This window comes from Lacrimispora sp. 38-1, from assembly GCF_049890855.1.
GTDB lineage: Bacteria > Bacillota > Clostridia > Lachnospirales > Lachnospiraceae > Lacrimispora.
The window spans coordinates 57,672-115,342 of sequence record NZ_JBANEW010000053.1 but is presented as its reverse complement, the minus strand read 5'-3'; the positions used below and the strand labels follow the sequence as shown (position 1 = coordinate 115,342).

General features: G+C 43.3%; 59 protein-coding genes, 1 other RNA gene and 1 riboswitch (2 of these 61 cut by a window edge). Of the genes, 8 read left to right on the top strand and 52 right to left on the bottom strand.

What is annotated here, in order from left to right; genetic code table 11:
- The 4 genes from ssrA to V7D18_RS13180 all read right to left on the bottom strand — a co-directional run.
- Positions 1–215, bottom strand: a transfer-messenger RNA (tmRNA) gene (ssrA, locus tag V7D18_RS13195) (it extends 128 nt beyond the left edge of the window).
- A gap of 75 nt (positions 216–290) precedes the next feature.
- A complete protein-coding gene (locus tag V7D18_RS13190) occupies positions 291–1,334 on the bottom strand; it encodes a ribonucleotide-diphosphate reductase subunit beta (RefSeq protein ID WP_426154734.1) in 1,044 nt (347 codons plus the stop codon).
- Positions 1,335–1,381: 47 nt separating this feature from the next.
- On the bottom strand, positions 1,382–3,640 hold the full coding sequence (locus V7D18_RS13185) for a ribonucleoside-diphosphate reductase subunit alpha (protein WP_426154733.1): 2,259 nt from the start codon (positions 3,638–3,640) through the stop codon (positions 1,382–1,384).
- Between the two features lie 138 nt (positions 3,641–3,778).
- Positions 3,779–4,735, bottom strand: coding sequence for a tRNA dihydrouridine synthase (locus V7D18_RS13180; protein ID WP_426154732.1), 957 nt, complete (start codon positions 4,733–4,735; stop codon positions 3,779–3,781).
- A gap of 135 nt (positions 4,736–4,870) precedes the next feature.
- Here V7D18_RS13180 and V7D18_RS13175 point away from each other — a divergent pair, with 135 nt between their 5' ends.
- Together V7D18_RS13175 and V7D18_RS13170 are read left to right on the top strand one after the other, a co-directional pair.
- Entirely contained in the window at positions 4,871–5,752 is an 882-nt protein-coding gene (locus V7D18_RS13175) for an N-acetylmuramoyl-L-alanine amidase family protein (RefSeq protein ID WP_426154731.1), read from the top strand.
- Positions 5,753–5,825: 73 nt separating this feature from the next.
- Positions 5,826–7,499 (top strand): S8 family peptidase, encoded by a 1,674-nt coding sequence (locus V7D18_RS13170; protein WP_426154730.1) that lies wholly within the window; start codon positions 5,826–5,828, stop codon positions 7,497–7,499.
- 80 nt (positions 7,500–7,579) lie between these two features.
- Here the strand turns inward: V7D18_RS13170 and rd are convergent, their stop codons facing one another.
- The 6 genes from rd to V7D18_RS13140 form a co-directional block, all read right to left on the bottom strand.
- A complete protein-coding gene (rd, locus tag V7D18_RS13165; RefSeq protein WP_024295966.1) occupies positions 7,580–7,738 on the bottom strand; it encodes a rubredoxin in 159 nt (52 codons plus the stop codon).
- Between the two features lie 70 nt (positions 7,739–7,808).
- Positions 7,809–8,387 (bottom strand): 4Fe-4S binding protein, encoded by a 579-nt coding sequence (locus V7D18_RS13160; RefSeq protein WP_426154921.1) that lies wholly within the window; start codon positions 8,385–8,387, stop codon positions 7,809–7,811.
- Positions 8,380–8,610 carry a 4Fe-4S binding protein gene (locus V7D18_RS13155; RefSeq protein WP_426154729.1) on the bottom strand — a complete coding sequence of 77 codons (231 nt, stop codon included), beginning with the start codon at positions 8,608–8,610 and terminating at the stop codon, positions 8,380–8,382. Before V7D18_RS13155 ends, V7D18_RS13160 begins: the two co-directional genes overlap by 8 nt.
- Before the next feature lie 155 nt (positions 8,611–8,765).
- A complete protein-coding gene (locus V7D18_RS13150; protein ID WP_426154728.1) occupies positions 8,766–9,113 on the bottom strand; it encodes a cupin domain-containing protein in 348 nt (115 codons plus the stop codon).
- Positions 9,114–9,205: 92 nt separating this feature from the next.
- Positions 9,206–9,547: an arsenate reductase family protein gene (locus V7D18_RS13145; protein WP_426154727.1), complete on the bottom strand. Its 342-nt coding sequence runs from the start codon at positions 9,545–9,547 to the stop codon at positions 9,206–9,208.
- A 77-nt stretch (positions 9,548–9,624) separates the two neighbouring features.
- A complete protein-coding gene (locus V7D18_RS13140) occupies positions 9,625–10,743 on the bottom strand; it encodes a 5-methyltetrahydropteroyltriglutamate--homocysteine S-methyltransferase (protein WP_426154726.1) in 1,119 nt (372 codons plus the stop codon).
- A 161-nt stretch (positions 10,744–10,904) separates the two neighbouring features.
- On the opposite strand from V7D18_RS13140, the gene V7D18_RS13135 reads away from it, so the two are divergent.
- The gene (locus V7D18_RS13135) at positions 10,905–11,834 is read left to right on the top strand and encodes a LysR family transcriptional regulator (protein ID WP_426154725.1); all 930 of its coding nucleotides are present in this window, start codon (positions 10,905–10,907) and stop codon (positions 11,832–11,834) included.
- Here V7D18_RS13135 and V7D18_RS13130 read toward each other — a convergent pair.
- On the bottom strand, positions 11,819–13,168 hold the full coding sequence (locus tag V7D18_RS13130; RefSeq protein ID WP_426154724.1) for an MATE family efflux transporter: 1,350 nt from the start codon (positions 13,166–13,168) through the stop codon (positions 11,819–11,821). The two genes, V7D18_RS13135 and V7D18_RS13130, sit on opposite strands and share 16 nt — an antisense overlap.
- 157 nt (positions 13,169–13,325) lie before the next feature.
- Between V7D18_RS13130 and V7D18_RS13125 the strand changes: the two genes are divergently transcribed.
- Positions 13,326–14,180: a MurR/RpiR family transcriptional regulator gene (locus V7D18_RS13125; protein WP_426154723.1), complete on the top strand. Its 855-nt coding sequence runs from the start codon at positions 13,326–13,328 to the stop codon at positions 14,178–14,180.
- 71 nt (positions 14,181–14,251) lie between these two features.
- On the opposite strand, the gene V7D18_RS13120 is transcribed toward V7D18_RS13125, so the two are convergent.
- From V7D18_RS13120 to pepF, 20 genes are all read right to left on the bottom strand, one after another.
- Positions 14,252–14,683 carry a BMC domain-containing protein gene (locus tag V7D18_RS13120; RefSeq protein ID WP_426154722.1) on the bottom strand — a complete coding sequence of 144 codons (432 nt, stop codon included), beginning with the start codon at positions 14,681–14,683 and terminating at the stop codon, positions 14,252–14,254.
- 27 nt (positions 14,684–14,710) lie between these two features.
- Complete coding sequence (locus V7D18_RS13115; protein ID WP_426154721.1) at positions 14,711–15,145, bottom strand: EutP/PduV family microcompartment system protein; 435 nt, start codon at positions 15,143–15,145, stop codon at positions 14,711–14,713.
- A 4-nt stretch (positions 15,146–15,149) separates the two neighbouring features.
- Positions 15,150–15,533, bottom strand: a complete 384-nt coding sequence (locus tag V7D18_RS13110; protein ID WP_314459338.1) for a BMC domain-containing protein — start codon at positions 15,531–15,533, stop codon at positions 15,150–15,152.
- A gap of 282 nt (positions 15,534–15,815) precedes the next feature.
- Entirely contained in the window at positions 15,816–17,693 is a 1,878-nt protein-coding gene (locus tag V7D18_RS13105) for a DUF4914 family protein (RefSeq protein ID WP_426154720.1), read from the bottom strand.
- Between the two features lie 479 nt (positions 17,694–18,172).
- Positions 18,173–19,447 (bottom strand): phosphoribosylamine--glycine ligase, encoded by a 1,275-nt coding sequence (purD, locus tag V7D18_RS13100; RefSeq protein ID WP_426154719.1) that lies wholly within the window; start codon positions 19,445–19,447, stop codon positions 18,173–18,175.
- Positions 19,444–20,046 (bottom strand): phosphoribosylglycinamide formyltransferase, encoded by a 603-nt coding sequence (gene purN, locus V7D18_RS13095; RefSeq protein ID WP_426154718.1) that lies wholly within the window; start codon positions 20,044–20,046, stop codon positions 19,444–19,446. The genes purD and purN overlap by 4 nt, the downstream gene beginning before the upstream one ends.
- Positions 20,040–21,065, bottom strand: a complete 1,026-nt coding sequence (purM, locus tag V7D18_RS13090) for a phosphoribosylformylglycinamidine cyclo-ligase (protein WP_426154717.1) — start codon at positions 21,063–21,065, stop codon at positions 20,040–20,042. The genes purN and purM overlap by 7 nt, the downstream gene beginning before the upstream one ends.
- Before the next feature lie 27 nt (positions 21,066–21,092).
- Positions 21,093–21,608 carry a 5-(carboxyamino)imidazole ribonucleotide mutase gene (gene purE / locus V7D18_RS13085; protein ID WP_117418348.1) on the bottom strand — a complete coding sequence of 172 codons (516 nt, stop codon included), beginning with the start codon at positions 21,606–21,608 and terminating at the stop codon, positions 21,093–21,095.
- A gap of 243 nt (positions 21,609–21,851) precedes the next feature.
- The gene (locus tag V7D18_RS13080; RefSeq protein WP_426154716.1) at positions 21,852–23,684 is read right to left on the bottom strand and encodes a methyl-accepting chemotaxis protein; all 1,833 of its coding nucleotides are present in this window, start codon (positions 23,682–23,684) and stop codon (positions 21,852–21,854) included.
- Between the two features lie 109 nt (positions 23,685–23,793).
- Positions 23,794–25,869 carry an aminopeptidase gene (locus V7D18_RS13075; protein WP_426154715.1) on the bottom strand — a complete coding sequence of 692 codons (2,076 nt, stop codon included), beginning with the start codon at positions 25,867–25,869 and terminating at the stop codon, positions 23,794–23,796.
- Positions 25,870–25,873: 4 nt separating this feature from the next.
- Positions 25,874–26,194 carry a DUF6142 family protein gene (locus V7D18_RS13070; protein ID WP_426154714.1) on the bottom strand — a complete coding sequence of 107 codons (321 nt, stop codon included), beginning with the start codon at positions 26,192–26,194 and terminating at the stop codon, positions 25,874–25,876.
- The gene (locus tag V7D18_RS13065; protein ID WP_426154713.1) at positions 26,163–26,654 is read right to left on the bottom strand and encodes a VanZ family protein; all 492 of its coding nucleotides are present in this window, start codon (positions 26,652–26,654) and stop codon (positions 26,163–26,165) included. The genes V7D18_RS13070 and V7D18_RS13065 overlap by 32 nt, the downstream gene beginning before the upstream one ends.
- 80 nt (positions 26,655–26,734) lie before the next feature.
- Positions 26,735–26,884, bottom strand: a complete 150-nt coding sequence (locus V7D18_RS13060) for a hypothetical protein (protein ID WP_426154712.1) — start codon at positions 26,882–26,884, stop codon at positions 26,735–26,737.
- Between the two features lie 12 nt (positions 26,885–26,896).
- Entirely contained in the window at positions 26,897–27,574 is a 678-nt protein-coding gene (gene pyrE / locus V7D18_RS13055) for an orotate phosphoribosyltransferase (RefSeq protein ID WP_426154711.1), read from the bottom strand.
- Between the two features lie 32 nt (positions 27,575–27,606).
- Positions 27,607–28,509, bottom strand: a complete 903-nt coding sequence (locus V7D18_RS13050; protein WP_426154710.1) for a dihydroorotate dehydrogenase — start codon at positions 28,507–28,509, stop codon at positions 27,607–27,609.
- Positions 28,510–29,286: a dihydroorotate dehydrogenase electron transfer subunit gene (locus V7D18_RS13045; protein WP_426154709.1), complete on the bottom strand. Its 777-nt coding sequence runs from the start codon at positions 29,284–29,286 to the stop codon at positions 28,510–28,512. It lies immediately after the preceding gene.
- 9 nt (positions 29,287–29,295) lie between these two features.
- The gene (gene pyrF, locus V7D18_RS13040; protein ID WP_426154708.1) at positions 29,296–30,213 is read right to left on the bottom strand and encodes an orotidine-5'-phosphate decarboxylase; all 918 of its coding nucleotides are present in this window, start codon (positions 30,211–30,213) and stop codon (positions 29,296–29,298) included.
- Positions 30,214–30,264: 51 nt separating this feature from the next.
- Positions 30,265–30,921 carry a YkgJ family cysteine cluster protein gene (locus V7D18_RS13035; protein WP_426154707.1) on the bottom strand — a complete coding sequence of 219 codons (657 nt, stop codon included), beginning with the start codon at positions 30,919–30,921 and terminating at the stop codon, positions 30,265–30,267.
- Between the two features lie 136 nt (positions 30,922–31,057).
- Positions 31,058–31,831 (bottom strand): nitroreductase family protein, encoded by a 774-nt coding sequence (locus tag V7D18_RS13030; protein ID WP_426154706.1) that lies wholly within the window; start codon positions 31,829–31,831, stop codon positions 31,058–31,060.
- A 34-nt stretch (positions 31,832–31,865) separates the two neighbouring features.
- Entirely contained in the window at positions 31,866–33,650 is a 1,785-nt protein-coding gene (gene pepF, locus V7D18_RS13025) for an oligoendopeptidase F (protein WP_426154705.1), read from the bottom strand.
- Between the two features lie 140 nt (positions 33,651–33,790).
- On the opposite strand from pepF, the gene V7D18_RS13020 reads away from it, so the two are divergent.
- Entirely contained in the window at positions 33,791–34,555 is a 765-nt protein-coding gene (locus V7D18_RS13020) for a GNAT family N-acetyltransferase (protein ID WP_426154704.1), read from the top strand.
- A 3-nt stretch (positions 34,556–34,558) separates the two neighbouring features.
- Here V7D18_RS13020 and V7D18_RS13015 read toward each other — a convergent pair whose 3' ends face one another.
- Positions 34,559–35,194, bottom strand: coding sequence for a GNAT family N-acetyltransferase (locus V7D18_RS13015; protein ID WP_426154703.1), 636 nt, complete (start codon positions 35,192–35,194; stop codon positions 34,559–34,561).
- Between the two features lie 173 nt (positions 35,195–35,367).
- Between V7D18_RS13015 and V7D18_RS13010 the strand changes: the two genes are divergently transcribed.
- A complete protein-coding gene (locus V7D18_RS13010) occupies positions 35,368–36,147 on the top strand; it encodes a PocR ligand-binding domain-containing protein (RefSeq protein WP_426154702.1) in 780 nt (259 codons plus the stop codon).
- A gap of 62 nt (positions 36,148–36,209) precedes the next feature.
- Here the strand turns inward: V7D18_RS13010 and V7D18_RS13005 are convergent, their stop codons facing one another.
- From V7D18_RS13005 to V7D18_RS12980, 6 genes are all read right to left on the bottom strand, one after another.
- Positions 36,210–36,938: a YebC/PmpR family DNA-binding transcriptional regulator gene (locus V7D18_RS13005; RefSeq protein WP_426154701.1), complete on the bottom strand. Its 729-nt coding sequence runs from the start codon at positions 36,936–36,938 to the stop codon at positions 36,210–36,212.
- 161 nt (positions 36,939–37,099) lie between these two features.
- Positions 37,100–38,506, bottom strand: coding sequence for a hemolysin family protein (locus V7D18_RS13000; protein WP_426154700.1), 1,407 nt, complete (start codon positions 38,504–38,506; stop codon positions 37,100–37,102).
- A 95-nt stretch (positions 38,507–38,601) separates the two neighbouring features.
- Positions 38,602–38,949, bottom strand: a complete 348-nt coding sequence (locus V7D18_RS12995) for a type II toxin-antitoxin system PemK/MazF family toxin (protein ID WP_117418365.1) — start codon at positions 38,947–38,949, stop codon at positions 38,602–38,604.
- A gap of 115 nt (positions 38,950–39,064) precedes the next feature.
- On the bottom strand, positions 39,065–40,252 hold the full coding sequence (gene alr / locus V7D18_RS12990; protein WP_426154699.1) for an alanine racemase: 1,188 nt from the start codon (positions 40,250–40,252) through the stop codon (positions 39,065–39,067).
- A gap of 3 nt (positions 40,253–40,255) precedes the next feature.
- The gene (locus tag V7D18_RS12985; protein WP_426154698.1) at positions 40,256–41,782 is read right to left on the bottom strand and encodes an NAD(P)H-hydrate dehydratase; all 1,527 of its coding nucleotides are present in this window, start codon (positions 41,780–41,782) and stop codon (positions 40,256–40,258) included.
- Positions 41,783–41,854: 72 nt separating this feature from the next.
- Positions 41,855–42,532: a redox-sensing transcriptional repressor Rex gene (locus V7D18_RS12980; protein ID WP_426154697.1), complete on the bottom strand. Its 678-nt coding sequence runs from the start codon at positions 42,530–42,532 to the stop codon at positions 41,855–41,857.
- A 154-nt stretch (positions 42,533–42,686) separates the two neighbouring features.
- Between V7D18_RS12980 and abc-f the strand changes: the two genes are divergently transcribed.
- A complete protein-coding gene (gene abc-f, locus V7D18_RS12975) occupies positions 42,687–44,600 on the top strand; it encodes a ribosomal protection-like ABC-F family protein (protein WP_426154696.1) in 1,914 nt (637 codons plus the stop codon).
- 39 nt (positions 44,601–44,639) lie between these two features.
- Here the strand turns inward: abc-f and V7D18_RS12970 are convergent, their stop codons facing one another.
- Together V7D18_RS12970 and V7D18_RS12965 are read right to left on the bottom strand one after the other, a co-directional pair.
- Positions 44,640–45,380 carry an NADPH-dependent oxidoreductase gene (locus tag V7D18_RS12970; RefSeq protein WP_426154695.1) on the bottom strand — a complete coding sequence of 247 codons (741 nt, stop codon included), beginning with the start codon at positions 45,378–45,380 and terminating at the stop codon, positions 44,640–44,642.
- Positions 45,381–45,554: 174 nt separating this feature from the next.
- Positions 45,555–46,634, bottom strand: a complete 1,080-nt coding sequence (locus V7D18_RS12965; protein WP_426154694.1) for a cell wall-binding protein — start codon at positions 46,632–46,634, stop codon at positions 45,555–45,557.
- A 190-nt stretch (positions 46,635–46,824) separates the two neighbouring features.
- Here V7D18_RS12965 and V7D18_RS12960 point away from each other — a divergent pair, with 190 nt between their 5' ends.
- On the top strand, positions 46,825–47,058 hold the full coding sequence (locus V7D18_RS12960; protein ID WP_426154693.1) for a hypothetical protein: 234 nt from the start codon (positions 46,825–46,827) through the stop codon (positions 47,056–47,058).
- A 190-nt stretch (positions 47,059–47,248) separates the two neighbouring features.
- Here V7D18_RS12960 and V7D18_RS12955 read toward each other — a convergent pair whose 3' ends face one another.
- The 12 genes from V7D18_RS12955 to V7D18_RS12900 form a co-directional block, all read right to left on the bottom strand.
- Positions 47,249–47,308: a putative holin-like toxin gene (locus V7D18_RS12955; RefSeq protein ID WP_426154919.1), complete on the bottom strand. Its 60-nt coding sequence runs from the start codon at positions 47,306–47,308 to the stop codon at positions 47,249–47,251.
- A 328-nt stretch (positions 47,309–47,636) separates the two neighbouring features.
- Positions 47,637–48,911, bottom strand: a complete 1,275-nt coding sequence (locus V7D18_RS12950; RefSeq protein ID WP_426154692.1) for an adenylosuccinate synthase — start codon at positions 48,909–48,911, stop codon at positions 47,637–47,639.
- Between the two features lie 101 nt (positions 48,912–49,012).
- Positions 49,013–49,906, bottom strand: coding sequence for a LysR family transcriptional regulator (locus V7D18_RS12945; RefSeq protein WP_426154691.1), 894 nt, complete (start codon positions 49,904–49,906; stop codon positions 49,013–49,015).
- A gap of 68 nt (positions 49,907–49,974) precedes the next feature.
- On the bottom strand, positions 49,975–51,405 hold the full coding sequence (gene purB, locus V7D18_RS12940) for an adenylosuccinate lyase (protein WP_426154690.1): 1,431 nt from the start codon (positions 51,403–51,405) through the stop codon (positions 49,975–49,977).
- Between the two features lie 137 nt (positions 51,406–51,542).
- A complete protein-coding gene (purF, locus tag V7D18_RS12935) occupies positions 51,543–52,985 on the bottom strand; it encodes an amidophosphoribosyltransferase (protein ID WP_426154689.1) in 1,443 nt (480 codons plus the stop codon).
- 25 nt (positions 52,986–53,010) lie between these two features.
- Positions 53,011–53,718, bottom strand: coding sequence for a phosphoribosylaminoimidazolesuccinocarboxamide synthase (purC, locus tag V7D18_RS12930; protein WP_426154688.1), 708 nt, complete (start codon positions 53,716–53,718; stop codon positions 53,011–53,013).
- Between the two features lie 146 nt (positions 53,719–53,864).
- The gene (locus tag V7D18_RS12925) at positions 53,865–54,227 is read right to left on the bottom strand and encodes a hypothetical protein (protein WP_426154687.1); all 363 of its coding nucleotides are present in this window, start codon (positions 54,225–54,227) and stop codon (positions 53,865–53,867) included.
- 153 nt (positions 54,228–54,380) lie between these two features.
- On the bottom strand, positions 54,381–54,698 hold the full coding sequence (locus tag V7D18_RS12920; RefSeq protein ID WP_426154686.1) for a hypothetical protein: 318 nt from the start codon (positions 54,696–54,698) through the stop codon (positions 54,381–54,383).
- A 77-nt stretch (positions 54,699–54,775) separates the two neighbouring features.
- Positions 54,776–55,534: a 4-hydroxy-tetrahydrodipicolinate reductase gene (gene dapB, locus V7D18_RS12915; RefSeq protein WP_426154685.1), complete on the bottom strand. Its 759-nt coding sequence runs from the start codon at positions 55,532–55,534 to the stop codon at positions 54,776–54,778.
- A gap of 30 nt (positions 55,535–55,564) precedes the next feature.
- Positions 55,565–56,449: a 4-hydroxy-tetrahydrodipicolinate synthase gene (gene dapA, locus V7D18_RS12910; protein ID WP_426154684.1), complete on the bottom strand. Its 885-nt coding sequence runs from the start codon at positions 56,447–56,449 to the stop codon at positions 55,565–55,567.
- A 142-nt stretch (positions 56,450–56,591) separates the two neighbouring features.
- A riboswitch (Lysine riboswitch) is annotated at positions 56,592–56,766 on the bottom strand.
- 23 nt (positions 56,767–56,789) lie between these two features.
- Positions 56,790–57,293, bottom strand: coding sequence for a cob(I)yrinic acid a,c-diamide adenosyltransferase (locus tag V7D18_RS12905; protein WP_426154683.1), 504 nt, complete (start codon positions 57,291–57,293; stop codon positions 56,790–56,792).
- A 124-nt stretch (positions 57,294–57,417) separates the two neighbouring features.
- Positions 57,418–57,671: the 3' portion of a single-stranded DNA-binding protein gene (locus V7D18_RS12900; RefSeq protein WP_104439027.1), read on the bottom strand. 373 nt of this gene lie beyond the right edge of the window; only the last 254 of its 627 coding nucleotides appear in the window; its start codon lies beyond the right edge, outside the window — the gene reads right to left on this strand; the stop codon is at positions 57,418–57,420.

The following is a 57,671-nucleotide window of genomic DNA, read 5'->3' as shown; positions in this document are numbered from 1 at the left end:
TCATACACCCGTATGCTCAAAGCTTTGCATACGTCGTTTCTCACATAGTCGATGCCGGGATCTTAAAGTGTGAGTGCTCTAAGGCCGACAAGCTGCATTAAGCAGCTAAAGCTAATTTATTATTGTTAGCGTTTATATTTAGGTTTGCCATTTAACGCATCGCATACGGATAGCTTCACCAGCTGCATAGCCCCTGTCGAAACCAGTACTGCCCCTGACTGGTACTCTTCAAGAGAGCATTATCATAGTATCATGAAAAAAATCAAATGTCAAGATCCACTGCTTTCCATCTACAGATCATCAATCAGGGCGCTGCTTTTTGCATAAGCGGTGCTTCTTGCTTCAAAAAAATCAGTTTTTATTAAATTTGCATTGCTGTACTGGCTGACCCAGGACATACTCTCCGGTTCTCTCTCATGCCCTTCGTAAATCCGCTCCCAGCCCAGACTTTCGCAGCGGAAATTACCCAGGTATTTGATATAATCGGTAATCATTTCCTTTGTTAATCCCGGAACTTCATCTCCAATGGCATAAATTCCCCATGCGATCTCCTGTTCACACCCTTCTTTGATCATGCTCCGGTATTCATTGACGCATTCCGGTGTAAAGAGCTGGGGTTCTTCCTTTTTCAGCTCCAGAATGATGTTGCGGAACAGCCATAAATGGGTGTTCTCATCCCGGTTAATATAACGGATCTCCTGGGAAGAGCCTGTCATTTTATGATTTCGCCCAAGATTATAGAAAAACATGAATCCGCTGTAAAAATAGATTCCTTCCAGGATAAAGTTGGCAACTACCGCCTTCATAAATGCCCGGCTGCTTTTGTCCTTCTGGAATTCGTTATATAAATCTCCGATAAAGGTATTGCGGGACAGTAAATGAGGATCATTCTTCCATTGGTACAGAACCTCATTTCTCGTCTGGGGTTCACAGATCGTATCCAGCATATAGCTGTAGCTCTGGCTGTGAACAGCCTCCTGAAATGTCTGGATCGCCAGACAGAGATTAATCTCATTGGCTGTTACATATTCACTGATTGCCGGTAAATTGGCAGTCTGAATGCTGTCAAGGAATACCAGAAACGATAGAATCTTATCGTACGCTCTCCGCTCACCCGGGCTTAAAAGAGGATAATCCTTGCTGTCCCTTAAAAGATTAATCTCCTCCGGTATCCAGAAATTATTCATTGCCTGACGATACCAGTCACTTACCCAGGCATACTTCATGTTGTTAAAATCATTTAAATTAGTGGTATTGCCGTTTATCATCCGATGCTCTCTTACTTCCACGGATCCTTCCGGGTTAAAAAGAGGTCTTTTCTTTAACTGTTCCATGAGATGGGTTCCACTCTCCTTTATCGTTATATCGTTTCCTCAGGTTCTCAGCTGGAGCATGCCTCACAGTCAGCCACCTCCAGGCTTTTGGACCGGATGTAATAAATGGTTTTTACTCCCGATTCCCAGGCCAGAATATAGAGTCCCAGTACCTGCCTGAGCGTATAGTCATTGGTAATATACAGGTTCATGCTCTGAGCCTGGTCCACATGGCGCTGCCTGACCCCTGCTGCCTTCACAGACCACTTCTGATCAATGTAATGCGCATTTTTATATAACCAGAACGTATCCGGCGCAAGTCCCGGCGCAACCCTTGGAACAAGACCGTTCTTTTTCTCTTCCAGATAGTACCGGTTCATAATGGGATCAAGACCTGCCGTTGTTCCTGCGATCATGCTGGTACTGCTGGTCGGTGCAACCGCTATCAGCCAGCCGTTTCTCATTCCCCATTCCTTCACTTTTCTGCCTAAGTCCGCCCACTCATATGATTCATAGCCGCGCTTCTTAAAATAATCCCCTGTCTGCCAGTCACTTCCTTCAAAGAAGGAATATCTTCCTTTTTCCTTGGCAAGATCACAGCTGGCTTCAATTGCGGCATAGTTTATCGTCTCAAAAACCTTGTCTGCAAAGGCCAGATGCTCCTCCGATTCCCAGGCAATTCTGTTGTTTGCAAGCATGTGGTGGTAGCCGCTGACTCCCAGACCGATGGGACGGTAGCGCTCATTACTGACCTTTGCATAAGGAACGGGAAAATAATTAAGATCAATGACATTATCAAGTGCACGGACTGCACTTCGCACCAGCTGCGTTATTTCTTCTTTGCTGTTTACATCTATTTTTCCAAGAGACAGACTGGCAAGGTTACAGACGACAAAATCCCCTGGCTTTGTCATCGTTACTACCACGGTTTCTCCTTCCACAGTCTCCACACTCTGTTTCATCTGTTCCACTGCACTCATATTCTGGGCAATCTCCGTACAGAGATTGCTGCAGTAGATCATTCCTTTATGGCTGTTTGGATTGGCTTTATTCACAGCATCCCGGTTAAATGTAAACGGAGTTCCTGTTTCCACCGCACTCTTTAAAACCAGCCGGATAATATCCTTAATGGGAACCGCTCTCTTATGGATTCTGCTGTCATTCACGCACTGGAAGTAACGTTCCTCCCACAAATCGCCCCAGCAGTCTTCCAGGGCCCAGCCCTTTACAGTGAGGATCTCATGAGGACACATTAAATACCAGTCACTTTCTATGTCTTCCTTCGCCTTCCTCCAGAAAAGATCGGGATAGCATACTGCCGGGAAAACATCGTGTGCCTTCATGCGGTCATCGCCATTATTAGTCCGGAGCATTAAAAATTCCGGGAGATCTTTGTGCCAAACATCTAAATATACCGCTACCGCACCCTGACGCATTCCCAGCTGATCCACTGCAACAGCCGTATCATTGGCAAGCTTGATCCACCGGATCACGCCTCCGGCCGCCCCCTTAAACCCGCGTATGGAACTTCCAGCCGCCCGGACCTTTCCAAAATAGAGCCCCATGCCGCCGCCAAATTTGCTGATTTTGGCAAAGCTGTCAATGCTTCGGTAAATCCCATCCAGGCTGTCCGGCACTGTATCAATAAAACAGGAAGAAAGCTGATGATAGGGTTTTCTCGCATTGGACAACGTAGGAGTTGCCATAGTCACCTTTAATGTACTGAGCATATCATAGAACCGCTTTACCCAGCCGTCCCGATCTTCCTTTTCCAGCATGGCAAGATGCATGGCAATTCCTAAAAACATCTCCTGGGGTGTTTCAATAGGGACGTTCTCCCTGCTATGGATTACGTAACGGTTTAACACCAGTTCCAGTCCGGAATAAGTAAACAGCCGGTCTCTGGTATGATCTATATAAGCTTCATACCGCTCAAGTTCTTCCTTCCTGTAGTGTTCAAGAATGTAACTCCCGTACAGCTGCTCTCCGGTTAAATAAGCAACTTTATCATAGAAGTTTTTTATGTTATACCTGCTAAGCTCAGCTTTCCGGATTATCCCAAAACGGACCAGACAGATTCTGGCGCTGATATATTCCCAGCCGGAGGCTTCCTGGGTTGTGAGCTCCACTGCCGCCTGAATCAGGGCAGAAAGCTTTTCTTTCACCATCATGTCTTCTTTAAAAAATGTCATAAACTTTATATAAAGTTTATCCAGACTGTAAGATGGAAGAGTCCATTCCTTCTCTATCTCATCAAACACCGAACTTAATTCAGGTACTTCCTTAAAATATGCCAATATCTCATTTTTACCGTATAATTCATCCATTCTGATTCCTGCCATTCTGTCACGTTATAATAATATCAATAACTGTTATCAAAAGCTATATTCATGAATATACCACAAGATATTGTTAATTTCAACCATCCAATCACAAAATATTCGTTTTTTACTTTTTTACCAGGATCATTCACACTGGGAATCAAAAGAGGATTTTAATTTCAGATCTCTAAAAAGCGCCTCCACAGCCGACATATAATCAAAAAGATTCTGGGACTTTTGTATCTTTTTCCCATGCTTCTCTCCGCTTTCAAAAGACTGAAGCATGTAAGCCCAAAGCTCTTTCATTTTAAACAGCACATTCCGGTCACCGGAAATGGTCTCCTGGTATCCGGACAGGATCTGGTCGTGAAAGGCCTTTAACTGTTCCTTTTGAAGACGCCCTTTGCCTTTTATTTCCCCCGCAAGCATGGGATTTGCCACAAGCCCCCTCCCAAGCATGATCCTCTCCACAGATGGAAAGGTCTGAATCAGCCGCTGATAATCCCCGGGGCTGAATATATCTCCGTTATAGCAGACAGGGTTTTTACTGACAGAAACTGCCATCTTAAACATGTCCCAGTTTGGGGTATTCCTGTAAAAATCAGTCTGGATTCTGGGATGAATAATCAGCTCTTTTACCGGATATTGATTGTAAATTTCCATGAGCCGGTAAAATTCCTCCGGACTGTCCTTTCCAATCCTGGTTTTAATGGAAATTTTCATATCAATAGAAAAGATCTGGTCTAAAAACTGGTCTAACTGGTCCGGTACTGCAAGAAAACCGGAGCCTCTATGCTTGGATACAACGGTCTTAGAAGGACAGCCTAAATTTAAATTCACCTCCTGATATCCATATTTTTTGAGCTCCATAGCGGTCCAGACGAACCCCTCCCAGTTATTTGTCATAATCTGGGGAATCGTCTTTATCCCCTCATTATGTTCCGGAAGAATATCATTTTTTTCTCTGGAAGAAAATTCACGATTCTGGTTTGGAACAATGAATGGTGTATAGTAAACATCCACATCCTTAAAAAATTTGCGATGTGCATTCCTGTAGATATATCCTGTGATCCCCTCCATGGGGGCAAAGTAGTAGTTCATAAGCAGTTCTCCTGTTCCATTTTTACAATCCCCATTCTACCACAGGAGATGAAAAATTCCTAGAATACCATTTGCAGAATATGACATTTAGTGCTATAATATTGGACAAAATGCCATTGCTCAGGAGGATTTATCATGATTCATTTCAACAGGATTCTTAAACGCACAGCCGGTACGATATTGCTTGCAGCACTGTTTTCATCTTCTATTGTTTCCACATCAAAAGCGGAAGAAGAAAGCGGGCCTGCCTTTGCTCCCCCCGTAAGTGAAACCACTGCGCCTGAGATCGGTCCTGGAATGAGTTTAAAATCCAATTGTGTGGTTGTTCTGGACCCTGGACACGGAAAGACAGACGGCCACTACTCCGGCTGCCATTTCGAATACAACGGAGTTACCTATTATGAAGATATCATTACAATGAAAATAGCCGGTTATACGAAAGAATATCTGGAACATAATTCCAACTATACCGTTTATCTGACCAAGGACAGCTCCGAAGTCACTGTTCCCCTGGATCAGCGAGCTGCTTTTGCCGCTTCCGTCCGCGCTGACTTATTTGTCAGTCTCCATGTGGATTCCATTGCAGGCAACGGCACCACAAGGAACGCTTACGGCGCCAGCTCCATGTCTCCCAGAACCGGACGCTTTAACAACGATATCGCCATTCAATCCCAGGAAGCAGCAAATACGATTTTAAATCAGCTCACTGGGATCGGACTCCACAACAGGGGATTAATTCTTCAGGATTCTAAAAACGGAACCTTATATCCGGATGGAAGTGCTGCTGATTACTATGCAATCCCCCGCTATTCCCAGATGTACGGTCTCCGGGGCTTTATTATTGAACACGGATACATCAACTACTTAAGCGACTTAACCGGATTTCTCTCCACAGATGAGCAGTTAAAAAAGCTGGGAGAGGCTGATGCCAAAGGAATCATAGAATATTTAAATAAAGCCGGAAAATCTACTTTTGTCCCTGCCGGTAACAGCAATCAGACACCTCCCTCTAACTAAGAGCTCATAATCCCTGCCTCCCTGCATAAAATGTATCATACATTACGGCCAAAGCCGGCAGGGAGGTACTATTTTGTCAAAAATTCTGGATAACAGCTATTATGATTTAATGATCAACACTGCCCTGGCTCCAACCTATGATACCGGTGATAATATCACCTATTTAAACAGACAAAACTCTCTCCTTCATATCCCAGCCGGCAAAGCAGATCCCTGTGACCTTGGAAAGCACTCCTACAGCAGCTTCCCTACCATCTTTACCCTTGCCTCAACCATAAGCCTTGAAAAATCAGGAGTTACTACGGTACAGACCAATCCCTTTCTGGCCTTGTTCGGGCAGGGCGTACTGGTGGCTGTCATTGACACCGGAATTGATTACCGGCACCCCGCATTTCTCTTTAACGACGGTACTTCCCGGATTCTTACCATGTGGGATCAGACCGATCAGTCAGGTACGATTCCGGGGGAATTTACCTTTGGTTCCGAATACAGCAGGGAACAGATCAATGCTGCACTTCAGTCACCCGATCCCTTATCCGTTGTTCCCACTACAGACGTACTGGGTCACGGAACTGCCATGGCCAGTATTCTGGCTGGTTCCCCCAATGAACAGCAGGGATTCAGCGGTATTGTTCCTCAGGCTGATCTGGTTATTATCAAGCTGAAGGAAGCAAAACCTGTTACAAAAAAGGTGTCTTTTATTCCCGAAAGTGCAATCTGTTATCAGGAGTCCGATCTGATACTTGGTATCCGCTATGCAGTTACAGCTGCCGCCCGTTTTAACCGTCCTGTTGTCATCTGCATCGCTCTTGGAAGCAGTCAGGGAGGGCATGACGGCAGAGGCGCAACCAGCGCTTATTTAGATCATCTGGCTCTGCTTCCCGGCAATGGAATCTCCGTAGCTGCGGGCAACGAAGGAAACAATCGGCGTCACTACTACAACGCTACTTCCGCTCTCCCCTATTACAATGACATTGAACTGAGGGTCGGCAGCAGCGACACTATATTTGCCATGGAAATATGGTCTTATGCACCTGCCAGACTTTCCATAGATATCTCCTCTCCCAACCGGGAATCCACCCAGCCGATCTATCCAGGTCTGAACCAATGCAGAAAATTCAGCTTTATATTTAATCAGACTATAATTTATGTAAATAATATCATTTTCGAAGAGGAAACGGGAGAACAGCTGATTCTTCTGCGCTTTAGCAATCCGCTTCCTGGCATCTGGTATCTGCGGGTACAGAGTTCTGAAAATGAACCTTTTTCCTTCCATTCCTGGCTTCCCTCCGGCGATCTTTTGTCCGGTGATACCTTTTTCCTGGATTCAAACCCGGATACTACGATTACATCACCAGGCAATGCAAGACACCAGCTGACTGTTACTGCCTACAACCAGCTCAGTGACAGCATTCTTCCTGAATCGGGAAGAGGCTATACACGAATCGGGCAGATAAAACCAGACATTGCGGCCCCGGGCTTTGAGCTGACATGTGCAGTCCCCGGAGGCCTTTACGGAACCGCGACCGGAACAGGAGCTGCCGCTGCTCACGCGGCAGGAATCATTGCCATGGTATTTGAATGGGCGATTGTACGGGGAAATTACCCCAGAATTACCGGTAATGACGCGAACCGGCTTATGATTAGCGGTGCCGTCCGAAATCCTGCAAACACTTACCCGAACAACATATGGGGATACGGTCAGGTTGAAATTAACCGGCTGTTTGAACGTTTTACCAGCAGCTGAAACAAAAAATGCCTTCAAGCCGGGCGAAAATAACGCCTGGGGCCTGAAGGCATGTCAGCCGGCCAAAGATGGCAGCAGCTTTATTCTTCAACAAACATATCTTTACCAACTCCGCATACCGGACAAACCCAATCCTCCGGTAAATCTTCAAACGCAGTGCCTGGCTCAATACCAGAATCAGGATCACCTATTTCCGGATCATATACATAACCGCATGGTTCACAAACATACTTTGCCATCCCTGTCACCTCCTTTAACTTCTCTGTGCTTCTTTTATAGCATATAATATCTTTTTTATCAATAGATTTGTTACGATTTGTCCTTTAACTTACAGATCTGCTGGGTCATGGTTCCCATGGGGCAGTACACACACCACGATCTGGGTTTATATAATACCATGGTAATAATGCCAAGCACTGTAGATGTCAGCATAACACTGTAAAATCCGAAAGCAAACTGGGCAACCCAGTCCGCTGCTATGGTTCCGTGATAAGCAAAGTGCCAGGGCAGTTTAAAGGACCATAAAAGCTGTACAGCCTGCTTTAAGCTTCCTGCATCCGAAAATACCAGGTAAGTGGTAAACAGCATATTGGCAAACATCGTGAGAAAAAAGATGAGAAAACCATATCGGAATACACGGCTTTTTAAAAATGCAGGAATATCTTTCTTCCGTGATAATTTCAGTCTGTTTCCAAGGAGATCTAAAAGCTGCCCTCTGCCGCAATAATGATTGCAATAGGTTTTATTTCCCTTAACTGCGGATATTCCCAGAGGAATTAAGAAACAAAGGAGCCCCAGCCAGGCAAAAAGAATATTAAAGAATCCGAGGATTAAATAGAGCAAAGATGTCAGCCAGAGATAATCATACCAGTTTTTTTTCTTATTCATTCCCATTTTCTTCTCTCCTCTTAAGCATTTCAATGTGTATCACAGATGCCGGGCAAACCTTTGCGCACAAGCCGCAGCCAACACAGCTGTCTATATCGACTTTTGCGGTAATTCCATTTGGTACTGTAACAGCTCCTTTCGGACAAACTTTTATGCAGCTGCCGCAGGCAACACAATGAGCCTCATCTACGACTGCATACCTCTTGTTTTTTTGTAACGTCATTGCTTCCTCCATGTTTTTTTCATGATCTTAACAGATATTTTTCATTTTTTCCGTGACGATGTCACCTTAACAATCCGTTCAAACCATTCAAAATGAGGAAAAAGATCTGTATCTGCCGTGGTTTTCCGGCAATATACAGATCTCTTCTGACATCTTTATGATAGAAAGTCTTCTCTCATTGGGGTAAAAATATCTACCAGAATTCCCTTCTCCAGGCATACACAGCCGTGCATCACTCCGTCCTGTTTTAATAAGGTATCTCCGGCTTTTACCGTCTTTGTCTCTTCACCGATGGTGAATTCAAATACTCCGCTTGCCACATATGTAATCTGTGTATGGGGATGATTATGCATCTTACCGATGGCTCCCTGCTCAAAATGATTCTCCACACACATCATTCCGTCACAGTATGCCAGAACCTTTCTGACAACACCGTCTCCCGCTTTCTCGCCTTCTATTTCCTGATTAAATACCCATCTTTGATTTTTTTCCGGTCTTTTCATATCGTGCCGCTCCTTTGAGTTGTTTTTTTTAATTTTAAGTAATTTTTTCTATTATGTCAAGATTAACAGGCTGCCGTATCTTCCGGCTGTTTTTACTTCCAGTCTTTCCACGTATCTGGCTGATAACCGATTGTGGCCTGTTTTCCGTTCCTGACAATGGGAGTTTTCAATACTTCCTGGTTTTCTAAAATCTTGTCATCCTTATCCTCAGAAGCAATGTATTTAATAAGAGCCAGAACATCCTGATTCCTGCAATTCCCGTCAAGCATGGCATCGGTGCCCCCTACAGCCTGTCTGACACTGTTATATTCCCCTTTGCTCATTCCTTTTTCCTTCATATCAATGAACTGATACGGAATTTTTCGTTCTTTAAAATAACGCTCTGCTTTTTTCGTATCAAAACATTTTTTCGTACCAAATATCTGTACATTCATGGTCCGCCCTCCTTTGCCATCAAAAATGGTATTGCTGTTTTTCTATTCCAAACAACAATACCATTTTAATGAGGATTTTACCAGACCTCTTCTGAAATTTCTTTTACCAGTTTTATTTTTTTCCACTGTTCTTCTTCTGTCAGTTTATTTCCCTCTTCGGTTGATGCAAAACCGCATTGGGGGCTTAATGATAAACGGTCCAGCGGGATATAGCGGGAGGCCTTGCGGATTCGTTCTATAATTCGTGACTTTTCTTCCAGATCCGGGGATTTTGTCGTAATCAGCCCAAGAACCACCTGCTTATCTCCGTCTACGTAATGAAGCGGCTCAAAATCTCCGGAGCGTTCATCATCAAATTCCAGGTAGTAGGCAGAGACATTTTCTTTCCCAAATAAATGGGGCGCAATGGGGGCATATCCGCCGGAGGAGGCCCAGGTGGAATGATAATTCCCCCTGCATACATGTGTATTGATTACCAGATCCTGCGGCAGATCTTCCATGGCAAGGTTATTTAACCTTACATATTTTTCCGCCTCAGAAGAAACAGATTTTGATTCTTTCTGTCTGGCTTCCCAATATTTTGTGTCGCAGAACATCCCCCATGTACAGTCGTCAAACTGAACGTTTCTGCAGCCCGCTTCATACAGATCCAATATCACGGTGTGGTAGGCAGATGCAATATCCTTTATCAGTTCTTCTTCATCCGGATAGTAAGATTTTGTCTGTTCCAGATTATCTCCCCGCTCCAGCTCCGCCAGAAACTGGGCAGGGGCCGGTATGGTCTGTCTCGCAGTCACTGTATCATCCTCAAACAGCTTAACAAATTTGAAGTGCTCTACAAACGGATGGTTCTCTCCTGAAATCTTCCCGCACAAACCGGCCGATTCTCCTCTGGTAACTTCATCATGGAAGCGGTAACCCTGTTCTACTTCCAGTTTTTTAACGCCCTGAAGGCCCCACATAAAATCCAGATGCCACCAGCTCCTTCGAAACTCTCCGTCTGTAATGACTGGAAGTCCTGCTTCTTTTTGCTTTTCGATCAGTTCCGTGATGGCCCGGTCTTCTGTTTTTCTTAATTCATCGTCAGTGACCGTTCCCTTTTTCCAGCCCTCTCTTGCCTCCTTTAAATATTCGGGACGCAGAAAACTTCCTACTATATCAAACTTAAATGGTGCTCTTTTTTTCGCCTGTGCCATGATTTTATTCTCCTCTCTTTTTTCCTGTATTATTTATCTTTATTCTAACGGAAACAAATTTATCTGTAAAATTCTATATTTTTATACCATGGTATAGTTTTAAACTATATCATTTTGTGTTAGAATAAAAAACATAACGTAAAAGAGAGGAATCCGTTGCAATGACCCTTCAGCAGCTTCGCTATATTATCACCATCGTTAACTGCGGCTCCATATCAGAGGCTGCAAAACAGCTTTTTATCACCCAGCCCAGCCTTTCAAATGCAGTAAAAGAGCTGGAACAGGAATATGGCATCACCATATTTAACAGAAATCCCAAGGGAATTTCCCTTTCCTTAGACGGGAGTGAATTTCTTTCCTACGCCAGACAGGTGCTGGAACAGGCTGATTTACTGGAACAGCATTATCTGAAAAAACTGCCGGCAAAGCGAATCTGCTCTATCTCGACCCAGCATTATGCATTTGCAGTCAATGCCTTTGTTAATCTGGTGGAACGGCAGGACCATGACGAATATGAATTTACACTACGGGAAACAAGAACTTATGAAATCATTGAAGATGTGAAGAATTTCAGAAGTGAACTTGGAATTGTGTATTTAAATGATTTTAATGAGAAGGTACTGGAAAAGCTTTTTAAGGACAGCGGGCTTAACTTTCATCCTTTGTTTGAAGCATCTCCCCATGTCTTTATCAGCTCCTCACACCCTCTTTCCGGCCACTCATCGGTCACAATGGAGGAATTAAAGCCCTATCCTTTTCTGGCTTTTGAGCAGGGCGAAAATAACTCCTTTTATTTTTCTGAGGAAATATTAAGTACTGTTCCAAGGAAAAAAATTATCTACGTCAGTGACCGTGCTACTCTGTTTAATTTATTAATCGGCCTGAACGGCTATACCATCTGCAGCGGCATTTTAAACAGCAACTTAAACGGAGATAATATTATTGCAGTTCCTCTTATAACCTCTGAATATATGAGAATCGGCTGGATTGAGAATCCAAGAATACACTTAAGCATATTCGCCCGGAATTACCTGGAAGAGTTAAAAACCTTAATCCAAAAGGACGGTCTTGAGGTTTATACGGAAATATAGGCTGCTGCCTGCTTGCGGCAGTTTAAGGATGATTTTATCATGATACCTTCATAGGCAATCATAAAAATCCAGCCTGCTATCATACCCACGGATATTCCGCTGATCCCCAGGGTACCAGCGAGAAACCAGCTGACCGCAATACGGATTGGGATTTGTATGATTGTTGCGATCAATGTGATTTTAAGCAGTCCAAGCCCACGAAACAGCCCTTGAAATGAATTGCAGAATGTGGTTAAAATATAGCCATAGCTAATCACTTTCAAATACCGGCAGCCAAGTTTTACCACAGATAGATCTTTCCGGGGCAAAAACAAACCGATCAGCAATTCACAGTTATGATATACCAGAAGAGCTGTCAGAATACTGATCGCGCTGCCTGTCAGCAAAGTTATAAAAAGACCTGTCCTGATTCGTTCTTTTTTTCCTGCGCCATCATTCTGGGCTGTAAAAACAGTGAGCGAGGCCGCAAGACTGTTACCAGGTTCCAGCACATAATTATCAATTATGGAGGTCACATTAAATGCTGCCACCGCATCTACCCCCAGGGAATTGACAACCGCCTGTACCAGGATTCTCCCTCCATAAAGAATTGTCTGCTGTATGGCAGGAACAGAACTGAATTGAAGAGTGACCTTAAACAGAGCTGCATCCATTTTCAACTCTTTCCGTGTAAAATGTAATACAGGCTCTTTCCAGTATAAGTAACTAATACAAATGAAAGCAGAAACCGCCTGTGATACTACTGTTGCTGCTGCAGCTCCCTTTACGCCCATTTTAAACAGACCCACCAGAAGAACATCCAGCCCTATGTTTACAAAAGTTGATATTAACAATGCATAAAAAGGCAGTCTTGAATTTCCCACCGCACGAAATCCTGCAGAAAGTATTTGACAGATACAGGAAAAAAGAAGCCCGAACATAATTATTTTTAAGTATGCCGCTGCCTGGGGTATGACCTGTTCAGGGGTTTTGATCCATCTTAAGAAAAGCGGGCAGAAAATAAATGTTATAATGCCTATAATAACGGTGAATATCATACTGCCAAGCAAAGAAGTGAGAAGCTGCTGCTTCAGATGATCTAATCTGCCTGCACCATAGTGATTGGACATGAGAATGGAACTTCCCATGGAAATTCCAATGATAAAAAAAAGCAGAATGTTCATGACTGGTCCTGCTGCTCCTATAGCAGCCAGTGCTTCTTTTCCATTTATACTGCCAACTATCATACAATCTGCCGCGTTATAAAGCTGGGTGAACAAATTGCCTGCAAGCATGGGCAGCGAGTATAGCAGTATATGAGAAATGATAGTTCCCTTTGTCATGTTCCTGGTCATCTGAACGCCTCCATTTGTATATAGAATAGACTGTTTTGTATTTTTACTTCATAAACCATTATAATAGTAAAATGATTTTTGTCAACCATAATTATATTAAAATGATTTACTTCATTCATTTTGTATGTTATAATCCAGATCAGGAAAGGAAGCATGTATGATAGATTTTATCGAAGAAAAACTAAAAGAAATCAAATTAACAACAAAAGAAAAGACGGTGCTGGAATATTTAACAACAAACGAGAAAAACGCCTGTTTTCAAAGTGCAGAAGAAATTTCCCGTCTGCTTCAGGTGAGTCCGTCTACAGTAATCAGACTTTCTGCTAAATTAGGTTTTGATAACTTTACAAAATTAAAAAAGCATCTTCAGAAAAATGCTGTATTCTCCGACTCCGAAGATCTCATCTCTGAGATCCCTTATGAGAAAATTAAAAACTACGAAAATCTTTCCGACCATGATCTGCTGAGTGCCATATATCAGAATATTGATACCAATATAAAAAAGGATCAGGAAAGCGGTCAGTCAGAAAAATATTCTGCTGCTGCAGATTTATTATCCCATGCAGAAAGAGTATACATTGTTGGATTCCGCGCCTGTTACGGTCTTGCTTCAACATTTGGAATCATGCTGTCTTGCATTCGCTCCAATGTTATCGTGGTGGGTCAGCATCAGCCTGTTATTGATTCGCTTATTGATGCAGGGCCAAAGGATGCCGCTGTTTTGCTCTCTTTTAAGCGTTATTCGAAAGAAACCGCCTTTGCATCCCAGATTGCCCGGGACGGAGGCTGTCCTGTAATTGCAATCACTGACAGTCTGGTATCTCCCATCGCTGAAAATGCTTCCGTTTTATTAATAAATAATGTAGATAATTTTACGTTCCATAACTCCTATGTTTCCACAATGATGAATCTGGAATTATTAGCCGGTCTTTTAAGCAAAAGAAACCGATCTGAAAATCTGGAACGTCTCATGCGTATGGAACAATATCTTGATCAGACCAACCAATACTGATCAGGCCGGAGGATCTGTACAATGAGTAAAGCGGTTCTGCTTCATTTGATTGAGCAGAACCGCTTTTTTAGCTACCTAACTGTAACCGCACAGGTCTTATACAGTAAATCTTCACGAAAATATTTCATAATCTCAATTACCGCAGTTTTTACTTCCTCCAAAGGTCCGGTCAGAATCAGAGTACCGCTGAACCGGTCCAGAAACCCCAGTTCCACGTACCCTGCTTTTACGGCAATATCCGCTGCAATAACCGTCGATTCAGGAGGGGACATATGAATCGTGCCGATTGACATACCCGTAAAATCCTCTCCTGCATGGGTTCCTATATCCAGGCCCAGATTTTTATATACGGAAGGTTCGGAAACTCCGATGACATGGGCCATTGATATCTCTTTCCCGGAAACAGAGACTTTCACCACGCGCAGCGGCTCATTACCCCCATGTCTGTGTGTTTTTCCTAATATCTCCTGCAATGCTTTCTGATCAGGCCGCTTTTCTGTCATTTTAACACACCCTTTCTGGGTTTATCATTATTTCCCGTCACCTAAATACTCCTTAAGCAATTCAATCCCTTCTCCGGTAATACTGCTGACTGGAAAGATCCGCTCACATCCGGCTTCCTCCAGCCACTGCCGCACCATGGAAACCTTAGCCTCCGGAGCGTCTATTTTGGTTATTATACCAATCATGGGGCGGTTGCACGCATTGATAATCCCCGGCGGAAACAGATTAAAGGGTTCATCTGCCCCGCACAGCAGACCAATGACATCTGACTCATAGGAAAAACAGCAGAGAGCCTGCATGGATATGTTCTTATTTTCCACATATTCTCCCGGTGTATCAATGGTAATATCCCAGTGATTGACATACTGGGTCTTATGATAAACCACCGGCTCTCCCTTTAATGCCTGGGTCAGTGAAGTCTTGCCTGCTTCGCTTCTTCCGCATAAAAATAATTTTTTCATCTTATCACCGCTTCGTAATCTGACAGGTCACATACCCCAGTTCATCATGAAAATACTGCACAATCTCCGCAATCGCAGCCTGGACCTCCGCGATCTCACCTGTTATAATCAGTGTGCCGCTGAACCGGTCAGCAAAACCCAGATCGATATTCCCGCTCTTTACCGCAATATCTGATGCAATAACTGCAGACTCCGGAGGCGTCATATTCATGATTCCTATGGCAGACGAACGATAATCAATTTCCGGATTTAAGCCTAACTTACGATATACGACTGGCAGCGGTCCCCCGATTATATGGGCCAGAGTGATTTCTCTTCCAGCCACTGTTTCCTGTACGATACGGATCTGTTCGCCCTGTTCGGGTGAAGCACCATATTCATTTCCCATTAAAATCCACCTCGATCCATGCAAATGTAAACTTTACCAGTCAATTATAAGCGTTTCCCTCTGGGGCAATGTCAATGTTTTATTATTGAAGGAGTGTGATGACCATATTTTCGGCATTTTAATGATTTCAGCTTTCCGCCTTTCTATTTTGGCGGCAAAAACCTTCCCCAACAGGGCAATGTTGCCTGTAAAACATATGATAAAAAGGAAGCGCGGCTCTGTCGATGAAAATCATCTGCAGAGCCGCGCTCCCTTACATATACAACTTCTTATGGTCTGATTTTAATATCTCATAGGCATAATTTCAAGATAATCCTGAACAGTCGCACCCTTCATGAACATCTCGATAATCTGCTTTCCTAACGGATTTAACTCGTCTGTATTATATTTCACCAGTTCCTGCTTAAAGAATTCAGTTAAGATTGCAGCACCTGCATCGTAGCCTTCAATTCCCACTTCCTGCTGGGTTTCGGGTCTTAAGAATGCTCTTCTGATATATTGTCCGTCAATCTTTAAAGAATCGAGACCAAATCCTAACAGAGGACAGCGCGCTTCTACCAGATGCTCCGGCTTGAATTTCGCGCTTCCGCGGCGGGCGATGTATTCTCTGGAAATCCACTCAGGCATAAAGCTGACCTCATAAGCTCCTATATGCTGATTGGGAATCAGGACATAACGGGTATTGGTAGACTGTAATATCTGATCCAGAAGAAGATTGGCCTGTGTTACCATCTTACCTGTTGCAAATGGCCAGTAGGATCCCACTCCTTCGCTGGTCATTCCCTGGGAATCAATGATACTTGGATTGTTGTAGCCTCTTGGTGCAACCAGACGCCACAGCCATGCAAGAGCAGGCGGAAGGATATGCATAATACCCATAATTCCGTATGACGGATTTGCCTTTGTACATGCAGGCGTTCTTACACCAAAGCTTCTTACATCAACCTCAACCGGCTCATCAATGGAGTTTGGCACCAGTTTTCTTGGCATAATGACTCGTGGATTGGGACAGGGTTTTCCGGTGCTGTCCATGGTATGCTCCCATGGCAGACAGGTAGCTTCCGGTACTCCCTGAAGGTTTAAAAAGATTAACGGCTCTTCCGGCTGAATGAATATTCTTTCATACTGGGGAGAAGCTCCGTAGCGCTTAATATTATCCACTCTTAAAAACCAGGCAGATTCCGCATCCTTGACAACCAGCTTCTTACTGCCCTGCTGCATCTTTGGATGGCACAGCGCCATATCATCCGTTACAGGAATTAAATCACAGGTCTCTGAAAGATTTAAATAGTTCTTCTCTCCTGTCACCGTATTTCTTCCTAAAATGACTCTTCCATCCATCTCTTTATGGATATCTTCCAGCATTTCGCTCTTTCCGCCGCCGGAAGCGCCTTCATGCATAATAACGATTTCATTGTCGTAGGGAGTGATAACTTTTACTGCAGATGCATGTGCGGTTACCCAGCCTTCTTCCTCACCGATATCTAAAAGCACGCCATAAATACCCTTTTTCGCGCTTGGACCTGGATAAAGATTATAGGCGTAAACCTCATGGATTCCTTTCAGACGGTTATGAACCACTACCTGTTTTCCATTGAAATGCGTGTGACGGAATGGCGGTGCGAGAAAAACAACTGCTCTCGGCTTAAAATCATATGTGATTTCGTCTATGTTTAAAAATCCCTGGAGATCCGCAAGGCCTGCTGCAAAAAATCCTGCATTGGCCGGAGCTACTAAAACAGAATCATAACCATACTCCAGTCCGCCGGATTTAAATGGGAAAAATATCAGCTCCTGATTTTTCAGCCAGTCAAAGGTATCCATTCTGAGAGATTCGAAATCCTTATGATAAACGTCCTCGTATCTGGGTTTATCCGTCGGATTCTTATCTGCGATCAGCATGGAATTGGGATCACGTCTGCGCATGTAATCTTCCATATAATTCACTACAATACCATTTTTACATTTGGTTGCGGTAGCCTCTAAAACTCTCCCCTTGCCTTCCACTTCGTAATCAATATCAAATGTAACGTTCTCATCGCCGCCCATAGCAAGAGTCAACAGCTCTTTTCGTGATTTTGGAATGACGACACCCTGTGACTGATTTAAAATATCCTGTACATACTCCGGTAAATTTAATTTACGTAAACATTCTAGCATATTTTCCTCCATTCCTGTGCATAATTATGCACCTGAAGTTTGTACCGAAGACCGCACTGGTACAAACTATGTAGTTTAAAAATCCCAAACATTAGCATTCCATTACATAGTTTATTTTAGACATTTTTCGTCATATTACTCACCCGGCATTTATTGCTAAATTTTGCCATACCCTCAGCCCTTAACAGAAACTTTCTTTTTCCTGCTCTTACCGATCAGCCTCCCTTTATCAGGCATTATGGAAAAAGCCGATACCCGTAACCTGGATATCGGCTCAGTTACACCTTTATGCAACCCGTTTTATAAGTCTTCCGGTACTATCAAACTGTGTAAATCCAGTCTTATCCTATGCCGTCTTAAAATAGTGATGTAGAAAGACACTTTAGAAGATCAAAGTCCTACTGTAGAGATACAATATCATGAAACTTCTGTTGTGTCAACGTTTTTTTATGCAGAAAACCCGCTGACATAAGACGTTTTCACGCTTCATCGATCGCCTTGCCGATATCTTGCCTCATATATTTGTTCTCAAACTCCACCCATTCAGCAGCTTCATAAGCGTTGGCTCTTGCTTCCTTTAAATTGCTTCCAAGAGCCGTCACACCAAGAACTCTTCCTCCATTTGTAACAGGATTGCCCTCTTCATCAAACCGGCTGCCTGCATGGAATGCATAATAACCAGCCTGTCCTTTAAAGCGCTCCAGTCCTTTGATTAAAAATCCTTTTTCATAATGTTCCGGATACCCATCAGAAGCCAGGACGACACAGACAGCCGCATTGTCTTCAAACTGTAAGTCAATCTCATTTAGTTTTCCGTCTATACAGGCCTCAAACACCTCTATAATGTCATTTTTCATTCTTGGAAGAACTACCTGTGTTTCCGGATCACCGAATCTTGCATTGTATTCTAAAACCCTGGGTCCCTCTTTTGTCAGCATCAGACCGAAAAAGATAATTCCCTTAAATTCCCTGTTCTCAGACAGCATCGCATCCACAGTTGCCTGATAGATATACTTTTTACAGAATGCATCGATTTCTTCTGTATAGAAAGGACTAGGAGAAAAAGTACCCATTCCGCCAGTATTAAGACCTTTGTCTCCATCCTTCGCCCTTTTATGATCCTGGGCAGAGGTCATAATTTTTATGTTCTTACCATCTACGAAAGAAAGTACGGACACTTCCCGTCCAACCATGAATTCTTCCACTACAATCCGGTCACCGGCAGATCCGAACTGCTTATCAAGCATCAGTGTTCGTACACCGTCTTTCGCCTCTTCCAGTGAATTACAGATTAAAACACCTTTGCCCAGAGCAAGGCCATCCGCCTTTAGAACAACCGGCATTTTGGCAGTTTCCAGATAAGCAAGAGCTTTTGCTGCTGAATCAAATGTTTCATAAGCAGCCGTTGGAATTTTGTATTTTTTCATCAGATCCTTAGAAAAGGATTTGGAACCTTCCAGACAGGCAGCCTTCTTCTCCGGACCAAACACCCGGATTCCTGCTTTCATAAATGCATCAGCAGCCCCTGCCACAAGGGGATCATCGGGGCCAACAATTACCAGGTCAATTTCTTTCTTCCTGGCAAAGTCCACCTGCCTGTCAAAATCCATCACTCCGATATCGACGCATTCAGCGATCTCAGCAATTCCGGCGTTTCCCGGAGCACAGTACAGTTTTTGGACCTTAGGGCTCTGGGCAGCTTTCCATGCAATGGCATGTTCCCTGCCGCCGCCTCCAATAATCAGAACCTTCATGCTTTTTCCTCCTGTTCCTTTGCAATCAGCGTAATCGCCTGGGGAAGAATGATCCATTCCGCTTCTTCCATCACTCTTTTCTGAAGTTCTCCCGGCGTATCGCCTTCCTTTACTTCCACTGCTTTCTGCAGAATAATGGGACCTGTATCTGTTCCCTCATCAACATAATGGACCGTAGCCCCTGTGATTTTTACGCCTCTGGCCAATGCAGCCTCGTGAACCTTCAGCCCATAATATCCGGTCCCGCAAAAGGAAGGGATCAGGGAAGGATGAATATTTATAATGCGGTTTCTGTACTTCCTGATCATAGCTTCAGGAATGGTAACCAGGAAACCAGCAAGCACGATTAAATCAAGATGATACGCATCGATTCGGGATAAAAGTTCATCGTGGAATGACGCTCTGCTTTCATAGTCCTTAGGAGAAATGCAGAGTGCATCGATTCCATGATTCCTTGCACGTTCCAGCGCATATGCATTACAGTTATTGCTGATAACTACTTTGACCTCTGCGTTTTTAATCTCCCCGCTGTCAATGGCATCCAAAACAGCCTGAAGATTGGTTCCTCCGCCGGATACCAGAACGCCGACTCTTAGCATAAGACCACACCCTTCTCACCGGCTTTTGTGCAGCCGATTACATAAGGGGTCTCTCCTGCAGCCCTGATCGCATCCATGGTCTTGTCCTGATCAGCCGGATCCACTGCCAGCACCATGCCAATTCCCATATTAAACGTATTATACATGATTTCTTCCGCTATCTCGCCCTTTTCTTCCATGAGTTTAAAGATGGAAGGAACTTGATAGCTGTTTTTCTCCACTTCTGCACAGATTCCATCAGGAAGCATACGTGGAATGTTCTCATAGAATCCGCCTCCGGTGATGTGGCTGCAGCCCTTTATGGTCACACCGCACTCTTTCACGCTTTTTAATGCTTTTACGTAAATTTTGGTAGGCACAATCAGGCTTTCTCCAAGAGTTGTTCCCAATTCATCGTAATAAACATTTAAATTATCTTTCGTCACATCAAATACTTTGCGGACAAGAGAAAATCCATTGCTGTGAACACCGGAAGATGCAATACCGATTAAAATGTCGCCGGCTGCTATATTCTTACCGGTAATCAGATTCTTTTCATCGACTACTCCAACCGCAAAACCTGCAAGATCATATTCATCCTCAGGATAAAAACCAGGCATCTCTGCGGTTTCCCCTCCGATCAGTGCAGCGCCTGCCTGTTTGCAGCCTTCTGCCACACCGCTGACGATTTTTGCAATCTTTTCCGGATAGTTCTTCCCACAGGCTATATAATCAAGGAAAAACAGTGGTTCTCCTCCTGCACAGGCAATATCATTGACACACATGGCTACACAATCGATACCAACCGTATTATGCCGATCCATAAGAAATGCAAGCTTCAGCTTTGTTCCCACTCCGTCGGTTCCGGACACAAGAGTCGGCTTTTCCATTTCTTTAAAAGCTGACATGGAAAATGCTCCTGAAAAACCGCCCAGTCCGCCAAGGACTTCCGGTCTCATGGTTTCCAGTACATGCTTTTTCATTAATTCAACCGATTTGTATCCAGCTTCAATATCTACTCCGGCATTCTTATAATCCATCTCTTTTTCCTCCGCTTTTTCTTCCTGTTATTTCATCTGGGACAAATATTCCCGATACCCGATCTGCTCCAGCTTTTCTGCTTTTTTCACGACATCATTCTTTAATTTCTCGGAATAATCCTTCAGTCTCGCCAAAAGTTCCCCATCTCCTGCTGCCAGAATCTTTGCTGCCAGAATTCCTGCATTGGTACCTCCGTTAATTGCCACAGTTGCTACCGGGATACCAGAAGGCATCTGTACAATGGAATACAGGGAATCCACACCGCCCAGATCTGAAGTTTTCATGGGTATACCAATCACGGGCATTGGAAATAATGCAGCACACATTCCAGGAAGATGAGCTGCTTTTCCTGCTCCGGCGATAATCACTTTAATGCCTCTGGCCTCTGCTGTTTTCGCATATTCAAAAAATATATCCGGTTCCCTGTGTGCAGAAATGACGGTCATTTCAAACTCTACACCCAGCTTTTCCAGAACCTCTGCAGCCTGCGCCATAACAGGCATATCTGAATCACTTCCCATAACAATTGATACGTTTGCCATAGTAATTTCTCCTTTTCCTCTTCCAAACATGTGTAATTCATTATCAGGAATAATGTTGTTAATAAGTTTATCTAATATTAACTGCTTATTAATTAATTAACACTTATTAATTATAATACTAGCTTTTCCACTCCTCGTCAATAATTTTCTTTATAATTTTAAGTATACCCTGTAATTTAAAAAAACAGGCGCAAAAAGCCGGAAGGATTCAACATCCTGCGGCTTTTTACACCTGATATGTATTTAATATTTGCTGTTTTTAAATGAAGAGGAGTCTTCAAAGTAAACCGGGTCAATAGCAATAGGTTCCGGATCGGCTTCTTCTTTGAAAACAGGGACATACTCATTATCAGCTTCTACTCTGGCAGTGTTTAAAGGTGCGCTGCTTTGCTGAGACTTCCCGCTATGAACCTTGAATTGCTGCACAAGACTTTTCATAATCTGCGCCTGACCTGACAATTCCTCACTGGCCGCAGCACTTTGCTCCGCTGTAGCAGAAGTTGTCTGAACCACACTTGAGATCTGGTCAATTCCCTGGGTAACCTGATTAACAGCGATTGCCTGCTTATCAGAGGCAGCGGCTATTTCTTCTATAATCATGTTAATGCGGCGGCTTCCTTCCACAACATCCTGCATGGCTTTCGCTGTTTCTGCAGTAATCCTGCTTCCGTTCTCCACTGCCTGTAAACTTTCCTCAATGAGAATTGTAGTATTTTTCGCCGCTTCTCCTGATTTGCTGGCAAGGTTGCGCACTTCATCGGCAACGACTGCAAATCCTTTTCCTGCTTCCCCTGCACGTGCAGCTTCCACTGCTGCGTTTAATGCAAGGATATTGGTCTGGAATGCGATATCTTCAATCGTTCTGATAATCTTGCCAATCTCACTGGATTTGGTGTTAATCTCTGTCATGGCCTGATTCATTTCCATCATCTTCTGATTACTCTTTGTTACATTGAGAGCCGCTTCTTCTGATCTCATACGCGCTTCTTTTGCACTCTCCGCGTTTTTATTGATCTGATTGGAAATGTCATTAATCGTAGCTGCCAGCTCCTGTATGGAGGAAGCCTGCTCAGTGGCTCCCTGGGACAGTGCCTGTGCTCCGGAGGATACCTGCTCAGAACCACTGGCAACTAAGTCTGCCGATTCATTAATACGGAAAAGAGCATCGCTTAAATTATCCCTGATATTCCTGATAGCCAGCAGAATGGGCTCATAATCCAGAACATACTGCTCCTGATTCTTTGACACAACCGTAAAATCTCCGGCTGCCATAGACCCTAACAGGTAGATGATATCATCAATAATACTTCCAATATTTAATATAGTGGAACGCATACTGTTGCCAAGTCCGCCGAGCTCATCTTTTGACTGATAAGCCAGATCCACATGGAGACTGCCTTTTGACATCTCTGCGGCTGCCTTTTCAATCTCTTTAACGGGGGCAACAATACTCTTTGTCATGAATACAGCAAGAATCAGAGTCACTCCGGCTCCAACTATCTGAAGCAGGATCACGATAATCTGAGCAAAGCTCATAACAGACTGTGACTTGGTAAAATCGCCGTCAGCATTCTTCTTTGCAGTATCGCTGATTTGCATCAGATCCGTCTGGAGCTGATTAAAACACGGTTCCAGAGAATCGAAGAAGATTTCTGTCGCCTGCCTGGTTTTATTTTCTTTTGCCAGAGTGAACACTTTTTCTTTAAAGGGCTCCGCTTCAGTCAGCGTCTTCTCGATGTTCTCAACGACCGACTTGTCCCCTCTGTAATGTTCTTTTAAAAATTGAACATTTTCTTTCAATTTATTAAAGTCTGCTTCCGATTCATCAATATACTTTGCTCTGGTATTTAAATCCAGGCTCATGGTTGCATACCCCACGTTTTTTGCAGCCGATTGTATATTTTGTCTCATCTCTACAGTCATTAATGATACCTGATGGCCGTTATTATAAAATTCTACGAATCTGGCATTGTTTCCTACCAGACTGTATAAGGAAGTACATGATACAATTAAAAACAAAACAAAAACCGCTCCAAAAGAGACCGTAATTCTTTTGCCAATCTTTAAATTCTTCATTTGGTATCCTCCATTTAGCTCTTTTGTAAAAATCACACTCTGATAGTGTTTTATCGGCAATTATATATATTACTTAATGATTTTCTCTAAGTTTTTGTAATTCTAAAGCTTATAGCAGAGAAAATGGTAAATTTAATTCCTCTGTTCCTTTTAATATAAATTTTCCGTCCTCTATAATCAGAGTCCTTTTCCCATCTGTACAGACAGTTTCAATTCTGTCAAGTTCTGCATAAGGTATGGTGATATCCGTATGACAGTTAAAATATGCCTTGGAAGCATCCTCTTTGCGAAGAGCAGAAATCTCATTTTCTTTCGCGATAATCTCTTTGCCGTTGGGATTATAAAACCGGCTGTCTTCCGACCAGCTGTAACACGTATCTCCAACTGCAAAATGAGGTCCCATTTTCTCCACGATTAATATAGGAAGCTTGTCAAGAATATCAAATTTTCTGGCCATGGCGTAAGCAGTTGTATTGGTTCCGATGGCAAACTCTCCCATGGGAAGTGTGTCATGGTTCTTTAAAATCACCTGCCTGATCAGTTCTTTTCCTTCCTTTGGATCTTCAAAATTACTGCAGGAATAGTCTTTGATCATGCCGTTTTCAAACGTTATAACCAAATCCTTAAACTGGAAATCTGTGATATAAACCGTGCTGACCTCTAAAACACCATTGGTTCCGGCAAGTCTTGGTGACGTAAATACTTCCCCAAGAGGAATGTTCACATCAGCCACGCAGTTTTCAAAATTAGTCTCTTTTTCTTTATCCTTTAAATGATGAAGCGCCACTGTCAGGCGGGTCTTATTCGCCCCTTTCCCTGTGATTTCCACATATTCTGTTTCATCCAGAGCATCAATCATGGTTTGCTGCAGACCTTTGTACTTTTCATAATCCAGGGTGTTAATTGCAATGGTCTCATTAAATATCTCTTCAAAATTATCACCGATCTCAGGAACGGGAAATGCAATAATGGTGAAGCTGGTCTCATCGCCGGGAACGTATTGATTTAAAATTCCGGCAGTATCACTCGACATTTCCACTGCAAGCTTCTCCTGTTTGGAATCCAGGCGGCAGGCCTCCGCTTTGTTAACCGGATGAAAGCCTTCTCTGCCAAATGTTTCAATGACTGCAGGTCCTGCATAGCCGGCTGCCAGATCTTTGTACGTTTCGTATGCAACCTTCAGCACCGATGCTTTTCTGTCCTTAAATGCCTTATTGATGTAGATGGCATCATCATACCGGTGGTCATAATCATACTGGCGGTTTGGAGAAGCTGAGTAATAACCGGATTTTCGTCCGGCATTGGTATTTACCGCCCAGACAGCCGCGCGGCATAAAATCACGCTAAGCCCAAGCTTTTCAAAATTCTCCATGGCGTATTTGACCATTCGTTCGAATCCAAGCTCATATCGGATCTGGACCGCTTTTTTCTTTGATAAATCTCTGCCCATCACCTCAAAACCTTTTTTGTAGCCTTCCGTGTAAGTATCCGCCATCAGACGGACTGTTTCTTCTGGAAGGGAATTTAAATAATCCGCAACTTTAACTTCTGTTTCAGAAATATATTCACCAAAACGGTAAAGATAACGAAGATCCGTTAAGTCACTGTCCCGGATTATATCTGCTGCAAAGGAAAGGGAAGAATCCAACCCTTCTCTGATACGATAGGTCACTGTATGATCGGTGTAATCGCTGACAAACCAGTAAATCACCTCTTTTACAGAAGCCACCTCCGGCACTCCTGCTTCAAACATGTTATAAATTTCGATTAAGGTTTCGTTTAAAATCGTAATATCCGTCAACCTGTTTTCATGAACAAAAACAATATCGCCCCTGATTTCCTTATACAGGTAACAAAGGAGCTGCCCGAATCCATCACCCAGTTTTTTCACTGCATAAGCCGGATTTGCATAACTGGTTTCATAAGCCTCCGGAAGAATGTCTTCATAAAATTTTCTGTTCCATACTTTTAATTCTTCCAGGGAAGCCGTGTTATGCTTTCCTTCCTTTAAATAATCCAGGTACTCACCCATAACACAGATAAATTCAGCTGTTCTTGTAAAATAATCATGAAACGGCTGAGCCACGGTCTGCTCTGAGGCTATCTGACTGATCCTCTCCATTGAAAGTAAGAAGCGTTCCATAATTCCTTCATTTTCCTGTTCAAACATTTCTCTATAATCCATTTTTTTACCCCTTTATACCTATAATAAGAAGAACCGCCCAAAAAATAACCAGTAAAGCGCTGATGCCAATACCAATCTTGGACAATATGTACTTTTTTTCTTTTTCAAAGAAAGACAGAACACCATAAAACAGGGAAAAGATAGAAATCAACATGCTGCAAAAGCAGACAGCCGCAACATTTAACTGCGCCTGTCCGGCAGTAATTGCAGCGCTGGATATTCCAAGAACCCCTAAAACCAGTGCTCCCAAAGCCAGTCCTAACGATAGAAAACTTTTTTTAGCATAAGGCTTTCTAATGTAGGACACTTTTTTCTGCTTTCCCACGCCTCATCCTCCTTACTCTTATGTGCTGTACTATTTTATACAGGATATATCCAAACATTCCTCCCAGAGAGTTTAAAATCATGTCATCTACATCAAAACTTCCCACCCTGAAAATGAGCTGGGTGGTTTCGATGCAGAGGCTGAATAAAAAACTGAGCAGCATTGTATTGGTAAAGCGGCGGCTCCTGCGGCTGATGACCGGAAGGAAAAAACCAAAGGGCATGAAGCCTGCTATATTCCCAACAATGTTTAAGAGGAAAGCCCGAAGGCCAACTACATGGCGGTATATAATAAACCGCTTAATTTCCTTCAGGGGGACCAGGTTATAAGCGTATTCCTCCCGTATATGACCACCTCTTCCAAAATAATCCGAGAAAAACAGAAAGTACGCCAAAAAGATCAGGTAAATTATAAAAATCACCCAACCAAACTTCTGCCTTTTCGTCGCATTTTTAATCATAACAGCTCCATCTTTATCCAGAAAGGAGAGAGCTGCCAGAATTCTATTGATTCTGACAGCCGCCGCTCCTGAGATAACGGTTAAAATGTAATTTCAGATTTTCTTTTCAGCAATATTGCTCCGTTTATGATTGTTATAATACCGGCAGCAAGTCCCACAGCAGTCACTATAATTCCAACAACAATGTTTAATGCACCTGCGTTTCTCATGGTTTTATATACTCGTTCCATATCCCACTCTCCTTATTTTACGCCATAAACTTCATAATAATCATCAATCGCTTCTTTTAATGCATCATCAATGAGGATTCTTCCTTTATATTCCCGGTTATGAAGATGTCCGATCACTTCCGCCATGGTCACTATGGCAGATGCCTTAAAACCATATTTTTCCTGAATCTCATCAAGTGCACTCTGCTCTCCTTTTCCCTTTTCCATACGGTTTAAGGAAACCATAAGACCCAGAATTGTCACATCCCCCTGTGCCTTGATGATCGGAAAGGTCTCCTCAATCGACTTCCCGGATGTGGTCACATCTTCAATAATGACAACTCTGTCTCCATCTTTAATGGGGCTGCCAAGAAGAATTCCGGCATCTCCGCCATGGTCTTTCTCTTCTTTTCTGTTGGAACAGTATTTAATTTCCTTCCCATATAACTCGTGAAAGGCGATTGCAGTTGCAACACTTAAAGGAATTCCTTTGTAAGCCGGTCCGAACAGCACATCAAAATCTGTACCAAAATTATCGTGAATCGCTTTGGCATAATACTCTCCCAGCTTCTTTAACTGCGCTCCTGTTACATAAGAACCTGCATTCATGAAAAACGGGGACTTTCTTCCGCTTTTCAATGTAAAACTCCCAAATTTAAGAACATCACTGTCCACCATAAATTCAATAAATTCCTGCTTATACTGTTCCATTTTGCTGTCCTCTCTATTCAAAAATCGTTCTGTTATCGTACGGCACCGATCAGTTCGCTCAAGTCTTCCACCTGATATTTCATCATATAATCTTCCAGCCCCTGAATGATTTCCGTAGTTGCATAGGGGTTTACAAAGTTCGCCGTTCCCACAGAAACCGCTGTCGCACCGGCAAGAATAAATTCCAGGGCATCCTCAGCCGTCATGATTCCTCCCATTCCAATAATTGGAATTTTAACTGCACACGCCGCCTGATAGACCATACGCACTGCAACCGGCTTGATTGCAGGTCCGGATAACCCGCCTGTCTTATTGGCAACTGCAAACGCCCGGCGGTTCACATCAATCTTCATTCCCGTGAGTGTATTAATCATAGATAAGACGTCTGCTCCGCCTGCTTCGGCTGCTTTTGCCATAACGGTAATATCAGTCACATTAGGACTCAGCTTCATGATCACCGGCTGCTTTGCATACTTTTTTACTTCTCTTGTTATGGCTTCCACTGCTTTTGGGTCCTGGCCAAATGTAATTCCGCCCTCTTTCACATTGGGACAGGAAATGTTAATCTCCAGCATATCCACCGGCTCATTGGAAAGCCGCTCCACCACTTCGATATAATCTTCCGTCGTCTTCCCGCATACATTGACAATTATTTTTGTATCATATTGCTTTAAGAAGGGGATATCACGTTCAATAAATACATCCATTCCCGGATTCTGTAGACCAATGGCATTAATCATTCCACCATAGGTTTCTGCAATTCTGGGAGTTGGATTGCCTGTCCAGGGAATGTTGGCCACTCCCTTCGTGACTACTGCTCCCAAACGGTTTAAATCTACAAGCTCGCTGTATTCTTCACCGGAACCAAAGGTACCTGAGGCAGTCATAACCGGATTTTTTAATTCCACACCGGCAAGATTTACTTTCATATTCATCTAGAATTCAACCTCCTCAGCCTTAAATACCGGACCGTCTTTACAGACTCTTTTATTATGAACCATGGAGTGGTCATCTCTCTCACTGCTTTTGCAGACACAGGCAAGACATGCACCGATTCCGCAGGCCATCTTTTCCTCCAGGGAAAGATAGCATTCAATATGATTTTCCAAAGCATATGCTTTTAAGGACTTCAACATGGGAGTAGGGCCGCATGCAAAAATCACATCGCTTTGTAAGCCATGCTCTCTGATTGCATCCATAACATTCCCCCTGGTTCCGGCAGTTCCGCTTTCCGTGGCAAGAAATGTATCCCCAAAGGGCAGAAACTCTTCATTTAAAAACAGCTCGTCCCGGTATCCTAAAACCATCTGCTTCGTACAGGAAAGGTTTTTCGCCAGTTCTAACATAGGCGGAATCCCGATACCTCCTCCGATTAACAGCGCCTTCTTACCGGAAGTTCCTGCTTCCAGAGGAAATCCGTTCCCCAAAGGCCCCATGACAGTTATGGGATCCCCTGTCTTATAATGGGAAAATTCTTCTGTTCCTCCGCCTGCTATACGGTATACAATTCTTAAAAGCCCTTTATCCCGATTCGTTTCACAGATACTGATGGGACGGGGCAGTAACTTTGAACTGTCTCCGGTATACACGGAGATAAACTGTCCCGGCTTTGCCTGTTCAGTGATTTCCTTTGCGTCGATCCACATGCTGTATACACCGTCTGCAAGCATGATCTGGCTGGCAACTGCTGCCGTAATTTTTATTTTTCCCATGATCTCCCCCTATAACACACGGTTAATGTCAGAAACCATATCAATCACGGCCTGTCTGGAAGCTTCTCCAAAATGCTCCGGACCGAATTTCTTATATGCCTCCTGTTTATAGGCAGCAATAATGCCTCTTGAAGAATTCACAATTGCTCCAAGACCGTCTTCATTAAAACATGGCTTTAAATCCTCCGCAGTTCCTCCCTGCGCTCCGTAGCCAGGTACAAGGAAATAGGTGTTTGGCATCAGTTTTCTTAATACAGCGCTCATCTCCGGATAGGTTGCGCCTACCACTGCACCAACGTTGCTGTATGTGCCATCCATACAGTCCGCTCCCCATTCCATGACCTTTTTCGCAACGTGTTCATAAAGAGGTGCTCCGTCTATCAGGCGGTCCTGAAATTCTCCGCTGGACGGATTGGAGGTTTTAACCAGAACAAAAAGACCTTTGTCCTCTTCTTTGCATACATCAAGAAAGGGAGCAATGCCATCTGTTCCAAGATAGGGGTTGACTGTAAGAAACTCTGTGTGAAACGCCGGAAGACTTTTAGAACCAACCTTTACTTTACCGATATGAGCCATAGCATAGGCTGCAGATGTGGAACCAATATCCCCTCTTTTGGCATCTGCTATGACAATGAGTCCCTTCTCCTGACAGTATTTAACCGTTCTGTCGTATACCTTTAAGCCTTCGACTCCAAACTGCTCATACATGGCAAGCTGGGGTTTTACGGAGGGAATCAGATCATAAACATGATCCACAATTTCTTTATTGAACTGCCAGATTGCTTCTGCAGCACCCTCTAATGTCTCACCCAGTTCATGAAATGCCTTCTTCGTTACGTGATCGGGAATATAGCTTAGCATTGGATCAAGTCCCACACAAACCGGTGCATTTGTTTTTTGAATTCTGTCAATTAATTGCCTGATCATGTCTTCCTCCTCGGTTCTCTTCGCCCTTTTTCTTTATTCTTACCAATTCTATCATAAGAAAGTTACGGCTTCAAGCCTTTTGCCAAACTGATCATAAAAATCCTGTTCTTTCTCATAGGGGGTAAAATAGAACATTTTCAGAACATTCATGCTCACCTGACTGGTAAATGTTGGATCATTCTTTTTTTGAATCTCATTTTCTGCTTTTTTTAAAAAATCGTGCCAATCTGCAATAAATTTGTCGTAACGTTTCCCATCCGGATTGTCCATCCAGCTGCGCACCTTCACCTTAGTTCTGTTTTTCTTCGGACATTCAAAAATCTGAAGAAAATACCGGATTCCCTCATCTGCATAAATTCTTCCAAGAGGGAACAGACGGCAGATACCGGGGCGGAACGGGTGGACGCTGCACCGGCCCTGACAATCCAGAAATCCGCATGGTTCTCCAACTCCCGTCATGCGGATATTTGGAAGAACAATTCCATCCACAACATTTAATTCCACTTTATCCTGAAGCAGCACTTCAAACGTGCAGTTAAGCCCTTTTATGAGCCGGAACACATCAAGGGGATCTAGCACAATTGAGGTACCCATCCCCTTACAGCAGGCAGAACAGCCGCTGCAGTCCCCACAGTCAGCTTTTACCAGGTCGTTTAATTCATACATTTTTCCATCTGAAATATCTCTTATATCAATTTCCCGCTTCATGAATCTTCCTCACTTCTCCATAGTAGCCAAACAGTGTCATTCTATCATCTTCTTTCATTTGAATAAAGTCTTAATGCGAAAAAAAGAGAAGATTTTATATTACATATCTTCTCTTTGGTTCTTTCATAATGCTTTCTCATAATTTATATTCCTTTAAATATGCAGTGGCAACGTACGCACCGCTTTTGTATGACTTCTTTTCCATCGCTTTATCCGCTTCCAGACTGACATTGATCCACATCTCTTCCGCTGCAATGGCCAGATGGGAAAGCATAATTCCCACACTGATCTCCCGCAGAGAAAGCAGATAAGGCGAAGGCAGAAATTCTCTGCAGGAAAAAACATATATTTTGTCATGATACACAATGAACCGCCATGGCTGGGTATTCATAACAGACGGAGCAAGCCGTACCGCCTTTAAAATATTCTTCACAGACTCTCCTGCTTCCTCCTTAAACACGCACAATTCCTTCAGGGGAAGACGTTTGGCTGTTGCAGGATCACGATAAAGCAATGTTTTTGGATATCCGAAGGCAATGGCAATTACCTGTTTCAATCCTGCAGGAGCCGGCTTAACAGTCTTAACACTGGCAAGGTAGCATGTTCCCAGCCCCTTTCCTGTCATATATAATAAAACAGGTTCCATAATGTATCCGGCATTGACAAGATATCCCTCTTTCTCCTCCGAATAAAGTATCAGATAATAGGGAGCTTCCACCTTCCATAACCCCTTTGGTGAAAGATCCTCTTGTGTACTGTCACATATTTCCATCTTTACTTTAATGTCCCCGTATAACCTTGAAACGCAATCCCCAAAATAAAGAATATCCCTTTTCAGCTGCTCTGGAACCGGTTCTTTCTTATACTTTTTAATGGATCTTCTCTTAAATATCATCTGATACAGATTCATACCTGCTCCCCTCTCCTCTATCCGGAAATCAGTTTTAAATAAGCTTTTTCATCTCTTCCAAAAGGCCTGAAAATACCAAAAGGGCGTCCTTAACCGGCTCTGCTGTGGACATGTCAACACCGCACAGCTTTAAAAGTTCAACAGGAGGCTTGGAACTTCCTCCGCTTAAAAATTCATAATATCCCTTAACCGCTTTTTCATCCCCCGTTAAAATCCTGGTGCTGATGGCGACAGCTGCCGAAAATCCGGTGGCATACTGGTAAACGTAAAACGGTGTATAAAAATGGGGAATCCTGGACCATTCGCAATCAATTTCAGGATCCACCACCATCTCCGGACCAAAGTAATCAGCATTCAGCTGATGATACAGCCCACACAGCCTTTCAGATGTTAAAACCTCTCCCTCTGCTGCAAGGCGGTGGGTCTTGTCTTCAAATTCCGCAAACATCGCCTGACGGTACAGGGTGCCGCGGAAACTATCCATAAAGTGATTGAGAAGGTAAGCCCGTTCCTTCTTATCCTCTGTGATCTCAAGAAGATGTCTGATTAAGAGAGCCTCATTACAGGTACTGGCGACTTCAGCAACAAAAATCTTATATCCTGCGTCCACATAAGTCTGGTTCTTGTCAGAAAACCAGCTGTGAAGCGCATGCCCCATCTCATGAGCCAGAGTAAATACACTGTCAAGAGTTCCGTTAAAATTCAAAAGAACATAAGGATGAACTCCGTAAACTCCCCAGGAATAGGCACCGCTGCGCTTTCCTTCATTTTCGTACACATCGATCCAGCGGTTCTCAAACCCCTCTTTCAAAAGAGACAGATACTGGTCTCCCAAAGGCTTTAACCCATCAAGAACCATGGTTTTGGCCTCTTCAAAGGATATTTTCCGTTCTTCCCTGGAAACCATGGGCACATAAAGATCATACATATGAAGCGTTTCCGCCCCCAGCGCCTTCTTTCTCAATGATACGTACTCATGAAGATATGGAAGTCCGTCATGAACTGCCTGAATAAGATTATCATAAACCTCTTCTGAAACTTCGTTCTCTGCCAGTGAATGTGCTCTGGCTGAGGTATAATTCCTTGCTTTTGCATAAAATGCAGCCTGTTTTACATTGGAAGAAAATGTGGCGGCCAGAGTGTTACCAAACTGCTTATAAACCCCATAAAGACCATAAAATGCGGATTTGCGGACTTCCCTGTCCTGCTTTTCCATAAGAGCAACGTAATTGCCGTGGGTAATTTTCACAGGATTTCCATGCTCATCTTTGATCTCAGGGAATTTGACATCTGCATTATTAAACATATTAAAAATTTCTGATGATCCTGAAGTTGCTTCCATGGAGTTGGCAAGCAGCGCTTCCATAGATGCCGGCAGCGTATGTGACTTCTTTTTTAATATGATTTCAAAGGTCCGGTCATAGCGTTTCAGTTCCGGGACCTTTTCCCTGTATTCCTTTAATAGATCTTCCGGTATGGTTATAATCTCCGGAATAATATAGGCTGACAAACCTGCAGCCTGATAGGACAATGCCCTCGCTTTCGATGACAGTCCCTGATATCTGGCGTTTCCGGTGTCTTCGTCGGATTTCTGCCTGCCATACACGAATAATGTCTCAATCTTTAACGATATCTCCTCATCAAATTTGAGACAGGAAAAAAGCATCTCGCCGGATTCGGCCAGATGTCCTTCAAATTTTTTATAACCTGAAAGCGAGCGTTCTGTTTCGCGGAATAAATCCTCCCAGGCCTCCTCAGACGGCAGTATGTCCGCCAGATTCCAGGTATCGCAAACCGGTATTTCTTCTCTCTTTTTCAATGTGATCCCTCCAACTGCTTTACATGTGTTTATTCTATCACCCATATTTCAAAGAAACAATCAGCAATATGGAAAATATTTGATTGAATTTTACTGTTTTATTGTATTATACTATACGAAAACAAATCAGGAGTAAAGCCATGAATCTAATCCGAACAGCCATCCCAGATGACCGCCAGTTAAAAGACCTCTTTCTATTACAGGAAGCCTGCAATCAATATGATCATATTTCTCTCACTTTACCCTTAGAAGAGGACTGTATCTGCTGTTTATTATATGAAAATGAACGCCTCTTATCCGCACTGATAACTTTTTTTACAGATTCCGACACCATGGAATGCTATGGCTGCACCCTTCCCGGCGAACGGCAGAAAGGACATTTTACCTCACTTTTAAAAGATTTAGTAAATGATTATCCGGACTGTGATTTCATCTTTCCTGTTTATGAGAACTGTCAGGATGGGTTAAAGGCCTTACAGGCCATGGAAGCTTCTTTCTGCTATAAAGAACATTTTATGGAACTTTCCATATCAGGGTCAGAGAAATCAAATTTTCCGAATGAAAATAAAGATGGGAGCGGCTTAACCATTTCCTCCATAAGAAACTCCGGTGGTTTCATCTGCTATGAGTTTTTAAAGGATAATGCCGTAGTAGGGAAGTGCAGTCTTGACCTCCAGGAAAACAGTGCCTATTTATTCGGATTTGAAATTTCCAAACCCCTGCGTGGGCAGGGCCTTGGAACAGCCTGCCTTGATTTATTCTTAAAGACATATGTTTCCCTTGCCGGCGATCAAAGAAAGGATATCATCTATTTACAGGTTTCCGATGAGAATCCTGCTGCTGTATCCCTGTATAAAAAAGCCGGTTTTCACATCCGGGAGAGCCTGTCCTACTATTTGTACTGATTTCTAGCGCATCTCTCTTATCATACAGTACTGTTTTAAATGAAAATGCTTTTCCACCACACCGAAAAGCCGGAAACCAAAATGCTCGTAAAAGCTCACATTGCTATGCTTATGGGTTTCCAGTGATATCATCAGATGATTTCTGTCTGCAAATTCTATGGCTTCTTTCAGCAGGCAGGCAGAAATTCCATGATGCTGCATACTGGGTCTTACTGCCAGATAGATAATATGAAGCCGTTCTTCCTGATGAAGCTGGTCGGTCCATCTGGAATTCAAATAATCCCTGCCATGAAAAAAATTCCAGAACGTCTTTAAGGTTTTGTCTTCCCGGATTAAATAACCATCTGTTTTCAAGGTCGCTGCTGCTTCTGCCAGATAATAGTGAACCGGATCATAGACCTCAGATTCATCATCCACAACCATAATTCCGTTAATATCCTCACTGTCTGCATATATTTCACAGGTCTCAAAAAATTCTTCCATATCGCATTCAAATAATTCCGGGAGAAGCCGTTTTCTTGTATCCATATCCGGGATCAGATTGCAATAAAGCGGATCTTCCTTAAAACACTCCGTCAGCAGCTGCTTCAACTTCTCAATATCCTTTTTTTCTACCCGGTACAATCGGTCACTTTCCATAATCCTGCCTCTTTTTTATCTTTTTCACGGTGATTGTAGCACAATAATCCATAAGCTTCAATGGATTTTCGCAGATATGGCCGTTTACTTCCTTGCTTGTATTTATCTTACCATTATTATATAATAAGAAAGATAAAACGGTACCGCAAATACAAGAGAGGGGCATGCATCATATGATCGATATCAGAAAGTTCGTTGATTTGAACGCATTGCAGTCGATTCAGGACCAGTTTTCAGAAGCGACAGGGTTAGCCGCAATCGCGGTGGATTCAGAGGGTAATTACATTACAAAAGGCAGCAATTTCACTGATTTTTGCATGAAATACACGCGAAACAGCGAAGAAGGTTTAAAAAGATGTGAAACGTGTGACAAAGAAGGAAGAGGAACTTATTTCTGCCATGCGGGGCTTATGGATTTTTCCTCTGACATTATGATTAAAGGTGAAAAGGTTGGGGCAATTATCGGCGGACAGGTTCTGCCTGCACAGCCGGATGAAGAAAAATTCCGTTCTATTGCCAGAGAACTGGGGATCAATGAAGAAGAATATATCAATGCACTAAGAAAAGTGCCCGTACGCCCGGAAACTACGATCAAGGCAGCAGCACAGATGCTTGGCAGTATTGTCAATCAACTGGTTAATTTAGAATACATACAGGCCATCTCAGGAAAAAGAGACAGCGTACTGGATTCTGAGATTGACAGCATCAAAAACTCCTTAAATGAAGTAACAGCCAAAACCCATGACTTACAAAAGGTGGCCTCCATGGAGAATATCCTGTCTATTAACGCCTCCATCGAAGCAGCCAGAGCCGGTGAAGCAGGGGTTGGATTCGCTGTCGTGGCAAGAGAATTCGGTGAAATCTCCAAAAGTTCAGGGGAAGTTTATGAACGCATCCATGAACTGGTGGCGGATATCCAGAAATCAGTCAGGAATTTAACTGAGATCGTCTGAAAATGTCTGATTTTCCATGACAAAAGGGCCTGCTCCGATATCCGGTGCAAGCCCTCATTTTTTTATTCATCCCAGTTATGATAAGTCGCCTGTACATCGTCTTCCGCATCTAACAGATCCAGAATCCGGTTCATCTTCTTTAAGGAATCCTCATCAGTCAGTTCCACCCAGGTCTGGGGTATCATCGTGACTTCAGCCTGAATCATGGGAATTTTAGCCGCTTCCAATGCTTCACGTACTCCGCTGAACTCCTCAGGTGCCGTGAGAACTTCGTAGCTGTCCTCTTCCTCTGAAAAATCTTCCGCACCTGCATCCAGAGCAATCATCATGAGTTCATCTGCATCCATATCGCAGTCTTCTTTATCTATAATAATCTGGCCCTTCTTATCAAACATAAAGGATACACAGCCTGGAGTACCTACATTTCCGCCACCTTTTGTAAATGCGTTTTTTACATTGGCAGCAGTCCGGTTTTTATTGTCTGTCAGAGTATCTACGATGATCGCCACTCCATTCGGGCCGTATCCTTCGTATGTAATTGTCTCATAGTTAACAGAACCGGCATCTCCGGCCGCTTTTTTAATGCCTCGGTCAATGGTGTCATTGGGCATGTTGTTGGCTTTCGCTTTTGCTATTACATCACGGAGCCTACTGTTGTTTGCAGGGTCTGGTCCGCCTTCTTTTACTGCTACTGCAAGCTCTCTTCCGATAACAGTAAAAATTTTACCTTTCGCAGAATCGTTTCTTTCTTTTTTGTGCTTAATATTTGCGAACTTTGAATGTCCTGACATCGTTTCCAACACTCCTTTTCTTTCTCTATTTCGTTCTCATTCATTCAAAAAATAACATCTTTTCTATTCTATCACTATTTATTTCATCTTGCAAGAAAAAACAATACACAGCCGCCAATCCCTCCTGTCTTATAACGGAAAGTTTTGGCAGCTGTGCTCGCTTATGATTCTTTTTCAGAGTCTTTGATTTCGGATTCCATCTTTCTGACACCTTTTTCATCCTCAGAAGGGACATGGGGATCTTCCTTCCATACCCGTACAGTCTGGATCATCTTATTTTCCACCTGAAGGATCTTAAAGCGGTAACCCATGATGGAAACTTCCGATTCCTCCCCTTCCTGGGGAATCCGGTCCAGTCTGGAAATCAGCAGACCATTTATTGTATCATAGGAGTCATAATCCTCCTCATCCAATTCAATATCTAATGCCCGTTCCACATCTTCCAGCGTAGTCATGCCATTCATAACGTAAGAACCGTCATCTGACGGCACAATAAATTCCTCATCCATATCATATTCGTCAAGAATATTTCCTACGATCTCTTCCAGAATATCTTCCATTGTTACAATACCTGAAGTCTGACCATATTCATCAACCACAATTACCATGTGGATCTTTCTGGACTGCATCTCTTTAAACAGCGTATCAAGGTTTCTTGTCTCAGGGATGAAATGAGCCTCTCTTAAAAGCCCTTCGATCTCCCAGAGCTGCCGGCTGCCATTGTCTTCTATCTCAGCTGCAATCAGCGCATCTTTCATGTGAAGAATTCCAATGATGTCATCCACATCTTTTTTATAGACCGGATACCTGGAATTATACCCTTCTGTCAGGATAAATTTCACCGCTTCTTTCAGAGTAATCTCACCATCTAAGGAAACCAGATTCTTTCTGTGGGTCATGATATCTGCTGCTTCCTTATCGTTGAGTTCAAAGATGTTGGTGATCATCTCCGCTTCCCTGGCTTCTAAAACACCCTGCTCATGCCCTTCATTTACCATGGACATAATATCTTCTTCGGTTACGTTCTCACTGTCTGATGCCATATCAATGCCCATAATTTTAAGAACCATGAATGCAATTAAATTGGCAACCCACGCAAAGGGAATCAGCGGGATCATAATAAAGGTCACTGCAGGAAGCATCCGGTATCCCCACTTCTCAGGGTTCTCAGCTGCGCAGCGCTTTGGGATAATAATTCCGAAGCTGATAAGCAGAATAATTAATAAGGCGCCCACAAGGAAAAGACTGAAAAGGGATATCCACCGGTTTGGACCGTCGCTCCCCTTTCGTAATATCGCCTCCAGCGAAATTCCAAACTGCCCTAATACAAACGCTCCCGTCACCATTCCAATTAAGTTGGTTGTTATCTGAATGGTGTTTACAAATCTGGTCGGTCTGTTAACAATGTGCAGCAGCTTTGCTGCCTTCTCGCTGCCTTCTTCCATCTGATGCTCCAGCTCTGTCGTATTCACATTCTGAATTGCTGCACCAAATCCATAAAAAATTGCATCCAATACGATAAAAGCAATAAAAATAATCACGCGTATAAGCGGATTGCCATCGTCCATCTGAAAAATCTACTCCTTTTGTTCATTTTCTTTCGTATTTTTTCTCACAACTATTTAAGAATATACCATTTTATCAGCATTCCGTCAATGGTGAACTATGTATTCAGTTCTAAGCTGACTCTTAATGCACAGTCCACTTCCTGCTGCAGTTTCTCATCAATATGACAGATCTTCTCTTTCAACCTCTGCTTGTCAATGGTCCGCAGCTGTTCCAAAAGGATTACAGAATCTTTGATCATATCGCACTTTTTTGTATCCAGTTCCACATGGGTAGGCAGCTTTGCCTTATTCATTCTTGAGGTAATAGCTGCACAGATCACAGTGGGACTGTGCTTATTACCGATGTCGTTCTGTATAATAAGAACCGGGCGGATCCCACCCTGTTCAGAGCCTACTACCGGTCTTAGATCGGCATAATAAATGTCTCCACGTCTGATTATCACATTCTCACACTCCGTCAATTTATTTAAGTCTATTATTGACCTACTTTGACTCGTGTATTCACTTAAGTTTTTCCGCCGCATACCTTATCATATGATACGGACATGGAGTTGGTTATCACACCTTTAAAAAGGAACTGTAACAATCGTTAAAATAATCTTTGGTTCCCACCACTTCTCCGTGTTCTATATAAACCCTGGGCACCCGTTTGGTGATATCACAGAGAATTTCGTAATGAAATCCGCCGCACCGCCCGGCCAGTTCTTCAACCGTAATCTGTTCATCACCCTGTCTGCCAACCAGAACCACTTCATCCTCTTCCTCTGCTCCATCAATTGACGTCACATCGACCATAAACTGATCCATACAAACCCGTCCAAGAATTTTAGCCCGCTGTCCTCTGATTAAGACTTCTCCTATTCCGGATAGATTTCTGGGATATCCATCTCCATATCCCACCGGGACTGTAGCGACCATCATCTCCTTATCGGCAGTGAATGTTCCTCCATAACTGACAGAAGTCCCCGGTCCGATTTTTTTTATGTAGGAAATGGTGCTTCTTAATTCCATGGCAGGTTTCAGCTTTACAGGTTCTTTTTTTACTTCCCCGGAAGGATAGAGACCATAGATGGAAATCCCTGCCCGTACCAAATGAAAATTAGCCTCCTGCAAATCCAGAATCCCTGCACTGTTGGAACAGTGAAGGACCGGGATTTTAATTTCCCTTCTGTTAAGCATTTCAACAAATTCCCGGAATTTTTCAATCTGGATACCTGTTGCTTTCTTATCCTTCTCATCAGCTTTGGCAAAATGAGTGAAGAGCCCTTCTGCATAAATACCCGGCAGTCTGCAGATTTTTGCTGCCTCATCTGCCGCCTCTTCCGTCACCGGATACCCGATCCGGCTCATGCCTGTATCAAGAGCCAGATGAACCACCGCCTTCTTTCCTGCTTTTTCTGCCAGTTCTGAAAGGCGCATGGCTCTATTCAGCTGAAATACGGCGGAACTGATATCATAATCCACCAGAAGCTTAAATCCATCGTAAGGAACCACTCCAAGAACCAGAATCGGTTTTGTGATCCCATGTTTTCTTAATATGACACCTTCTTCAACTGTAGCTACTGCATATCCCCACACATAAGAATCAATTGCCAGCGCCACCGGAACAGAACCATGGCCATATCCATCGGATTTTACTACTCCGATCATCTGTGTGCCCGGCTTTAAGTTTAATTTCATTTCTTCCATGTTGTGCCGGATTGCATCTAAATCTACTGTTTCATATACCCTTCCATATGTTTTCATGATTTATTCCCTCGTCTGCTCCTGCAATATTATATCAATCTCATCTGCCAGTTCTCTGGCAAGGAGACTGTAATCTCCATATCTTTTCTTTCTCATATCTCCTGCAAGCCCGTGAAGCCATACCCCCAGGGCTGCCGCATCCGGCCCCTCCAGTCCCATTGCCAGAAGGCCTGCCAGGATTCCTGTCAGAACATCCCCTGCTCCAGCCTTTGCCATGGAACTGTTCCCGCTGCTGTTCACATAGGTTCTCTGATCATTAAGTGCCGCAACAGTTACTGCATCCTTTAATATACAGGTAATGCCGAACCGGTCCGCATACTCCCTTGCTGTCTGTATGAGATGTTTTTTTATTAATTCCACCGCGCTTCCGGTCAGCCTGGCCATCTCTCCCAGGTGAGGAGTAATGATGATGTTATCTGTGTAATAACCGGTGAGCTCCGGATAAGAGGCAATGGTATTGAGCCCGTCTGCATCCACAATCACCGGAGCGTAGGCATTTACAAGAACGGATTCCACCAGATTTCTCACATATCCTGCCTGCCCAAGTCCAGGACCCAGGACAATCACACTGGCCCACTCACACTGTTCAATCAAAAGCTGCTCAAAATTCTCCGTCTTTTTTTCTGCGTCTGATGAATGATAGGTAACAATAACGGCCTCAGGAAGTTCTGTCTGTAAAATCTCCCTGTTTTCTTCCACTGTAAAAATCTTAACCAGACCGGCTCCTGTACGGTACGCTGCAAGTGCACTTAAAAATGCCGCACCGCTCATATTTTTAGAACCTGCAACCAGAAGCACTTTGCCAAAACTCCCCTTATTGGAATAGGCGGGCCGTTTTGGAATCAGCGCCGTATCTCCCTTATGAAAGGTAAAATATTCTGTTTTTACATGATTTATACTTTCGGGAGGAAAACCGATATCAGCCACAATGACTCTTTTGCTGTATTCCTTTCCAGGGTATAGCATGGTGCCAAGTTTTTCATAGCCAAATGTAACAGTTAAGTCTGCCGGGATGGCAGCCCCCATAATCTGGCCTGTATCAGAATGAATGCCGGTTGGAATATCCACTGCAATTGTAAATCCCGGTCTGCACCCGGTTATGGATTTCATGATTTCCAGATGACCTCCGAGAATCTCCCTGTCCAGACCTGCTCCAAACAGCGCATCAATCAACAGGCTGCATTCTCCAGGTTTAAAATTGTATCCTTCCACCACATCTACTCCTGTTTTTTCTGCAATGGAAAGCTGGGTTAAATATTCACTGCTCCCTTTCTCCTTTTTGCCAGCCAGAATAACCAGAACTTTATAACCGCTTATATGAAGCATTCTGGCAGCTGCGATTCCATCAGCTCCGTTGTTGCCGCTGCCGCACAGCACCCAGACCGGATCCGTCTGTTTTACATGATTTACGGCTTCATTAAAAACGGCCATGGCTGCCCGCTCCATCAGTACCAGTGAGGGGATCCCAATCTGTTCTATGGTATATTGGTCCACCCGTTTCATCTGTTCTCCCGTTACCAGATATCTCATACTGTACCCGCCTTTCACGATAGCAAACAACCGGCAGCAAAGAGGCTTTCTCTTTGACTGCCGGCAGGCATATTAACTGTTTCTTGCTGTTTGTCTGTGCTTTTCTTCTTCCGTTTTCTGATCCTGCATATTGCAGACCCGGTAAGACAGCCTCATCAGACTCTCTGATAAATGTACATTCTCTACCACAACATCATCCGGTACGATCAAATCCGTATGAGCGAAATTCCAGATAGCCTTGATGCCTGCCCTTACAAGACGGTCTGCAATTTCCGGTGCCTTGGTCTTTGGTATGGTCAGGGCTGCAATCTGAACATCATTATCTTTTACAAACTGTTCCAGATCATCCACGCTTCGTATCTCGATTCCGCGAACAACCAGACCGATCAGACGTGGATTGATATCAAACATTCCTTTGATTAAAAAACCACGCTTTTCGAAATTTGCATAATTTGCAATCGCCTGTCCTAAATTGCCTGCGCCAATAATCACTAAATTGTGCTGTCTGTCAATTCCTAATATCTTCGCTATCTCTGTATATAAGTATTTCACATTATATCCATAACCCTGCTGTCCGAATCCGCCAAAATTATTGAGATCCTGGCGTATCTGAGAAGCGGTCACTTTCATTCGCAAACTCAGCTCATTAGAGGATATCCGTTCCACTCCATCCTCCATAAGTTCTCCCAGATGACGATAGTACCTGGGAAGCCTGGCAATCACTGCTTTTGAAATTTCTTTATCTGCCACATCTTCACCTTCTTTTACTTAGAATTAAACTAACACCATTATAACTGCGTGATAAAATAATGTCAAACGAGTTTTACGATTGTATCCTTGAAAAATAAATGGACCTATATTATACTGGTACTATTGTCCCATTTTATTCAGGAGGAAAGAAACCATGATTCTCTCATGCAGCAATATCAGCAAAGCATTTGGCACTAACGAAGTGATTAAACACGCTTCCTTTCATATAGAAGACCATGAGAAAGCCGCCATTGTAGGAATAAACGGAGCAGGCAAATCCACTCTGTTAAAGATGATTATCGGTGAACTTGCGGCCGATGAAGGAGAGGTGGTTATATCCAAGGGGAAAACCTTAGGCTATTTATCACAGCACCAGGATTTATCCGGGGACCGGACCGTCTATGAAGAAGTTCTGGAAGTAAAACGTCCGCTCATGGATATGGAAGCAAAGATCCGTAAGCTGGAGATGGATATGAAACACGCCGCCGGTGATGAACTGGAGGAGATGCTCACCGTTTACAGCCGTCTAAACCATGATTTTGAGCTTTTAAACGGTTACGCCTATCAAAGTGAAGTCACCGGTGTATTAAAGGGTCTGGGCTTTACAGAAGACGAATTTCAAAAGCCGGTATCCGCTCTCTCCGGGGGACAGAAGACCCGTGTTGCCTTAGGACGTCTTCTTCTTACAAAACCGGATATCATTCTGCTTGATGAACCTACCAACCATCTGGATATGGATTCCATCGCCTGGCTGGAGGGATACTTAATTAATTATGACGGAAGCGTAATAATCGTGGCCCATGACCGGTACTTTTTAAACCGGGTGGTTACTAAGATTATTGAACTGGACAACGGCATTTTATCCGTATACCAGGGAAACTATACGGAATACAGCGGGAAAAGGGCCATGATCCGGGAGGCAAAGATGAAGGCCTACTTAAACCAGCAGCAGGAAATTAAACATCAGGAGGAAGTCATTGCTAAATTAAAATCTTTTAACAGGGAAAAATCCATACGCCGGGCAGAAAGCCGGGAAAAGATGCTGGACAAGATCGAACTGTTAGAGAAGCCTTCCGAAGTTAATGATGAGATGCGTATTCAGCTGGAGCCTAATGTAATCAGCGGAAATGACGTTTTAACAGTCAGGGATTTAAAAAAGTCCTTTGGAGATAATCTCCTGTTTGAACATATCGGGTTTGAAATCAAACGCGGAGAACGGGTTGCCATTATCGGCGGCAACGGGACTGGAAAAACCACAATACTTAAGATATTAAACGGGATTCTAAAACCTGATCAGGGTGAAGTTTCCTTAGGCTCCAAGGTACATATCGGCTATTATGACCAGGAGCACCAGGTGCTTCATATGGAGAAGACTTTATTTGATGAGCTTCAGGATACCTATCCATTCATGAATAACACCCAGATCCGCAACATTCTGGCTGCCTTTCTCTTTACAGGAGATGACGTATACAAGCGAATCAAGGATTTAAGCGGAGGCGAACGGGGACGGGTATCTCTGGCAAAGCTTATGCTTTCCGAAGCCAATTTTCTGATCCTTGACGAGCCGACCAACCATTTGGATATAACATCTAAGGAGATACTGGAAGGTGCTCTTGTCAATTACACCGGTACTGTGCTATATGTATCACACGACCGTTATTTTATCAATAAAACTGCCACACGGATTCTGGACCTGACTAACCAGACTCTTGTTAATTATATCGGTAATTATGATTATTACCTGGAAAAGAAAGATATCATGACTGGTCTGTTAAAACCGACGGCAGAAGCCGTTCCTGAGACCAGTGAGGAGATATCCGGGATAAAGCTTGACTGGAAGGCCCAAAAGGAAGAGCAGGCCAGGATCCGCAAGCGCCAGAATGAACTGAAGAAAACAGAAGAAGAAATACACAGACTGGAAACCCGGGACGGGGAAATCGATGAACTGCTTGTAAAGGAAGAGATTTTCACAGACGTTCCAAAGCTTATGGAGTTAAACCAGGAAAAAGAAACGATCAGCAAACGTCTGGAGGAACTTTACGAACTGTGGGGCGAACTGGCTGAATAAAATAACGGGAAAGCTGCTAAAGTGAGCTTTCCCGTTATTTTATTTATTATTTAAAAACTTTTGGTCCTTCATCGTCGGATAGACGTCCGGGAAATAAACATTCTGATAGATTCCTGAGGTATATTTACTCCAGTTCCCCTCCTGTTCGCGGCCCACTTCTTTTAAGTATTCTTCCATCTCCATATCGTACCGGTCAATGGCTTCTTTCATTCCCTCTTTGTGGTAAGCTTCATCGTGACGGAATGTTGAAAATGGAAGTCTGGGTTTTTTATGAGATCTGTCTTTTGGGTATCCCACTGCCAGCCCCACTGCCGGATAGGTATAGGACGGCAGATTTAAAAGCTTTATCAATTCTCCGGGATTTTTCCGGATTCCACCAATCGGTACAATGCCAAGCCCCATGGACTCTGCAGCTATAATTGCTGCTCCCATTGAAAGCCCTGCGTCAAAGGTACCAGCCATGGTTCCTTCAACACTCTCATGTATTACCTGGGTAAGCCCATTTTTCTCAGCTGCAAGGCTGGTCTTGTAAAAATCCAGTATGAAAAGCAGAAATACCGGAGCATCCTCCACCCATTTCTGACCACCGGCCAGCTGTGCAATCTTTGCCTTTTTCTCCTTATCTCTGATTACAATAACCGAACTCTGCTGGGCGTTAATAGAATTAGGCATTGCCTGGGCAGCTCTTAAGATCTCATCAATCACAGAGTCCTCCAGGTCTTTGTCAAGAAAACTTCGTATCGATCTGTGATCTTTAATTATATTTATTGTCTCATTCATAATTGTCGCTCCTTTTTAATATTGTTAAATTTAATTTTATAAAATATAGTTTTATAATATTGTATATTTTCCCATTTGTCAACCATTATTTGAATATAATAAAAAAACAGCGCCGATTAGGTATAATCCCTGAAGCAGGCTCATAACCTGACTGCCTGAGGGATTATATCTGTCTCAACTCTGTCCGTATAATATCTTTTTTAAAATCTGGGTCACTTCCGGTGCTGACGCTTCCATCTCTGACCTTGTTGAAGCACTTCCTAAATATGCTGCAGCCAGCTTTCCGAAATAAAATTTCATATCGTCCGAATAATAATCAGGTATAGAAACATATTCCTCCACCAATGCTTTACTCATTGATAAATCTGTGGCCTCCTGGTTTTTCCCGTCATAGCAGCCATATTCATACCCGATAAATTCACAAAATGCCTCCGTGAGTTCGGAAGGATTGCAGATTTTTATTTTTTTATAGGTGGTATCAAGCGTATGACAGACATAATAAACTCCACTTCCGGTACTGGGAGCAGAAAAATAACGCTTGTCCGGATAATATAAAATCTCCCAGCCTTTGTCTGTAAATCGCTTTACCCAGTCTCTGGGCAGATTCTTGGAAGCCTCTGTAAAAGCCTCCTTAACCTCAGCAGATACCGTAGAACTGCTTTTTTTGCTTTCAATTACGATATCAAAATCTTTGTTTCTGTTACCAGTTTCATCCATATAAGAAAGGCCTACATACTGATTGGCAGCCATCTGCCCGTTATCAAAGAAATAATACCTTCCTCCTGCAACATACTTATACCCGGAAGAAGCCATCTCTCCTTTTGTGGAAAACCAGTACCAGCTTCCGTCCTGATCCTGAAACCAGCCTTTTTGTGCAGTTCCATCCTCATTATAATAATGCCATTTTTCCTCTTCGTCATTATAACACCAGCCTAGCTGCAGTTCTCCGGTTTCTGAAAACAGATAATCCATACCACGGATCCTTGTCCAGTCCGTACTCATATAACCATCAAAGCCGAAATAATACCAGCTTCCGTTAATCTTCTCCCAGCAGTTCTTTTTATAGGTCCCATCCTCTTTTAAAAATTTCCAGCCTCCGGAATCTTCCTTCCACTGCCAGTCCTCAGAGGCTTCCTGCTGATTACAGGCGATGCTTTGCTCCTGCCCGTTTTCTTCTGCAGCCATGGAACTCGTCACGGTTCCCATACTCAGGATAATTCCTGCTGAAATAACTGTTAACCATCTTTTCCTCAAGAATACTCAGCACTCCTTCCACGCCGTCCGCAAATCTGCAATCTATTAAAAGTTTACTATATTTTCAGCAAAATGTACAGTTTACAATATCTGAACTTTTTGTGAAGTTTTCCCAAACTTTTCTTCCCATTCTTTCAGTTTTGGGATATAATGAAAATCAATATGTTTTTTCAGAAAGAGAGGTTTCCCCATGAAATGGAAACGCGCCCTGGCAGTTATCGGTCTGGTACTGATCTGCTCCCTGTATGTGATTGCGCTTATATCTGCATTTTCTCATAGTTCGGAATCTAAAAAATGGCTGATGGCAGCAATTTATTCCACCGTTGTTATTCCTGTATTTTTATATGCCGCACAGCTTGTTGTCCGAGTCATAAGACCGGATGATAAACACAACGATACCGATACCACAAACAAAGAACAATAAAATAATCGGGTATCATTTAGAAATCACTTGAATTTAGATAGGGAATTGACTATAATAGAGATATAAAAAAGAACAACCACCTCACACAAGAGGTTGGCCTTTATTGAACAGACAGAACCACCACCCAATACCGGTCAAAGTATACAAGGGTGGTTTTTCTGTACCCATTTCTGGGATTTAGAGAAAAACTTTACTTACGATTATTATAAATAAAGGTAAGCAATGCAACAATGAACATACCAAAAGCCATAAGGTCTTTAAAGTCAAAATTCATCTGCATCACCTCCCATCTTATGTAAAATGGAAGGCCAACTCCTTGTAATAACATGATTGTTCCCTGTGAATATTTTACCACAAGAACTGATGTTCTGCAATCAAACTTTCTTTTTATTTCCTCCTAACTAATGAAAAAACACTGTGTCCTTATTACTGCTCCATCCAGCAATGTAACCAAAACTATAATCGTATGTGTCCAGTTCCAGGTGCTGACATAAAAATTTTACCATACATAAAAATAAGCAGAGACAGTAAGAATATTAATTCTACTGCTCTGCTCAGCGTAATAGCTGCAAATGATCCTAGCGATAGATGATATCATCTCTTCCCGGTCCGTTAGAAACCATAGTGATAGGAGTCTCAAGCTCTTTCTCAATAAATTCAATATAGTTTCTGCAATTCTCAGGCAGATCCTCATATTTTTTAATTCCTCTGATCTCACATTTCCAGCCTGGAAGTGTGGTATAAACCGGTTTTGCCTTATTAAGCTCCACTGTATTGGGGAAATCTTTTGTGACTTTTCCGTCAATTTCATACCCGATGCAGACAGGAAGCTCATCCAGATAACCAAGTACATCCAAAACAGTAAGCGCTGCCTCGGTAGCCCCCTGGATTCTGCATCCATATCTGGAAGCCACGGCATCAAACCAGCCCATACGTCTTGGCCTTCCTGTGGTTGCACCATACTCGCCGCCGTCACCGCCGCGGCGTCTTAACTCGTCTGCCTCATCACCGAAGATCTCGCTGACAAATGCACCCGCACCAACTGCGCTGGAATATGCCTTTACAACTGTGGTGATGTTCTTGATCTCGTATGGAGGTATGCCGGCGCCGATGGCTCCATATGCCGCCAGTGTGGAGGATGAGGTAACCATAGGATAAATTCCATGATCTGTATCCTTTAAGGATCCCAGCTGGCCTTCCAGTAAAATGTTCTTACCTTCCTTAATGGCATCGTGAAGATATCTGGAAACGTCGCAGACAAAAGGTTTCACCATCTCACGGTATTCAAGCAGAGTCTTAAATAATTCTTCCGGATCAATAGCCGGTTTATGATATAAATGCTCCATTAAAACATTCTTTGTCTCACAAACCCGTGCAACCTTTTCCTTCAATGACTCTTCATCAAACAGCTCGCTTACCTGGAAACCGATTTTAGCGTATTTATCTGAATAAAATGGTGCAATCCCTGATTTAGTGGAACCAAAGGACCGTTTTCCCAGACGCTCTTCTTCATACTGGTCAAACAGAATATGATATGGCATCAGAATCTGTGCACGGTCAGAAACCAGAATGTTTGGCTTCGGAACTCCCTTGCTCACAAGATCTTCCACTTCCTTAATTAAATAAGGTATGTTTAATGCCACGCCATTGCCGATAATACTGGTTGTATGGTTGTAGAATACACCTGACGGAAGAAGGTGAAGGGCAAACTTGCCGTAATTATTAATAATTGTATGTCCGGCATTACTTCCGCCCTGATACCGGATAATGATATCAGACTCCTTTGCCAGCATATCTGTGATTTTACCTTTTCCTTCATCGCCCCAGTTGGCGCCTACGATTGCTCTTACCATTCGATTAATCCTCCTATGAGTGAAAAAATACCTTTTACTTCCCTATGATAGCGCAAAGATTCACATAAGTAAAGTCAATATTATTTATATTTGGCATAAGTCTAGATTATATCATTTGTCATAAGTTTCAGGATCTTCTTCCCTGCAGGGGAAACAGGAGTCTTACTGTCCGTGATAATGGCAAACTGCCGCCCCGGCATGGACTCTTTAAACTGCAGTTCTATCAGATTTCCTTTCTCAAGTTCCATTTCCGCAAATCCCGACATGACACAGCCAATTCCTAAATTCCGCATTGCAAACTGAACGATCATATCACTGGTGGAGAGTTCGAATTCCGGCTCCACTTCCAATCCCCGCTCTTTTAAGAAATCATCCATAAACGTACGGGTACTGGTATTCTTTTCCAGAAAGATACAGGGAAGCTCCTTCAGGATATCATAACTTAGTTTTTTCCCTTCCAGATGCTTAAACTTCTCTCCTGCAATAAAAACATTGCGTACTTCCTTTACCGGAGTGCTTTTTACCTCACTTCTCGCCTCAAAGGGCGTGCTCACCACTCCGAAATCAATTTTTCCGTCATAAAGGAAGCGAAGGGTTTCCGGTGTGGGACCGTTGGAAACCGTCACTTTAATTCCAGGATAAAGCTCATGGAATTTTTCCAGATAGGGAAGCAGATAAAACTGAAGTGTCATATCACTGGCTCCGATTCGCACCTCTCCTGTTTCCAGATCCCTCATCCGCCTTAGCATATTTTCCCCATGCCAGATATTTTCTAAACCGGATTTCACATATTCGAATAAAAATTCTCCCTCTCTTGTCAGCTTTACTCCTTTTGACATCCGCATAAAAAGCTGGCAGTCCAACGACTGTTCCAGCTGTCTTACTGCCTGGCTGACTGCCGGCTGGGAGATGCAGAGCTTTTCTGAAGCCAGTGTAATACTCCCTAAATTTGCCACATAATAAAAAACCTTATAATATTCCAGACTGCTGCTCATGGCTCCTCCTGACAAACGAAAAACTGCAGACAGACTCATTGACAAATATCAGTCTGTCCGCAGCTTTCTTATACATTGATTTCTGCTGTCATTCCAAGAAGTTCCTGGTTGTCCTTAAGAAGAGGACGAATCACCTCATCAAGGTATATTTCAACCTGAGCCGGGGCACAGCCTACATACTTCTTAGGGTCCATGCTCTTTTTCAGTTCTTCTAACGAGAGATTAAAGGATGGGTCTGCTGCAATGAGTTCCAGCAGATTGTTATCCAGTCCGTTCACCTTGACATTCTTTCCGGCTTCCATGGAAAGCTCACGGATCCGCTCGTGAAGTTCCTGTCTGTCGCCGCCAGCCTTCACCGCATCCATCATGATGTTTTCCGTCGCCATAAAGGGAAGTTCCGCCATCATATGCTTTTCAATAACCCTGGGATAAACTACAAGACCGTCCACCACATTTAAATAGAGATCCAGAATTCCGTCTATTGCAAGAAAACCTTCGGGCACACTCAGACGTTTGTTGGCAGAATCATCCAGTGTTCGTTCAAACCACTGGGTGGAAGAAACAAGCATGGGATTCATCACATCGGCCATTACGTAGTTTGACAGTGATGCAATTCTCTCACTTCTCATGGGATTTCTCTTGTAAGCCATGGCTGACGAACCGATCTGGCTCTTTTCAAACGGTTCTTCCACTTCTTTTAAATGCTGAAGAAGGCGGATATCATTGGAAAACTTATGGGCGCTCTGGGCAATTCCTGCGAGAACGTTAATAACCCGGCTGTCAACCTTACGGGAGTAGGTCTGGCCAGAAACCGGATAGCATCCCTTAAATCCCATCTTTTCTGCAATTATGGCGTCTACTTTTCTTACTCTGTCCATATCCCCGTCAAACAGCTCCAAGAAGCTGGCCTGGGTTCCGGTAGTTCCTTTGGAACCAAGAAGGCGAATGGTATCAAGAAGATAATCCAGATCTTCTAAATCCATGGTAAGATCATGGAGCCATAACGTGGCTCTCTTACCTACGGTCGTTGGCTGGGCCGGCTGAAAGTGGGTAAATGCAAGAGTGGGTAAATCTTTATAGCTGTCTGCAAACTTTGCAAGCTCACTGATTACGTTAATCAGTTTTTTCCGCACCAGCAAAAGTGCCTCTGTCATAACAATAATGTCTGTATTATCACCAACATAACAGGAGGTGGCTCCAAGATGAATGATACCTTTTGCCTTCGGGCACTGTACTCCATACGCATATACGTGAGACATCACATCGTGGCGGACCTCTTTTTCCCGCTGTATGGCAACCTCGTAATTGATGTCATCCTGAAACGCTTTCAGTTCCTCTATCTGTTCTTCCGTAATGGGAAGCCCCAGTTCTTTTTCTGTTTCCGCCAGAGCAATCCACAGTTTTCTCCAGGTTTTAAATTTCTTATCAGGAGAAAAAATGTACTGCATCTCCTTGCTGGCATAACGCTCAGACAGCGGGCTTTGGTATCGATCTGTCATGTTCCTTTCATTCCTCCTTGGGTTTCGTTGTAGAGCTATTTTAGCATATTTTTCTTACTATGGGAAGAGCAGGCAGGGACCGTCCGCCGGTTATATGATGCGAACCGGCCTGACAGCCCCTGATCTCTTTGTCCTTTTTATCTGCTGTATTCTCCGCGGATATCTTCTTTCGGCGGCTCAATGGGATAGTTCCCGCTGAAGCATGCCGTACAGATGGGCAACCCTTCTGCCATTTCCTTCAGTCGTTCCATGTTTAAATAAGACAGGGAATCTGCTTCCAGAAGATCCCGGATCTCTTCAATGCTTCTGTTATGGGCGATCAGCTGATCTTCATCAGGAATATCCGTTCCGAAATAGCAGGGGTGGAGAAAAGGAGGTGCACTGATCCGCACATGAACCTCACTGGCACCAGCCTCCCGCAGCATGTTCACGATCAGGGCGCTGGTTGTTCCCCTGACTATGGAATCATCAATCATGATTACCCGTTTTCCCACAACCGCTTCTCTTAACACATTCAGTTTAATTCTGACTGAAGATTCCCGGTTGCTCTGTTTCGGTTTAATGAAGGTTCTTCCCACGTAGGAATTCTTCACAAATGCCGTACCATAGGGGATCCCTGACTGAAGGGAATATCCAAGGGCCGCTGCATTTCCGGATTCCGGTACGCCTACCACCACATCGGCCTCTACAGGAGAATCCACAGCCAGTGCACGGCCTGCACAAAGTCTGGAATGATAGACACTCACTCCGTCAAAAACACTGTCCGGTCTGGCAAAATAGATATATTCAAAAATACATCTGGCCTCCTTCGATTTCTCTTTAAAACAGAGGCTGGTATCCGATACAATTCCGTCTTTTGTTATGGTTACAATCTCTCCCGGGAGAACATCACGGACAAATTCCGCACCGATGGTATCAAGAGCGCAGCTTTCCGATACAATGATATAAGCATTGTCCCGTTTCCCAATGCATAACGGCTTAAATCCATATGGATCCCTTGCCCCGATCAGTTTACGCGGACTCATGACAACCAGAGAATAAGCTCCCACAATTTTTTTCATGGCATTGGCAACCGCTGCCTCTACAGAAGGGGTCTTAACCCGCTCTCTGGCAACATGATATGCAATTACTTCGGAATCAATCGTGGTCTGAAAAATCGCTCCGCTGTACTCTAACTCTCTGCGAAGCTCCGGTGCATTCACCAGATTCCCGTTATGAGCCATGGCAAGAGTTCCTTTTACGTAATTAAGCACAAGGGGCTGGGCATTTTCCCGTGTACTGCTTCCAGCCGTTGAATAACGAACATGACCTACCCCGATATTGCCATGAAGACCTTCCAAAACCTCGGGAGTAAAAACCTCGTTACATAACCCCATCCCCTTATGCGCACTTACTTTTCCTTTCGGACCTTCGGTATCGCTGACAGCAATTCCGCAGCTCTCCTGTCCTCTGTGCTGTAATGCAAACAGACCGTAATAAATGGTGGAAGCAACGTCTCCGCCGTCGAAATCATAGATGCCGAAGACGCCGCACTCCTCATGTAACTCTTCTTCTATATTGAAGTTCAATTCGTTACTCATGAAATGTCTACCCTCTCTGTGCTGTTTACTGAATTCCAAGACGCCTGAATATCTCCTCATATGCATCTTCCACACCGCCTAAATCTCTGCGGAAACGATCCTTATCCAGCTTTTCGTGAGTATCCTTATCCCACAGTCTGCATGTATCAGGAGAGATTTCGTCGGCAAGTATTATCTGACCGTGGTAACGGCCAAACTCGATCTTAAAGTCAATCAGATCGATATTTAAGGTGTTAAAGTACTCGATGAGAACTTCGTTTACCAGAAACGCATACTTTGTAATGGCATCGATCTCTTCTTTGGTTGCAAGATTAAGAGCCAGAGCATAGTAATCGTTGATAAACGGATCTCCTAAATCATCATTTTTATAGCTGAATTCAAGTGTAGGACAGGCAAATTTAATTCCCTCTTCCATTCCCATCTTTTTCGCAAAACTTCCGGCAGAATAGTTTCTGATAATTACCTCCAGAGGAACGATCTCCACTTTTTTCACTGCAGTCTCACGGTCGTTTAATTCTTCAACCAGATGAGTCGGAACACCCTTGGCTTCTAACTTTTTGAAAACAAAATTGGTCATGCGGTTATTTATCGCACCTTTTCCAACAATTGTGCCTTTTTTGAGACCATTGAAAGCTGTGGCATCATCTTTATAAGAAACAATCAACACGTCCGGATCCTCAGTAGTATAGACCTTCTTTGCTTTTCCCTCATACAGCATTTCTTTTTTCTCCACGGTATCCACCTGTCCTTTTCTGAATTAATTTATAAGTTTTTCAAATAAAACTCTGGTGTTTCAGTAGAAATTATAATACAGTAAAAATCGGATTGCAACTGGTTTTATTATTATAAATACTAATGACCAATATACATATCTGTTTCTCAATCTGACTTTTTAAGGATCTGCCGCTCCACTCTCTGCCACAGTTTCAGTTCCCCTTCTTTTAAATCCAGAGAAAGTCCTCGCTCTCTCACCTCTCCATCTGCATCTTTCAAAAAAGGCATCCCGGCCATAGTTTCTTCCAGATATTCCGTCCTGACAGCATAGAGATTTCTCAGTTCACTGCAAATTTGTTCTCTCTGCCTGGGAAATAAAACCGCAGCTTCAAAAAGCAGACAGCAGTACAAAAGATAAAACACCCCCCTCTGCCTTTTCCCTGGAGCAAATGCCCACTTTAAGCTTCTCCATGTTTTTTTTCTTTTATTATAACTCCTGAAACGATAATTTTTCAAAACTGTATTCATAAATCAGCTCCTGTCCTGATCAAGTCATAGTATACGGCAAATGGGAAATTTAAAAACTGATATCCAGAATGAAAGAAATGTCTGACCTTATTATATACGATAGTAAAAAAAGCTTCAAGCATTACTTTCTGCCCGAAGCTTTTTGTTAAATAATTATTTTGCTGCTGTTGTACTCTCTGTGGTAGGCTGGCCATTGCTTTCACCGGTAATTTTATCAACGCCTTTTTCCACGCCCTTTACAGCATCATTAACAACTCCTGTGCTGCTTTCCTTACCTTCATCAGCCTTGGTTGCACCGCCTGTAGTTGTTGATCCGCCAGTAGTTGTCTGTGCTTTTGTACCGGCTGCTGTAGTAGTCTGTGTCGTTCCGGCTTTTGTTCCATCAGTTCCGTTGGTTGTACCGCATGCTGTCAGACACATAACTGACATAATGACAAGAATTGCAAATACATATGGTTTAATTTTTTTCATAATACTTTCTCCTTTCATATTCTATACTTAGTATGTGTCAAGGAGAAATGAATTATAGTGGAAAATTTTGGAAAAAATCAGGATTCTATTACGTCTTTCATGGTATAAAGTCCCGGTTTTTTCCCTGCTAAAAATTTGGCGGCAGATACTGCTCCCCGTGCAAAGATTGCTTTGGAATAAGCAGTGTGCTGGAACGTAATCACCTCATCGGTTCCGGCAAAAATCACATCATGCTCTCCCACAATGGTTCCCCCGCGGACTGCACTAATTCCGATTTCCTTCTTATCTCTTGCTTTTCTTACCTGGCTTCTGTCATAAACATAATGAAATTCCTGGTCCATGGCCTCATTAATGGAATCTGCAAGCGCAAGAGCCGTTCCGCTTGGAGAATCCAGTTTTTTATTATGATGCTTCTCCAGAATCTCAATGTCAAATCCTGCACCTGCAAGCACCAGTGCTGCATCTTTTATCAGCTTCATTAACAGATTTACACCTAAGGACATGTTTGCAGACCGGAGCACCGCCACCTGTCTGGATGCATCTTCTACCAGCTTTACCTGCTCCTCAGAAAGCCCTGTTGTACACAAAACCACCGGAATGTGTTTTTCGATACTGTAATGAAGGAGGCCCTCCACGGCCTTTGCAGAAGTGAAATCAACGATTACATCTGCTTTTACATCACAGGACTCTAAGGAAGAAAATACCGGGTATGAATTTTCTTTCGTCATGTTGGGATCAATCCCTGCAACAATCTCTATATTTTTTTCTTCCGCTGCAATACCGGAAATGACCTGTCCCATGGCCCCGTTACAGCCGTGCATTATCATCTTAATCATGATTTCCTCCATACGTATATCTTACACCGGTTATAAAATTCCATACTCTTTCATGGCAATTTTTAAATATTCCTGATTTTTTTCTTCCATCTCGGTCAAAGGAAGCCGCATTGGTCCTGCCTGCCTTCCCATGAGATTTAACGCTGCTTTCACGGGAATCGGATTCACTTCGCAAAATAATGCATTAATTAACGGAATTGCTTCCAGCTGCAGTCTTGCGCTGCGTTTCACATCACCATCCAGATATGCCTGGCAGATCTCATGTGTCTTGGCCGGAGCAACATTAGAAAGGACAGAAATAACACCTCTTCCGCCCAAAGACATGATGGGAACAATCTGGTTATCATTGCCGGAATAAACATCGGCTTTCCCGTCAGTCAGACTCAGCAGATCAGCGATGGCGGAAAAATCACCGCTGGCCTCTTTCACTCCTACGATGTTCGGAACGTTAAGACAGAGATCTGCAATGGTACGGGCTGTAATGGTAACACCGGTTCTTCCTGGTATATTATAAAGAAGAATGGGAATATTCACGGCATCTGCCACAGCCTTAAAATGAGCTTTTAAACCGTTCTGAGTCGCTTTATTATAGTATGGAGAAACCAAAAGAAGGCCATCCGCTCCCAGCTTTTGCGCTTCTTCAGACAGATAAACGGCTGTTTCCGTACAATTTGAACCGGTACCGGCTATGACCGGAATTCTTTTTTTCGTTACCTCACATACATATTTGATTACATCCAAATGTTCCTCATGAGTCATCGTCGATGCTTCCCCGGTGGTTCCGCACGCAACAATTGCATCAGTTCCCTCTGCGATCTGCTCCTCCACCAATTTTTCAAGTACCTCATAATTTACAAGTCCGTTCTCCTGAAAAGGTGTAACTAGCGCTACTCCGGCGCCTTCATAAATTGCCATGGTCTTATCCTCCTGATTCTTTATCGTTATACATAGTAAACTTCTAAGGGCCCTTTGCTTCTCTGCTCTTCCTGCCGAAACGAAAAAACAGAGCTGACAACAGGGTCAGCTCTTAAAGTCCAGAATCTGGTAATCTCATCTTTCTTTAAGTAGCTCCCCATCCATACGGATGACAGTCATATGGCTGTTAACCATATGCCCAGAACAGATATGTTCAGGCCATACCGTTCTTCGGCGTCTATTCCTTTCCCCTGTCCTCCTCTGTACCTGATACATCGGACAGCGTACTCTTAATCAACGCAACCTCTACTCTATTATGTATGTTACCATACTAACATTATTATTTTGTATTGTCAACTTTAACATGATTGATTTCCAGTATACTGTCTACATAAGGTTCTATCTTCTTTGAAAATATCTTACCGGTTAATACGACCTCCATCTCATCAACTTTGGACTGGAGAAGTTTTATAAGCTCTTCCGCTTCCAGTATCCCCTGGTCCAAAAGCCCAAGAATTTCATCCAGAATCAGCATATCACATTCACCTGTGGATACTACTTTTCTGGCAAAATTAAGACCATTGCGGATATTCATGCGCTCCTCTTCCTGCCGTTCCATAGAAAGGTTTTCAAAGAACCCATCGCACTTTTCAAACCGGAAAATCTTCATCTCCGGCTCCAGCCTCTTCATGATCTCCAGAGATCCCCGTCCCTGACAGCCTTTCAAAAACTGTATCATGATGACAGTCCTGTTCTTCGTCAGAGCCTCGATTCCCATGCCGAGTGCAGAAGACGTCTTGCCTTTTCCTTCCCCGCATATAACCTGTATCGTACCTCGATTCATCTTTCAGCACCTCATAACAGCTAAAAAGCAATTATTTAATTATTATGTTAGAACCTGCTTATCGTATCATATAATTAATATTTTTTCAAGTTTTCTTATTATTTTCTTAATATATTAATAATATTTACTCGGAACATTCCAGCTTGCTGACTGACACCTCGTAAGCCACCCTCTTTTCACACTCTGTATCCGTGAGCTTTTTGGTGTACTCTCTGCTCTGGACTCTTCCCCAGACTTTAACTCTGGTTCCTACGGTAAAACCAGAAGCATATCTTGCATTTCTTCCCCATGCAATACAGGGTATGTAATCGGACTTTCCATAAGGGCGGTTAACTGCAAGGAGTAAATCTGCAATTTCCCTTCCCAACGGAGTTTTTC

Coding starts and splice junctions, on each gene's coding strand:
- V7D18_RS13190 (WP_426154734.1), bottom strand. CDS start 1,334: ATGGAACAGTTAAAGAAAAGACCTCTTTTTAACCCGGAAGGATCCGTG.
- V7D18_RS13185 (WP_426154733.1), bottom strand. CDS start 3,640: ATGGATGAATTATACGGTAAAAATGAGATATTGGCATATTTTAAGGAA.
- V7D18_RS13180 (WP_426154732.1), bottom strand. CDS start 4,735: ATGAACTACTACTTTGCCCCCATGGAGGGGATCACAGGATATATCTAC.
- V7D18_RS13175 (WP_426154731.1), top strand. CDS start 4,871: ATGATTCATTTCAACAGGATTCTTAAACGCACAGCCGGTACGATATTG.
- rd (WP_024295966.1), bottom strand. CDS start 7,738: ATGGCAAAGTATGTTTGTGAACCATGCGGTTATGTATATGATCCGGAA.
- V7D18_RS13160 (WP_426154921.1), bottom strand. CDS start 8,387: ATGAATAAGAAAAAAAACTGGTATGATTATCTCTGGCTGACATCTTTG.
- V7D18_RS13155 (WP_426154729.1), bottom strand. CDS start 8,610: ATGACGTTACAAAAAAACAAGAGGTATGCAGTCGTAGATGAGGCTCAT.
- V7D18_RS13150 (WP_426154728.1), bottom strand. CDS start 9,113: ATGAAAAGACCGGAAAAAAATCAAAGATGGGTATTTAATCAGGAAATA.
- V7D18_RS13145 (WP_426154727.1), bottom strand. CDS start 9,547: ATGAATGTACAGATATTTGGTACGAAAAAATGTTTTGATACGAAAAAA.
- V7D18_RS13140 (WP_426154726.1), bottom strand. CDS start 10,743: ATGGCACAGGCGAAAAAAAGAGCACCATTTAAGTTTGATATAGTAGGA.
- V7D18_RS13135 (WP_426154725.1), top strand. CDS start 10,905: ATGACCCTTCAGCAGCTTCGCTATATTATCACCATCGTTAACTGCGGC.
- V7D18_RS13130 (WP_426154724.1), bottom strand. CDS start 13,168: ATGACCAGGAACATGACAAAGGGAACTATCATTTCTCATATACTGCTA.
- V7D18_RS13125 (WP_426154723.1), top strand. CDS start 13,326: ATGATAGATTTTATCGAAGAAAAACTAAAAGAAATCAAATTAACAACA.
- V7D18_RS13120 (WP_426154722.1), bottom strand. CDS start 14,683: ATGACAGAAAAGCGGCCTGATCAGAAAGCATTGCAGGAGATATTAGGA.
- V7D18_RS13115 (WP_426154721.1), bottom strand. CDS start 15,145: ATGAAAAAATTATTTTTATGCGGAAGAAGCGAAGCAGGCAAGACTTCA.
- V7D18_RS13110 (WP_314459338.1), bottom strand. CDS start 15,533: ATGGGAAATGAATATGGTGCTTCACCCGAACAGGGCGAACAGATCCGT.
- V7D18_RS13105 (WP_426154720.1), bottom strand. CDS start 17,693: ATGCTAGAATGTTTACGTAAATTAAATTTACCGGAGTATGTACAGGAT.
- purD (WP_426154719.1), bottom strand. CDS start 19,447: ATGAAGGTTCTGATTATTGGAGGCGGCGGCAGGGAACATGCCATTGCA.
- purN (WP_426154718.1), bottom strand. CDS start 20,046: ATGCTAAGAGTCGGCGTTCTGGTATCCGGCGGAGGAACCAATCTTCAG.
- purM (WP_426154717.1), bottom strand. CDS start 21,065: ATGGATTATAAGAATGCCGGAGTAGATATTGAAGCTGGATACAAATCG.
- purE (WP_117418348.1), bottom strand. CDS start 21,608: ATGGCAAACGTATCAATTGTTATGGGAAGTGATTCAGATATGCCTGTT.
- V7D18_RS13080 (WP_426154716.1), bottom strand. CDS start 23,684: ATGAAGAATTTAAAGATTGGCAAAAGAATTACGGTCTCTTTTGGAGCG.
- V7D18_RS13075 (WP_426154715.1), bottom strand. CDS start 25,869: ATGGATTATAGAGAAATGTTTGAACAGGAAAATGAAGGAATTATGGAA.
- V7D18_RS13065 (WP_426154713.1), bottom strand. CDS start 26,654: ATGATTAAAAATGCGACGAAAAGGCAGAAGTTTGGTTGGGTGATTTTT.
- V7D18_RS13060 (WP_426154712.1), bottom strand. CDS start 26,884: ATGGAACGAGTATATAAAACCATGAGAAACGCAGGTGCATTAAACATT.
- pyrE (WP_426154711.1), bottom strand. CDS start 27,574: ATGGAACAGTATAAGCAGGAATTTATTGAATTTATGGTGGACAGTGAT.
- V7D18_RS13050 (WP_426154710.1), bottom strand. CDS start 28,509: ATGAATATGAAAGTAAATCTTGCCGGTGTGGAATTAAAAAATCCGGTT.
- V7D18_RS13045 (WP_426154709.1), bottom strand. CDS start 29,286: ATGGGAAAAATAAAAATTACGGCAGCAGTTGCCAGCCAGATCATGCTT.
- pyrF (WP_426154708.1), bottom strand. CDS start 30,213: ATGATCAGGCAATTAATTGACAGAATTCAAAAAACAAATGCACCGGTT.
- V7D18_RS13035 (WP_426154707.1), bottom strand. CDS start 30,921: ATGAAGCGGGAAATTGATATAAGAGATATTTCAGATGGAAAAATGTAT.
- V7D18_RS13030 (WP_426154706.1), bottom strand. CDS start 31,831: ATGAATCTGTATCAGATGATATTTAAGAGAAGATCCATTAAAAAGTAT.
- V7D18_RS13020 (WP_426154704.1), top strand. CDS start 33,791: ATGAATCTAATCCGAACAGCCATCCCAGATGACCGCCAGTTAAAAGAC.
- V7D18_RS13015 (WP_426154703.1), bottom strand. CDS start 35,194: ATGGAAAGTGACCGATTGTACCGGGTAGAAAAAAAGGATATTGAGAAG.
- V7D18_RS13010 (WP_426154702.1), top strand. CDS start 35,368: ATGATCGATATCAGAAAGTTCGTTGATTTGAACGCATTGCAGTCGATT.
- V7D18_RS13005 (WP_426154701.1), bottom strand. CDS start 36,938: ATGTCAGGACATTCAAAGTTCGCAAATATTAAGCACAAAAAAGAAAGA.
- V7D18_RS13000 (WP_426154700.1), bottom strand. CDS start 38,506: ATGGACGATGGCAATCCGCTTATACGCGTGATTATTTTTATTGCTTTT.
- alr (WP_426154699.1), bottom strand. CDS start 40,252: ATGAAAACATATGGAAGGGTATATGAAACAGTAGATTTAGATGCAATC.
- V7D18_RS12985 (WP_426154698.1), bottom strand. CDS start 41,782: ATGAGATATCTGGTAACGGGAGAACAGATGAAACGGGTGGACCAATAT.
- abc-f (WP_426154696.1), top strand. CDS start 42,687: ATGATTCTCTCATGCAGCAATATCAGCAAAGCATTTGGCACTAACGAA.
- V7D18_RS12970 (WP_426154695.1), bottom strand. CDS start 45,380: ATGAATGAGACAATAAATATAATTAAAGATCACAGATCGATACGAAGT.
- V7D18_RS12960 (WP_426154693.1), top strand. CDS start 46,825: ATGAAATGGAAACGCGCCCTGGCAGTTATCGGTCTGGTACTGATCTGC.
- V7D18_RS12950 (WP_426154692.1), bottom strand. CDS start 48,911: ATGGTAAGAGCAATCGTAGGCGCCAACTGGGGCGATGAAGGAAAAGGT.
- V7D18_RS12945 (WP_426154691.1), bottom strand. CDS start 49,906: ATGAGCAGCAGTCTGGAATATTATAAGGTTTTTTATTATGTGGCAAAT.
- purB (WP_426154690.1), bottom strand. CDS start 51,405: ATGACAGATCGATACCAAAGCCCGCTGTCTGAGCGTTATGCCAGCAAG.
- purF (WP_426154689.1), bottom strand. CDS start 52,985: ATGAGTAACGAATTGAACTTCAATATAGAAGAAGAGTTACATGAGGAG.
- V7D18_RS12925 (WP_426154687.1), bottom strand. CDS start 54,227: ATGAATACAGTTTTGAAAAATTATCGTTTCAGGAGTTATAATAAAAGA.
- V7D18_RS12920 (WP_426154686.1), bottom strand. CDS start 54,698: ATGAAAAAAATTAAACCATATGTATTTGCAATTCTTGTCATTATGTCA.
- dapB (WP_426154685.1), bottom strand. CDS start 55,534: ATGATTAAGATGATAATGCACGGCTGTAACGGGGCCATGGGACAGGTC.
- dapA (WP_426154684.1), bottom strand. CDS start 56,449: ATGGCAATTTATGAAGGCGCCGGAGTAGCGCTAGTTACACCTTTTCAG.
- V7D18_RS12905 (WP_426154683.1), bottom strand. CDS start 57,293: ATGAATCGAGGTACGATACAGGTTATATGCGGGGAAGGAAAAGGCAAG.